Origin of the sequence: Sphingopyxis panaciterrae, assembly GCF_011762125.1 — a bacterium.
GTDB classification, from domain to species: Bacteria; Pseudomonadota; Alphaproteobacteria; order Sphingomonadales; family Sphingomonadaceae; genus Sphingopyxis; species Sphingopyxis panaciterrae.
In genome coordinates, this window is sequence record NZ_JAASQN010000001.1 from 1,361,043 (window position 1) to 1,417,970 (window position 56,928).

The following is a 56,928-nucleotide window of genomic DNA, read 5'->3' on the forward strand; positions in this document are numbered from 1 at the left end:
GCCGACGATCGATCCGCCGAGGATCGCGATATAGGTTCCGGCCTCGACCCAGCCGGTGCCGGCGAGCACCTCATCCTCTTCCAGATGCTGCGGCAGGATCGCATATTTGATCGGGCCGAAGAAGGTCGAGTGCATCCCCATCGCGAACAGCGCGAGCAGCATCACGGGGACGAGGTGGAACCAGATGCCGATGCCGCCGACGATCATGATGAAGATTTCGGCCGATTTGATGATGCGGATCATCCGCGTCTTGTCGGTGCTGTCGGCGAGTTGCCCGGCGAGCGCCGAAAAGAGGAAGAAGGGCAGGATGAACAGCCCGCCCGCGAGCGCGTTGAACCACGCCTCGGTCTCCGGATCCTTGTAGATGGTGAAGGTGACGAGGATCACCATCGCCATCTTGTAGAAATTGTCGTTGAAGGCGTTGAGGAACTGCGTCGCGAAGAGGGGCAGGAACCGGCGTTGCTTCATCAGCGCGAAGGAACCGGTCATTGAAAACCCAATCTTGTAAACCAACTATCCGATACCATTTCGCCCATCGGGCAAACTGGTTGTGACCCCGGGGGCTTATCGGGTAGGGCAGTCAGGGTCAAAGCCCATTTTGGAACGGACACGTCGACGGGGATCATGCTGAGCCTTCCCAATCTTTTAACCCTGTCGCGCATATTGGCGGTTCCTATCCTGTTGTTCCTGTTGTGGCCGGGGGTCGCCGAGGGATCGCACCAGCCGAAGCCATTCGATTATGCCTTCGCCTTCGGCCTCTACTGTCTGATGGGCATTACCGATTATTTTGACGGCTATGTTGCACGCTCGCGCGGCATCGTGTCGCGGCTCGGCGCCTTTCTCGATCCGATCGCCGACAAGATCATGATCGCGGCGGTCATCCTGCTGCTGGTCTTTACCCGCGACATCACCGGTTATCACGTCATCGCGGCGCTGATGATCCTGCTGCGCGAGATCATCGTGTCGGGGCTGCGCGAATTTCTCGCGACCTTGCAAGTGTCGATGCCGGTGACGCAGCTCGCCAAGTGGAAGACGACCTTCCAGCTCGTCTCGTTCGGCGCCTTGATCCTGGCCGGTGCCTTGCCGGCGATGATATGGATCAAGACTGTCGGGCTGGTGACGCTGTGGGGCGCCGCGGTGCTGACGCTGATCACCGGCTGGGACTATCTGCGCGTCGGCCTCAAGCATATGGATTGAACCGGTCATGCTGCAGATCAGCTATTTCGCCTGGGTGCGCGAGCGGATGGGGGTTGCCGAGGAGGTGATCGCCTTGCCTGCCGGAGCCGCGACGGTCGGCGACCTGATCGCCTGGCTCGCGGCGCGCGACGAACGCGGGGCCCGCGCCTTTGCCGAGCCGCAGCGTATTCGCGCCGCGCTGGGCGGGGCGATGGTCGGCGCGGGCGCATCGATCGGCGATGCGCGCGAGATCGCGCTATTTCCTCCAGTGACGGGCGGATGATTCGCGTCGCGGTTCAGCCGGCCGCGATCGACGTGGCGGGTGCTTTGGCCGCGCACGATGCCGGCGGCCATGGTGCGAGCGCCAGCTTCATCGGCCGGGTGCGCGGCGACGACGGGCTGACCGAATTGTTCCTCGACCATCATCCGGTGCTGACCGCGGGCGGGCTGGAGGAACTGGCGACGCAGGCGGCGGCACGCTGGAAGCTCGGTGCGCTGACGCTGATCCACCGTATCGGCGCGATGGCACCCGGCGATACGATCGTCCTTGTCCTCGCGAGCAGCCCGCATCGCGCCGAGGCGCTGGCGGCGTGCGAATATCTGATCGACCGGCTGAAGACCGATGTGATGCTGTGGAAGCGCGAAAGTTTCGCCGATGGGCGCGTGTCGTGGGTCGAGCAGCGCGAGGGTGATCATGCGCGCGCGGGGCGGTGGATGTGAACTAATTCGTCATTGCGAGCGAAGCGAAGCGATCCAGGGCGGTTTAAGCCTACTCTGGATTGCTTCGCTCGCGCAACGCGCGAGTTTATCCTGAGCGCCTGCAAGGCAGTCGAAGGGCTCGCAATGACGGGGTTTTGCGACGGCGCGCTAATCCCCCTTATGCTGGCGGAAAATATCCGCGAGCATTTGAAACTCCTCGCCGCGCGGGCTGCCCTTGCGCCATACCAGTGCGATCGTCCGCCAGTCATGATCCGACGCAAGCGGGCGCGTGTCGATGTCGGTGTGGTCGAGGATGCCGGCCTCGATCGCCATTTGCGGCAGCATCGTGATGCCGAGGCCGTTGTCGACCATCTGCACCAGCGTGTGGAGCGAGGTGCCCATCATGCGCGCGCCGGCGCGCAATTCGGGGCGGTTGCACGCGGCGAGGGCATGGTCCTTCAGGCAATGCCCGTCCTCAAGCATCAGCATCTGCGCGGGGTCGAGCTGGTCGGCGCTGACCATCGCCGGCAAATCCTCGGCCTGATCGCCCGGGAAGGCGACGAACAGTGCGTCGTCGAACAGGTTTTCGGCCTCGACGTCGCCGCACGCGTAAGGAAGCGCGAGCAGCACGCAATCGACCGCGCCATGATGCAGTGACTCGCATGCCTGCGCGCTCGGTTCTTCGCGAAGAAACAGCTTCAGCGCCGGCCGCTCCTTCCGCAGCCGCGGCAACAGCCCGGGGAGCAGGAAGGGGGCGATTGTCGGGATCACGCTCATGCGCAATTCGCCGACGAGCGGGGCGGCAGCGGCCGCCGCCATATCGGCCAGTTCCTCGGCCTCGCGCAGCACGCGGTGCGCCTTTTCGACGATCGCATTGCCGAGCATCGTGAAGCGCACGACGCGGCGGGTGCGCTCGACGAGCGTTTGGCCGAGCAAGGTTTCGAGCTCGCGGATCCCCGCCGACAGCGTCGATTGCGTCACGTTGCACGCGTCGGCGGCGCGGCCGAAATGGCCGTGCTCGTGCAGTGCGACGAGATATTGCATCTGTTTGAGCGACGGCAGGTAATTTTGCATTGATCGGATATAGCAATGGAAGTGTCGATTTTGAACATCTCGATCGATTAAAATTCGCGGCCAAAATGGCGGCGTTTGTTGCCGCCGCCCGCCGCAGCATGATAGTCAGTGCAATCAACCGGCGCGGAGGGGCGGATGGCGATTTCCCGATTTCTGATCGGCGGCGTGGCGAGTGCCATGCTGCTCACCGGCGGACTCTTCCTATGGAAGGGCTATAGCCAGATCGCCGAAGAAGAGGTGCTGCCCGAACCGCCGCCCGGGCTTCCCGCCATACCGGTCGCGGGCGCCGGCGCGCCGAAGCGCGGACCGGCGCCGCCGGCGCTGCCCGCCGCGAAAGAGGCGTCGCGCGAGGAAAGGCGCTTCAACCGTTTCGACCGCGACCGCAACGACAGGATCAGCCGCGTCGAACTGATGTCCTCGCGCACCGCGGCGTTCCGCAAACTCGACAAGGACGGCAATAATCTGCTGACCTTCGAGGAATGGGCGGCGGCAACGGGTCAGCGCTTTGCCGGTGCCGACAGCGACAAGTCGGGCGATCTGACGCGCGCGGAGTTTGCCACAACGGCACCGAAGCCGGCGGCGAAACCCAAGTGCCGCTGCTGATCGTTGCCTCGCTTTCGCGGGGGCGACGATCAGGCCGCGACCCCCTCGGCTATCCTGATCCATCCCGCGAGCGCTGATCCCGCACGCTGGGTGTATCCCAGCTTGCGATCCTTCTTGCGCACGTCCTCGGCAAGCGGCGGGAAGAGTCCGAAATTGACGTTCATCGGCTGATAGCTCGCCGCATCGGCGCCGCCGGTGATATGGCCGAGCAGCGCCCCGAGCGCGGTTTCGGGCGGCGGCGGGGGCAGGTCGCGCCCGCCGAGTTCGGCGATAGCGAAGCGCGCGGCGACGAGGCCGATCGCGGCGCTTTCGACATAGCCTTCGCAGCCGGTGATCTGCCCCGCGAAGCGGATGTGCGGCGCCGATTTGAGGCGAAGCTGGCCGTCGAGCAGCTCGGGCGAGCGGATGAAGCTGTTGCGATGGAGGCCGCCGAGCCGCGCGAACTCGGCCTTTTCAAGGCCCGGGATGGTGCGGAACAGCTCGACCTGCGCGGCGTGCTTCAGCTTGGTCTGGAAACCGACCATGTTCCAGAGCGTACCGAGCGCATTGTCCTGGCGGAGTTGGACGACCGCATAGGGCCAGCGGCCGGTGCGCGGATTGTCGAGCCCGACGCCCTTCATCGGACCGAAGCGGAGGGTTTCGGGCCCGCGCTCGGCCATCACCTCGATCGGCATGCAGCCCTCGAAATAGGGGGTGTTGGTCTCCCAATCCTTGAACTCGGTCTTGTCGCCGTCGACGAGTCCCTGGACGAAGGCGTGATACTGGTCCTTGTCCATCGGGCAGTTGATATAATCCTTGCCGTCGCCGATCGGCCCGACCTTGTCCCAGCGGCTCGCCATCCAGGCGACGTCCATGTCGACGCTGTCGCGGTAGACGATCGGGGCGATGGCGTCGAAGAAGGCAAGGGCATCCCTGCCGGTCGCGGCGCCGATACTCTCGGCAAGCGATGCAGCGGTGAGCGGGCCGGTCGCGACGATCGTCAGGCCTTCGGAAGGCAGCGTGTCGACGCGTTCGCGGACGATGGTGACGTTGGGGTGGCTTGCGAGTGCGCGGGTGACGCCGCCCGAGAACAGGTCGCGGTCGACCGCAAGTGCTGATCCGGCGGGGACTTTGGTGGCGTCGGCCTCGCGCATGATGATCGAACCGAGCGCGCGCATCTCGCGGTGGAGCAGGCCGACGGCGTTGCTGTCGCCATCGTCGCTGCGAAAGCTGTTCGAGCACACCATCTCGGCGAGCGTGTCGCCCTGATGCGCGGGGGTCGTGTCGCCACCCCCGGGCAAATTGGCGCCGCGCATTTCGGAGAGGCGCACGCGATAGCCCGCCTCCGCGAGTTGCCATGCAGCTTCGGAGCCTGCGAGACCGCCGCCGATGATGTGAATGTCGTGGCTCATTACCCGTTTCCGTTGACTTGCGACCAATCCGCCGGCCACTAGGCGGGTTCAGGACAAGATGCAAAGGGGCGGACGATGAGCGAAGAGGGTCGGGATCGCGCGCGCTGGCTATGGCTGCTGGCCTTGGCCGGCGGCGTGAGTTTTTTTATCGCGGTTTTCCAGCGGCTCGACGGTCCGGCGATCTGGGCGTGGAAGACGAGCGGCGTCGGCTTGCTGGCGCTTTGGGCGGCGGCCAATGCGCGCGAGAAGAACGGCTGGCTGATCGCGGCGGTGCTCGGTTTCGGGGCGCTCGGCGACTGGCTGCTCGACGCGAAGGGGCTGATTGCGGGCGCTTTGGCGTTTGCAGTGGGCCATCTGATCGCGATCACCCTCTACCTCATCAACCGGCGCGCGCAGATGACGCCGTCGCAGCGCCTGCTCGGCTGGCTGACCATGCCCGCGACGCTGGCGATCGTCTGGGGCATGCTGAGCCCCCAGCCGGGCTGGTGGCACGCCGCGGTTTATTCGCTGTTCGTTGCCGCGATGGCAGCCGCTGCGTGGACCAGCCGCTTTCCACGCTATCGCACCGGGATCGGCGCGATGATGTTCCTCGCGAGCGACCTGTTTATCTTCGCGGGCGAGGGCGGGGTGCTGTCGAAGGACGTGACGCTCTGGCTCGTCTGGCCGCTCTATTTTGCGGGGCAGGCGCTGATCGCGTGGGGTGTGGTTTCGACGCTGGCGAAGGAAACGAAGGCCTAGGCGCCGCCCCACGCCGCTATGGTGGTGCGGTGAAGCAGGCGGTCGTGGCCGTCGTAGCCGCCCGTCGCGCGGTGGAGCAGCGAGCGATTGTCCCACATGACGAGCATGTCGGGCTCCCATTCGTGGTTGTAGCGAAACTCCTCGCGCCCCTGCCACTGGATGAGTTCGTAGAGGAGGGGCAGGCCCTCGCTGTCGTCGAGCCCGTCGAAGCCGATGATATAACCCGCGCAGCCGAACAGGCCCTCGCGCCCGGTTTCGGGATGATCGCGGACGAAGGGATGGTGCCGGATCTCGAGCGCTTCGTCGTCCGAGCGGATATCCATGCTCCGGCCCTTGTCGTTCGCGCCATACATGCCGGTGGGCGCATAGCCGTTACGGGCGCTATGGACCGCCTGCAGGCCTTCGATCCGCGCGCGAAGCTGAGCGGGCATCGCGTCGAGCGCGGCGTGCTGGTTCGAAAATTCGGTGTTGCCGCCCACCGGCGGGATGGTGATGCCGAGGAGGCAGGTGCCCGCGGGCGGGCGGGCCTGAAAACTCCAGTCGCTGTGCCAGTTTTCGGCGAAGAGCGGCGCGGTCTCATCGGCTTTGCGCTGCACCGCGATGATATGATCGCGGCCGGGGATCGGGCGAATGAAGGGATCGTCGCCGAAGCCGCCGAAATAGCTGGTGAAACGCTCGAGATCGTCGGCGTTCATCCTCTGACCGGGAAAGGCGAGGACATGATGATCGAGCCAGGCCGCGCGGATTGCGGCGATGGTTCCGGGCGCGAGCGGCCGGGTCAGGTCAACGCCGGTGACGCGGGCGCCGCAGGCCTGGCCGCTGGGGGTGATGGCGAGGGTCATGGCGCGATGCTGCGCCGATTGCGGCATGGGATCAATCGCGAGCGGCAAGCCGCCCCGAAAGCTGGCCGAGCCGATGCACCCCGGGCCGCACGGCCCTGACAGTTCAGCCAAGCGCCATCTTTATGTTCCTAATCTCATCCGCGGGGACCAACATGGAGAAAACGGATGTTCCTGCTCAGAAAACTGGCGTTGACCGCGCTGATCGGTGCCAGCGCCCTCGCGGCACTGCCCGCCGAAGCCGATGCGCGTGACCGGCACCATCGCCATTCCTATTACAGTCACCGCGACAATGATCGCTATCGCGATTATCGGCGCGACTACCGCCGCGATTATCGGCGTGACTACCGCCGCAACGATTATCGCAACCGTCGTTATCATTGCCGGCGGGGCAGCGGAACCACGGGGCTGATCGTCGGCGGCGCCGCCGGCGCCTTGCTCGGCCGCGAAGTCGACCGGTACGGCGACCGGCTTCCGGGCACGATCATCGGAGGCGCCGCCGGCGCGCTGATCGGACGCGAGGTCGATCGCGGCGGTCGCCGCTGCTAATTCGGCGGCGCTGTGGATAGGCTTTCAGCTGCCGGCGTTCGCGCCGGCAGCTGAAACGCGCCGCGACGCGATAGGACATGACGGCTGGCTGGGCATTTGAGGCCGCGGCAACACATAGATGGTTGTCGTTTCTGCCGTCATCGCGCAAAGGGCGAAAATTCAGGCAAGTTTTACGTCGAAAGGCCGACATGTCTCCGGTAGTCATCGGCCTGCTTCTCGCTTCGGCACTTGCCCATGCCGTATGGAATGCCATCGTCAGGAGCGGTCAGGATCGCTTTTGGTCGCTTGCAATCATCTGTCTGGTCGGTGCCATAGCGGCCTTGCCCTTCGCCTTTGGTTTGGGCCTGCCCGCGACGGCGAGTTGGCCTTACCTCGTCCTGTCGTCGGTACTCCAGATCGGATACAGCCTGTTTCTGGTCAGGGCGTATCGCGACGGGGACCTGTCGAGCGTCTACCCGATCGCCCGCGGCAGCGCGCCCTTGCTGGTGACATTGGCGGCCGCCGTGGTCGCGGGCGAATTGCCGAACACCGCCGGTCTGACGGGAATATTCCTCGTCTCGTCGGGCATCATCCTGTTGACGCTGGGAAACGGCCGCCCGGATGGCAAGTCGGCCATTGCCGCTTTTGCAACGGGGATATTCATCGCCAGCTATATGGTTGTCGACGGGCTTGGCGTCCGCTTGTCCGAACGCGCGACCAGCTATGCGGCCTGGCAAGCCGTGGTGGCCGGAGTTCTGATTCCCCTGTCCTATATCGTCATCCGGCGGCGGGCTCCGGGCTTGCCGCGCGGCAAGGAAGGGGCGCTGGTCGTGGGCGCGGGGATATTGGGCACGCTCGGCTATTGCATCGCGGTGTGGGCGATGAGCCGGAGCACGATGGGCGGCGTTTCCGCAATTCGCGAAACCAGTATCGTTTTTGCGGCGCTGATCGGCACATTTGTGCTGAACGAAAAGATGAGGTGGCAAAAATTTCTTGGCGTGTTGGTCGTGACGGCCGGCGTGGTTTGTCTCTCGGCCAGATGAAGTGGATGGGCGGGGTATCTGCCGGGAGGGCTGCCGGATCAAGTCAAGGATGCTGAGGGGAGCGGCCGGAAGCGGCCGGTTGCGGACGTTCTTCTCCCCTCCCTAAAAGGGAGGGGAATGTCTCAAATCCACCCCCAAACAGACCTTACCCCTAATCCACATCCCGCGCTGGCAAACTCAGCGTAAACCTTGCCCCTTGGCCCGGTGCGCTTTCGACCGTCAGTTCGCCGTCCATCGCGCGCGCGAGGCGGCGGGCGATATAGAGGCCAAGCCCCGAACCCCCGCTGTCGGTACGGCCCAACCGCTCGAATTTCTCGAACACCACCGCTTGCTGGTCGCCGTCGATTCCCTGTCCCTGGTCGGCGACGGTGACCATCGCGCGGTCGCCTTCGCGATCGACGCGAATCCAGATCAGCGAATCCTCGGGCGAATAGCGGATCGCATTGCCGAGCAGGTTGAGCAGGACCTGCAGCACCCGCCGGAACTCCCCGGTCGCCGGCATTTTGTCGTCGGTGCGCGGCGCATCGATGCGGATACCCTTTTCCTCAGCCTTCATACCGAGCAGTCCGACCGCGCGCCGGGCGAGGTCGCCCAGATCGATTTCGTCCGCGGCCGCCTTGAACCCCGGGCGCTCGATATTCTGAAGATCGGCAAGATCGTCGACCAGCCCCAGCAAATGGCGCCCGGCATGCGCAATATCACCCGCATAGCGTGCGTAATCGGCGCGGATCGGACCGTCGAATTGCCCTGAAATCGTCTCGGCAGTGGCGATGATGCGGCTGAGCGGCCCGCGCAGCGCACCGTCGATCCGCCGCCCGAACTGCGGATCCGAAAGCGGCAGCGACCCGAAAGCCGGATCGACAAGAACCGCCGCTTGCGGTGTTTCCACGACCTCCGCGGGTGCAGCGATCCCGCGAAACCCGGTAAACCGCCCCGTCGCGTCGAAAAGCGCTTCGCCCGACAGCGTCATCGCGATGCGCGCCGCCGGCCCGTCGGCACGGACACGCTGCGCATCGAAGCGCGACTGGCGCGCGAGCGCGCGCAAGACAGGGAAATCCCCATCCTCGTCGGGCTGAAGTTCGAACAGTTCGGACAGCGACCGTCCTTCCCAGTCAGACGGAACCGGCGGCGCCTGAATGCCCGCGCGCAGTGCGACCATGCGCAGTTGCTGGTCGCATTCCCATGTCCAGCCCTGCGGTGTCAGCGCCGTGTCGGCGATCGCCGGAACCTGCGGCTGCGCGACCGGGTGCGTCCGCCAGTCGCTGATTTCCAGACTCGCGCCATCGGCATCGGGCACGATCCGGACCAGCGCGTGCACGTCGCTATGATCGTCGGCGGTGTAGAGCGGCCGGCTGATGTCGCGCTGCAGCCGCTGGGCGAGCGCGACGAGCCGCGCGAGGTGCGGCAGCGCCAGCGGCTTGTCGAGCCCCGCGCCAGCCCGTTGCTGCAGCCGCAGCAGCGGTCCGTCGGCGCTGATCAGCGCGCCCGACCGGTCGATCCGGCCGCGAACGATCCGCTCGCTCACCGCTTTTGCTCCAGCGGCGATCCCGATGCACCGGCACGCGATCGCAGCAGCGTGGCATAATCATCCTCGGCCGCGCCGCCGCCATTCACGGCCCGGTCGGGGAGCATCGCGAGCGAGGCTTCGAGCGGCGCGAGCGCGGCGCGAGCGACCTTCAGCGGGGCGAGAAGCGACGGCAACGCCGCCGCCTCGGCCGCCAGCAGCGCCAGCACCATGTCGCCATAGGGGCGGCGATGCGCCGCCGCAGCGAGCGCGGTTACCGTCGGCCAGTCGTGCCGCGCGATCGCGGTTGCCGCGACATCGGCCAGGCCGGCTGCATCAGCCGCCAATATATCGTGATAAGCACGGGCCGCCTGATCGATCCCCGCCTCATCAGCCTGACGGGCGAGCGCTTCGCGCACCGTTTCGCCAAGCGCCGCCGCGAATCTGTCATCATTGCCCGCCTGCACAAGCCGCCACGCGGCGATATCGAGCAGCAGCGAGCGGAACAGTTCGGCATCGAGGCCGGCGATCGCGATCGCGGGGTTACCGACCGCGTCGAAGCGGCGCCGGTCGGCGATCTGCAGGTTCAGATAGGCCTGCTCGGCATCGGGCAGCGGATCGCCGGCGGCCAGCGAAGCCATATCGACGACCGCCGCATCGCTTCCCATGTCCGGCATCGGCGGCGGGCTGGCGCGCTGGGCCGATTGCTCGCGCCAGCGATGCTCTTCGGCGCGCGCGAAGCAGGTGGTGGCCAGCCGGCCGGCACCGGGCAGCCCGCTCTGCATCCAGTCGCGCCACAGCGCCGCCGCATCGACCTCGCCGCGCAGCCGCGCCGCGACTTCCGTGACGAGCCTGCGGGCGATCCCGAGCGACAGCGCACGCTGTTCTTCGGTCAACCGCCCCGCTGCGGGCGCCGCCAGATATTGTACGAGTTCATCGAGGCGCGCCGACAAGGTCGGCGACGGCAGGTCAATGCCGGGCGAGGAGAATGAATCAACCATGCGCGTCCGCGAGTAACAGCTTGACGTTAATGCGCGCTAAACCTTGAACCACTTTGTTTTATAAGGGCCCCGCCGGCTCGGGCCGCCGCGCGAGACGGAGCCACAGCAGAATCTGGAGCAGCGCGAGCAGCGGCAGGATCGCGAACATCAGCGGCGCAAATCCGGACAAAAGCGCCGGCGCGAGCATGATCCAGGCCTGATCGGCGTCGGGAAGCAGCCAGTGAAAGCGCCGCCGCTCGCCCGAATCCTCGTAAAGCCAGCGCGCGAGCAGGATCGCGGCGGCCAGGCAGGGCGCGAGTGCCGCTTCGGAAAACAGCGGCATCCGGTGCCCCGGCCCGGCAAGCGACAGCAGCCAAGGAAAGATCGCGAGCAGCACCCAGGCAAAGGTGCGGATAACCTCGCGCGCCCGGTCCTGCGCCGCGCTCTCGGCGCGGAATGCCGACAGGAAGCGCATCGCCGCCAGCCCGAACCCGCCGAGGATCGCAACCAGCGCTCCCGCCGCCGCCAGCCCGCTCGCCGCCAGCAGCGCCACGATCACCCACAGCAACGCGGTGATATAGGGCAGATACCGCGCCGTCGCCGGCGATTTGACTAGCAGGGGTCCCGCCAGCCGGATCAGCGGCATCATGATCGCCGAGCGTCCGAGCCCCATGCCGCCATATTCGACCTGTTGCAGGCTCGATTGCTCGATCAGCGCCGCGGTCGGGCGGTCGGTGACGATCGCGATCTCGCCCTGTTCGAACAAGGCGGGCTCGCAATAGAGCCGCCGCGCGCCTGCCTGCACCGCCAGCCGCAGCAAGGTGAGCATCATGTCCCATTCGCCCGGCATGCCCGCGAGTTCGGCGACCATCGGCGACGAAATGCACGCAAGACCGCCCCAGCGCCGCGTCGCGTCGATCCGCTCGAACCCCTGCGTCAGCACCGTATCGCCGGTCACCAGGATCGCCGGCGACCCCGGCCGCGCGATCGCGGCATAATGGGTCCCCCCGGCGCGCAGCCCGTCGGCGACGAGGATGATGCGATCGTCAGCCTCGACGAGCGCCATCAGATCGGCAGCGGCGCGCACCGGCGACACCTTCATGCCGCGGCGGCGGATGCGATCGCAAACGCTCAGCAGGTCGGCGGGCACCGTCCCCACCGCGACCGCGATATGCGTCACTCCGACATCGGCAAGGCGCGCCGCCTGGCGCTCGATCAGCGTTTCGCCCGCGACGGTCACGAGTGCGCGCAGCCCGCCGTCGGGCAGCATCTCCCCGGCGCCGATCAGCGCGATCAGGGCCATCGACGGGCAACAGTCGGAAAAGCGGTCATCGGGCGACGAGCTTTAGGGGCGAAGGACCGATTGGCAAGCCGCTTCTGTGCGGCATGATGCCATAAAAAGACGCCGGACCGAGTGGTTTTCCGACGTCATTTCGCGGCGGGTTCCGACCCCCGCGAAGACGCGAAAAAACACCCCGGAAAATGCCCGAATCGCTGGCCATTCCGCCCATCATCGGCTAGACGAAAACCATCTCCCGAAAAGCAGAAAAAAGGCCGGGTCTTGACCGAAGAAAATACGCATTTGCCGCCGCCGGACGACGGCGTTTCGCCGATCAATATCGTCGACGAAATGAAGACCAGCTATCTCGATTATGCGATGAGCGTGATCGTCAGCCGCGCGCTCCCCGACGTGCGCGACGGGCTGAAGCCGGTGCACCGCCGCATCCTTTACGCGGCGCAGGAAGGCGGCTTCATCCCCGGCCGGCCGTACAAGAAATCGGCGAAGATCGTCGGCGACGTCATGGGTAACTACCACCCCCACGGCGACAGCGCGATCTACGACGCGCTCGCGCGCATGACGCAGGACTGGTCGCTCCGCGTGCCGCTGATCGACGGCCAGGGCAATTTCGGTTCGATGGATCCCGATCCGCCGGCATCGATGCGCTATACCGAGGCGCGCCTCGCGAAGACCGCGATGGTCCTGCTGAACGATCTCGACAAGGATACCGTCGATTTCCAGCCGAACTATGACGCGAGCCGCGAAGAGCCGACGGTGCTTCCGGCGCGCTTTCCGAACCTGCTCGTCAACGGCGCCGGCGGCATCGCGGTCGGCATGGCGACCAACATTCCGCCGCACAACCTCGGCGAAATCATCGACGCGACGCTCGCGACGATCGATCGCCAGCTCGCGGGCGGCGAGCCGATCAGTCTCGATGAACTGATGGCAATCGTCCCCGGCCCCGATTTCCCGACCGGCGCGACGATGCTCGGCCAGGGCGGCGCGCGCCTCGCCTACGCCACCGGCCGCGGTTCGATCATGATGCGATCGAACTATGTGATCGAGGAAGGCCGCAACGACCGCCAGTCGATCGTCCTGACGGCGATCCCATTCCAGGTCGGCAAGTCGGGCCTCGTTGAAAAGATCGCCGAAGCCGCACGCGACAAGCGGATCGAGGGCGTCGCCGACATCCGTGACGAATCGAACCGCGAAGGCGTGCGCGTCGTCATCGAGCTGAAGCGCGATGCAACCGCCGAGGTCGTGCTCAACCAGCTCTGGCGCCACACCCCCGCGCAGTCGAGCTTCCCCGCCAACATGCTCGCGATCCGCGGTGGTCGCCCCGAAATGATGGGGCTGAAGGCGATCCTCGATGCCTTCATCACCTTCCGCGAGGAAGTGATCACCCGCCGCTGCAAGTTCGAGCTCGCCAAGGCGCGCGACCGCGCGCACATCTTGCTCGGCCTCGTCGTCGCGGTTTCGAACCTCGACGAAGTCGTCCGCATCATCCGCGGATCGTCCAGCCCCGCGGCTGCCCGCGAAGCCTTGCTCGCCCGCGAATGGCCGATCGGCGAAATCGCGCCCTATATCCGCCTTGTCGAGGCGATCGAGGGCGAGATGGACGACAGTTCGACCTATCGCCTGTCCGAAGCCCAGGTGAAGGCCATTCTCGACCTTCGCCTCCATCGCCTGACCGCGCTCGGCCGCGACGATATCGGCAAGGAACTCGGTGAGTTGGCGACCGAGATTGAGGGACTGCTTGAAATCCTCGCCGACCGCGGAAAACTCTATGCGGTGATGCGCGAAGAGTTGATCGCGGTGCGCGAGGAATTCGCGACCCCGCGCCGCACGCTCGTCGCTCCTGCCGCCGACGGCATCGACGACGAGGATCTGATCGAGCGCGAGGAGATGGTCGTCACCGTCACGCTCGACGGCTATATCAAGCGCACCCCGCTGGGCACCTTTCGCGCCCAGCGCCGCGGCGGCAAGGGCCGCGCGGGCATGGCGACGAAGGATGAGGATGTCGTCACCGAATTGTTCGTCACCTCGACGCACACCCCGGTGCTGTTCTTCTCGACGCTCGGCAAAGTCTACCGCATGAAGGTGTGGCGCCTGCCCGAAGGCGGGCCGGCAACGCGCGGCCGTCCGATGATCAACCTGCTGCCGCTCGGCAAGGACGAGACGATATCGACCGTGCTGCCGCTGCCCGAGGATGAGGGCGAATGGGGCAAGCTGCACGTCATGTTCGCAACCGCAAAGGGCAATGTGCGTCGTAACAGCATGGACGCCTTCACCAACGTGCCCTCGAACGGCAAGATCGCCATGAAGTTCGAAGGGGAGGACGAGGATGACCGCCTGATCGGCGTCGCCTTGCTCGACGAAAGCGACGATGTCCTGCTGGCAACGCGCCAGGGCAAGGCAATCCGCTTCGCCGGCGACGACGTCCGCGAATTCCAGAGCCGCAATTCGACCGGTGTCCGGGGGATGCGCCTGGCCCATGGCGACGAGGTCATCTCGCTGTCGATTCTCCACCGCGTCGGCACCAGCAGCGAGGAACGCGAAGCCTATCTGCGCGCCGCGCCGTGGAAGGATAATGAGAATGCGCCGACCCTGGACGGCGACCGGATGGCCGAACTCGCCGCGCGCGAACAGTTCATCCTGACGATCTGCGCCAATGGTTATGGCAAGCTCTCGTCGGCCTATGAATATCGTCGCACCGGACGCGGCGGTCAGGGGATTACCAACATCGACAATATCGCCCGCAACGGACCGGTCGTCGCCAGCTTCCCGGCCACCAAGGTGCATCAGCTGATGCTCGTCACCGATCAGGCGAAACTGATCCGCATGGGTCTCGATTCGATGCGCGTCATCGGGCGCGGTTCGGCGGGCGTACGCCTGTTCGACGTTGCCAAGGACGAGCATGTCGTTTCGGCAGCATTGATCGAGGAAAGCGACGAGGAAGACGTCGAAGGCACCGAAGGCGAGGCAGCGGCGGCGCCCGAGGCCGAGACCCCGACGGAGGCAGCACCCGAATGACCGCAGCGACGGCCTTCAAGGTGCTGACCCAGCAGCAATGGGCCGATTTCGAACGCGAACGCGTGTTCCGCGGCGCCCCAGTGGATATTGCCGACGGCTATATCCACCTGTCGACTGCGCAGCAGCTCGAAGGCACGCTGGCCAAATATTTTGCCGGCCAGACCTGCCTGATGATCGCCGAGGTGGATTTGATCCAGCTCGGCGACGCGGTCCGCTGGGAAGCGGCGCGCGGCGGCGATCTGTTTCCGCATATCTATGCCGAACTGCCGATCCATGCGGTGATCAGCCTGCAACGGCGGGATTAGGGTTAAACCGCTTTTAGCCATGGATGGCGGCTTTCGAGGCGGGGAGCGGGCGTTTAAACCCCGTCATGCTGAACTTGTTTCAGCATCAATCGCCTGAACTCTCATCCAGCGCTGCGCTTGAGGAACGGGCAGGCATGGACCCTGAAACACGTTCAGGGTGACGAAGAAAAGAATGTCCGCAACCAGCCGGAACCAGCCATAACACCCAAAAAAAGGGGCCGCGGAACGGCCCCTCTTCTTTTCGCTCTGTATCGTGATTACCGCTTATCGACCGGTACGAACGGACGGTGCGTCGGGCCGGTGTAGAGCTGGCGCGGGCGGCCGATCTTCTGTGCGGGATCCGAGATCATTTCGTTCCACTGCGCGACCCAGCCGACGGTGCGGGCGAGGGCGAAGAGGGCGGTGAACATCGTCGTCGGGAAACCGATCGCCGACAGGATGACACCCGAGTAGAAATCGACGTTCGGGAACAGCTTCTTCTCGACGAAATAGGGATCGTTGAGCGCCATTTCCTCAAGCTGCAGCGCGACTTCGAACACGGGGTCGTTGACCTTCAGGGCGTCGAACACTTCGCGTACGGTCTTTTGCATCACCGTCGCGCGCGGATCGTAATTTTTGTAGACGCGGTGACCGAAGCCCATCAGGCGGAACGGATCATCCTTGTCCTTCGCGCGCGCGATATATTCGGGGATGCGTTCGGGGCGGCCGATTTCGCGCAGCATGTTGAGCGCCGCCTCGTTCGCGCCGCCATGTGCGGGACCCCAAAGGCAAGCGATGCCCGCCGCGATGCATGCGAAGGGATTGGCGCCCGACGAACCGGCGAGGCGGACGGTCGAGGTCGACGCATTCTGCTCATGGTCGGCGTGCAGGATGAAGATGCGGTCGAGCGCGCGCTCCACGGCGGGCACGACCTCATATTCCTCGGCGGGCACGCCGAAGGTCATGCGCAGGAAGTTGCCGGTGTAGCTCAGCTTGTTGTCGGGATAGACGAACGGCTGGCCGACCGAATATTTATACGCCATCGCGGCGATCGTCGGCATTTTGGCGATCAGGCGGTGGCTGGCGATCATCCGCTGGTGCGGATCGTGAATTTCGGTCGAGTCGTGATAGAAGGCGCTCAAGGCACCCACGACGCCGCACATGACCGCCATCGGATGCGCATCGCGGCGGAACCCGCGGTAGAAGGTCGCGAGCTGTTCGTGCAGCATCGTGTGGCGGGTGATCGTGGTGTCGAAATCGGCGAGTTCCTGCGCATTGGGCAGTTCGCCGTTCAGCAGCAGGTAGCAGGTTTCCATGAAGCTGGAATTTTCGGCAAGGTCGCCAATCGCATAACCGCGATGGAGCAGGACGCCTTCGTCACCGTCGATGTAGGTGATCTGCGATTCGCAGCTTGCGGTCGACGTAAAGCCGGGATCGTAAGTGAAGGCGCCGGTCTGCGCGTAGAATTTGCGAATGTCGACGACATCCGGGCCGACGGTGCCCGACAGGACAGGGCTGTCGACAGTCGTGTCGCCCAGCGTGATTTTCGCAGTGTCGGTCATATTTTGTTCCCTGTACTGACGGCGGGGAGAGAGAGTGGCTACGCCCCTGCCGGATAATGTTGCGCTGCGTCAAGTCGCGCCAGACTGACATCGCGTCCAAGCAACAGCAGCACGTCGAAAATTCCCGGGGAAACGGTTCGGCCGGTTAGCGCAGCGCGTAGGGGTTGCGCGAGTTTGCCGAGCCCCAGTTCGGCGGCTTCGGCTTCGGCGCGCACGGCAGCGTCCAGCTCTTCTATCGTCCAGTCGTCCAGCCCGCGCAGCCGCCGAGTCACAGCAGCCAACAGGCCTTCGGGCGAGGCCCTTAGCACCTCGGCCGCCTTTTCGTCCACCGGCAACGGATCGGGCAAGAACAAGAAAGTTGCGCCATCGGCGATCTCATCGATCGTTTTCGCGCGCGGCTTGAGCGATGCCATCGCGCGCACGAGCACGTCGCGGCCTGAATCGTCGAGCGCGCGACCGACGAGCGTTTCGACGCGCGGTGCGACCAGCCCGGCAAGCCGTGCATCGTCCGCTTCGCGGAGATAATGGCCGTTGAGGTTTTCAAGCTTCTTGAAATCGAAGCGCGAGGGGGAGCGGCCGACGTGCGCCAGGTCGAACCATTGCACGGCCTGTTCGCGGCTGATGATTTCATCATCGCCATGGCCCCAGCCGAGGCGGAGGAGGTAATTGTTCACCGCCTCGGGAAGATAGCCCATTTCGTCGCGATAGGCATCGACGCCCAGCGCGCCATGGCGCTTCGACAGCTTTGCCCCGTCGGCGCCGTGGATCAGCGGAACATGCGCGTAGACCGGCTCGCGCCAGTTCATCGCGCGAATGAGCGCGAGCTGGCGAAACGCGTTGTTGAGATGGTCGTCGCCGCGGATGACATGGGTCACCCCCATGTCATTGTCGTCGACGACGACGCTGAGCATATAGGTCGGCGTGCCGTCGCTGCGCAGCAGGACAAAATCGTCGAGTTCGGCGTTCTGGACGGTGACCTCCCCCTGCACCTTATCGGCGATCGTCACCGCGCCGTCTTGCGGTGCGCGCAGGCGGATGACGTGCGGGACGGCGAGGTCGCCGTCGTCGCGGTCGCGCCACGGGCTGCGGACGCGGAAAGGCAGGCGTTTTTCCTGCGCTTCGGCGCGCATCGCGGCGAGTTCGTCCTGCGTCAGGTAGCAGCGATAGGCTTCGCCCCTGGCGAGCAGTTCCGCCGCGATCTCGGCATGGCGCGGGGCGCGCGCGAACTGAAACACCGTCTCGCCGTCCCAACCCAGATCGAGCCACTGCATCCCGTCAAGGATCGCGTCGATCGCGGCGTCGGTCGAGCGCGCGCGGTCGGTATCCTCGATCCGCAGCAGGAACTTCCCGCCATGGTGGCGCGCGAACAGCCAGTTGAAGAGCGCGGTGCGCGCGCCGCCGATGTGGAGGTAGCCGGTCGGCGAGGGGGCGAAGCGCGTCACCACGTCGGTGACCGTTGCTTCCGGCGCTGCTTCGGCAATATTGGTCTGGTTTTCGGTTGCCACTATGGCCTCTTTCACTCACTCTGCCATCCCCGCGACAGGTGCGGGAACGGGGATCGGGGGAGCCCCTAGCATGGCGACAAGGCAGCTTCAAACGCCGTTTGGCGGCCGATGGGCCAGCCGGTGGACGGCGCTGGCCGATGAAATCGAGGTGCGGCTGGAGGCCGAGCGCGAACGGATCGGGCTGTGGCTGCCGGTCGCGCTTGGTGCGGGCATCGCGGCCTGGTTCGCATTGCCGACGGCCGTGCATTGGACCGGACTGTTGCTGCTGCTCGGCGGCGGGCTGCTCGCGGGGCTTTTGATCGGCCGGGAACGGCGGTTCGGGCGGATGGTGACGTTCGGCTGCGCGATCATGGCGCTCGGCCTGCTCCTCATCTGGGCGCGCGCCGCATGGGTGGCGGCGCCGGTGCTGGCGCGGCCGATCACTACCGAATTTTCGGCACGCATCGAGCGCGTCGTGCCGCTGCCGGCGCGCGGACAGGTGCGCATCCTCGCGCTGCCGCAACGCCGCGCCGACCTGCCGCCACGCGTCCGGCTGACCTTGCGCAGCGAGCAGGCGGCGGGGCTGGCGGGGGGCGAACTCGTCGGGGTGCGCGCGCGGCTGATGCCGCCGCCGCCCGCGAACCTGCCCGGCGGCTATGATTTCGCGCAGCGCGCGTGGTTCGACGGGATCGGTGCGGTGGGCACCGTGCTGGGCGAGGTCGCGCGGGTGCCGGGGACGGGCGAAGCTATACCGCCGCTGCGCAACCGCCTGAGCGGGCATATCCAGCGGCAGGTCGCGGGATCGGCCGGCGGCATCGCGGCAGCGCTGGTCACCGGCGACCAGGGGGCGATCAGCGACGCGGATGCGGACGCGATGCGGCGCAGCGGGCTGGCGCATCTGCTGTCGATCAGCGGGCTGCATGTCACCGCGGTGGTCGGCTTCACAATGTTCCTCTTGATCCGGCTGCTGGCGCTGAGCCCGCGGCTCGCGCTCAGCGGGGTCGTGCTGGCGGCCGCGGCGGGCGGCGCGGCGCTGGCGGGGGTCGGCTATACGTGGCTTAGCGGCGCCGAGGTGCCGACGATCCGGTCGTGCGTCGCGGCGTTGCTCGTCCTCGCGGCGTTCCTGCTGGGGCGCGAGGCGCTGACCTTGCGGCTGGTCGCGGCGGGGGCGCTGATCGTGCTCGTCTGGCGGCCCGAATCGCTCGCGGGGCCGAGCTTCCAGCTCAGCTTCGCGGCGGTCACGGCGATTATCGCGCTGCACGAAAGTCCGCGGATGCGCGCCTTCCTCGCGCGGCGCGACGAGCCGGGGATCTTTGGCGCGGGCCGCGCGGTGGCGGGGTTGCTGATCACCGGCTTCGTCGTCGAGATCGCGCTGGCGCCGATCGCGCTGTTTCATTTCCACAAGGCGGGACTTTACGGTGCGCTCGCCAATGTCGTCGCGATTCCGCTCACCACCTTTGTCATCATGCCGGCCGAGGCGCTCGCGCTGCTCTTCGACAGCGCCGGGCTGGGTGCGCCCTTCTGGTGGGTGGCGGAAAAGGCGCTCGACCTGCTGATCCTGCTCGCGCACGTCGTCGCCGATGCGCCGGGGGCGGTCGCGACCTTGCCGTCGTTTCCGCCATGGGGCTTTGCGTTCGCGGTTTTTGGCGGGTTGTGGCTGCTGCTTTGGCAAACATCGTGGCGGCGGGCAGGGATGCTCCCGGTCGTCATCGGCGTCGCGGCGCTGTTCGCGCAGCCGCGGCCCGACATGCTGGTGACGAGCGATGGCCGCCATATCGCGGTCGCGGTGCCGGGTGGGGGCTATGCCTTATTACGCGACCGCGCGGGCGACTTCATCCGCGATTCGCTGTCCGAGGCGGCGGGGATCGACACGCCGTTGATGGCGCTCGCCGACTTGGAGCATGTGACGTGCAACCGCGACTTCTGCCGCTGGCGGCAGGGGGAGGGGCGCGGGCAGGGGCAGGGCGACGCAAAGGATGATGCGACGGACGATTCCGGCCGGGTCATTCTGGCATCACGCGGCATGGACCGGGTCGACGGGGGGGAGATGGCGCCCGCCTGCGCCGCCGCCGATGTGGTGATCAGCGACCGCTGGCTACCGCATGAATGTGTCGCGCGCTGGCTGACGATCGACCGCGACAGCCTGGCCGAAACGGGCGGGCTGGCGCTTTATCTGGGAAAGACGCCGCGCGCGGTCGCCAGTCTGCGGGCCGGCGACAGGCATCCCTGGCGCCGGCCCGAACAGGTCAGTGGTAACGACGAAGCAGTCCCGACAGGCGCCCTTGCACGATGACGCGCTCGGCGGGGTAGCGCTGCGGTTCATAGGCGCTGTTCGCGGGGTCGAGCCGGATCATCTGGCCTTCGCGGCGGAAATATTTGAGCGTCGCATCCTGCCCGTCGACGAGCGCAACGACGATATCGCCTTCGCGCGCGGTGCTGGCTTTCTGGATCAGCGCATAATCGCCGTCGAAAATACCCGCCTCGACCATCGAATCGCCCGATACTTCGAGCGCATAATGTTCGCCCGCGCCGAGCAGCGCGGCAGGAACCGCAAGATTATTATGATCCTCGAACGCCTCGATCGGCACGCCGGCGGCGATCTTGCCGTGCAGCGGCACTTCGATGATGTCGTTCGCGGCGATCGGCCGCATTGCCGGGGCAGGCTTGCGCAGCGGCACGACATTTTCGCGCGCGGGCGCCGCCTTGACCGTTTCGGGCAGTTTCACGACTTCGAGCGCGCGCGCGCGGTTGGGAAGGCGGCGGAGGAAGCCGCGTTCCTCGAGCGCGCTGATCAGCCGGTGAATTCCCGACTTGGATTTCAGCCCCAGCGCCTCCTTCATTTCCTCGAACGACGGCGAAATGCCGCTCGCGTCGAGCTTTTGCTGGATGAAGTGAAGCAGTTCATGCTGCTTGGCGGTCAACATCGATCATTCTCCGTCAGGACCAGAACCGGACATAATGAGAACGATAGTGGAACAGACCGGAACTTGTCAAGCGATGTCGATATAGTCGGCAATCTCGCCCGCGTCGCGCGCGGGGGCGCCGATGTCGCGGATCACCAGCGCATCGGCTTCGATCAGCGGGACAGTCTGTCCGCTGTCCTGGCTGTCGAGCAGGCGCAGCTTCGCCCCCTCGATGCGTGCGCGCAGATAATCGCGGCGGCTGCCGCCCGGCGCGAGGGCGGCGGCGAGCGGCGCCTGCCGAACAGCGGGAAGCGGGCTGTTGGCACCCGCAAGGTGGCAAACGAGCGGGCGCAGGAAGAGCGTCGCGGTGACGAAGGCCGAACCGGGGTTGCCGGGCAGGCCGAGCAGCAGCGCGTCGCCGATCGTCCCCGCGATCAGCGGCTTGCCCGGCCGCATCGCGATCTGCCAGAAATCGAGCCGCCCGCCGGCATCGTCGAGCGCGCCGCGGACATGGTCATGGTCGCCGACCGATGCGCCGCCGACGGTGACGATGACATCGTGGTGGCGCGCCAACTCCCTGATCGCCTTGGCAAGCGACGCGCGATCGTCGCGGATGTGCAGCGGGAGGCTGACGAGCGCAGGCTCGGCGGCGAGCATCGCGGCGAGCATCGCGCCGTTGCTGTTCGGGATCTGCCCGGGGCCGGGAACATGGCCGGCGGGGACGAGTTCGTCGCCGGTGGTAAGGAGCGCGACGCGCGGGCGCGAGCCGACGCGCAATTGGCCGGCGCCGCCCATGATCGCTGCGGCGATGGCACCCGCATTCAGCCGCGCACCGGCGGTGAGCAGCCGCGCGCCCTGTGCAAAGTCGCCGGCGCGTTCGCGAATGTGGCGGCGCCTGGCGCCGGGGCCATCGCCGGTCAGCGTCAAGGCGGTGCCATCGGCGGCGACGTCTTCCTGCAGGATGACGGTGTCGGCCCCATCAGGGAGCATCGCGCCGGTGAAGATGCGGATCGCTTCGCCCGCGCCGGCGGCGCGTGCGGCGGTCGCGCCGGCCGCCACCTCGCCGACGATCGTCCACGGTCCGGGCATATCGTCGAAGCGGATCGCATAGCCGTCCATCGCTGACAGCGCTGCAGCGGGCTGGTCGCGCGATGCCATGACATCTTGTGAGAGATAGCGGCCAAGCGATTCGGAAACGGCGATATTTTCAGGTGCCAGCGGCTCGCGGAGCGCGAGCAGACGGGCCTGTGCCTCCTCGACCGGCAGTAAGCCCGTCATTCGGCGCGCCAGTCGCCGGAGCGGCCGCCGCTCTTTTCGAGCAGGCGGATGTCGCCGAGGATCATCGCGCGGTCGAGGGCCTTCGCCATATCGTAAAGCGTGAGGAGGGCGACCGACGCTGCGGTCAACGCCTCCATCTCTACGCCGGTCGGGCCGGTGGTGGCGGCGGTCGCGCGCACCGAAATGCCGTCCGTTTCCCAGGCGAATTCGACGCTGACCCTGGTGAGCGCGATCGGATGGCAGAGCGGGATGAGGTCGGCGGTGCGTTTTGCCGCCATGATGCCCGCGATACGCGCGGTCGACAGCACGTCCCCCTTGGGCGCGTTACCGGCGCGAATCGCGGCGAGCGCGTCGGCCGACATGGTGATGCGGCCGCCCGCGACGGCGCGGCGTCCGGTTGCCGGCTTGGCCCCGACATCGACCATGTGCGCGGCGCCGCTTTCGTCGAGGTGAGTCGGTTTGTTCGTCATCGCCGGGGACCGAAGCAATGTGGCGGACGAAAGGCAAGGGGGAGAGGGGGTGGAATGGGGTTTTCGTGGGAGGAGGAGGGCGGATTTCGGCCGGTTGCGGACATCCATTCACCGTCACCCCGGACTTGATCCGGGGTCCCGCTTGAAATCGAAAACTGCTCGTGCCTCAAAAAAAGCGGGATCCCGGGTCAAGCCCGGGATGACGAGGGAGAGGGCGAAAGCGGCCGATTGCGGACGTTCTTCTCCCCTCCCTTTTGGGGAGGGGCTGGGGGTGGGTAGCCGCCGAAGGCGGCGCTCTGCCTCTTGCTCGCGGCGCTCGCTACCCACCTCTAACCCCTCCCTAAAAGGGAGGGGAAGTCTCGAATCCACCCCAAACTGTCGCTCGCGGACAATCAGCCTTCAAGCAGTGCCTTCGTTGCCGCCGTGACGTCGGGCTGACGCATCAGGCTTTCGCCGACGAGGAAGGCTTTCACGCCGCTTGCCGCCAGGCGTTGGCAGTCGGCGTGGCTGGCAATTCCGCTTTCGCCGATGAGCAAGGTGCCCGGCGGCACGAGCTTCGCGAGGCGTTCGGTGACGCCGAGGTCGGTTTCGAAGCTGCGCAGATCGCGGTTGTTGACGCCGATCAGCCGCGACCCGAGCTTGGTCAGCGCGCGATCGAGTTCGGCCTCGTCATGGACTTCGACAAGCACATCCATGCCGCGATCGACCGCCGCAGCTTCGATATCCTGCATCGCGCCATCGTCCAATGCCGCGACGATGATCAGGATCGCGTCGGCGCCGATCGCGCGCGCTTCGGCGACCTGCCACGGGTCGACCATGAAATCCTTGCGCAGCGCCGGAAGCGCGCAGGCATTGCGCGCGGCGACCAGATAATCCTCATGCCCCTGAAAATAGGGCGCGTCGGTGAGTACCGACAGGCATGCGGCGCCGCCGGCTTCATAAGCCCGGGCATGGTCCGCCGGATTAAAATCTTCCCGGATCAGTCCCTTGGACGGTGAAGCTTTCTTGATTTCCGCGATCAGCCCAAAGCCGCCAGCGTCGATCTTTGCCTGCAGCGCCGCGGCAAAGCCGCGCACCGGGCCGGCATCGATCGCATCGAGATCGGCGAACGAGCGTATGGCGCGCCGCGCTACGACCTCGTCGCGCTTGGTGGCGAGGATTTGCGTCAGTTTGTTCATTTATAGGCGATCCAGCAATTGAGCAGCGCGTTGGCAAGACCCTTGTCGATCGCTTCGGCGGCTTCCTCGACCCCGTCGACGAGGTTGTGGGCCGCCCCGGCGACGACCAGCGCCTCGGCCGCATTATAGAGCACGGCGTCCCGATAGGCGCCTGTTTCACCCTGAAGCAGGGCGCGCAGCGCCTTGGCGTTATATGCGGCATCGCCGCCGCGGATCGCCGCAATCGGATGCGAGGAGAGTCCGGCATCGGCAGCGGTGCTGCGCTGCATCCGCACGCCTTCGGTGGTGACGACCGCGACCTCGTTGCCCCCCGCGAGCGACAGTTCGTCGAGCCCTTCATCGCCTGAAATCACCCGCGAATGATCAGTGCCGAGCCGGTGGAGCGCCTCGGCATAGACGGGCACATAGGCGGGGCGCGCGATGCCGACGAGCTGGCGCGTGACGCGCGCCGGATTGGCGAGCGGGCCCATCAGGTTGAAGATCGTGCGCCGCCCGATCGCCTTGCGGATCGGCATGATACGGCCCATCGCGGGATGGTGGTGCGCGGCGAAGAGGAAACAGATGCCGAGGTCGGCAAGCTGCGCTTCGGCCATCCGCGCCGCGCGTTCCATGTCGAGGCCGAGCGCTTCCAAGGTGTCGGCAGCGCCTGATTTTGAAGAAGCGGCGCGATTTCCGTGCTTTGCGACAGGAACTTCGCACGCGGCAACGACGATCGAGACCGCGGTCGACACGTTGAGCGTATGGTGACCGTCGCCGCCGGTGCCGCAGACGTCGATCGCGCCTGCCGGGGCGTCGATCGGGATCAGCCGGTCGCGCATCGCTTGCGCGGCAGCGGCGATTTCGACCATCGTTTCGCCGCGATCGGACAGGGCGATGAGGAATTCGGCGATATTTTCGTCGCTGGCCCCGCCATCGAGCATCACGGCGAAGGCGTCCGCCGCTTCGTCATGATCGAGCAGCGCGGCGGGGTCGGGAAGGGGTCCGAAGCGGCTCATGCCGCCTTGCGCTCCTGCACCGGCAGTCCCGCGAGCGTGAGGAAATTGGCGAGCATCGCATGGCCATGCTCGGTCGCGATGCTTTCGGGATGAAATTGCACGCCGTGGATCGGCAGGCCGGCGTGGCGGAACCCCATCACCGCGCCGTCGTCGCTCGTCGCGTTGATGACGAGGCTTCCGGGAATGTCGACGACTTCGAGGCTGTGGTAGCGCGTCGCGGTGAGCGGCGAGGGCAGGCCGGCGAACAGCCCGCTGCCGTCATGGCAGACGGGTGACGTCTTGCCGTGCATCAGATGGCCGCGCTGTACCGTGCCGCCGAAATGCTGGCCGATAGCCTGATGACCGAGGCAGACGCCGAGCAAGGGGCGGCGCGCGTCGGCGCAGGCGGCGACGAGGTCGAGGCTGATGCCTGCTTCATTGGGCGTGCACGGGCCGGGCGAAATCAGGATGGCGTCGGCGCCGCTTGCCAGCGCTTCTGCTGCGGTCAGCGCGTCGTTGCGTTCGACGCGCACCTCGGCGCCAAGCTCGATCAGATAATGAACGAGGTTGAAGGTGAAGCTGTCGTAATTGTCGATGACGAGGATCATGATCTTTACTGCCCGTAACCCGGTGTTCCGGCAAGGCGCACTGCCTCGCGCGCTGCGGCGAAGAGGGCGCCGGCCTTGGCCTCGCACTCGCGTTGTTCATAGGCAGCTTCGCTGTCGGCGACGATGCCCGCGCCCGCCTGGACGTGCATTTCGCCGTCCTTGACGATTGCGGTGCGCAGCACGATGCAGCTGTCCATATTGCCGTCGGGGGCGAAATAGCCGACGCCGCCTGCATAAGGCCCGCGCGCGTCGCTTTCGAGTTCGGCGATGATCTGGCACGCGCGAACCTTCGGCGCGCCGCTGACCGTCCCCGCCGGGAAGCCCGCGAACAGCGCGTCGATCGCGTCCTTGCCCTCGGCAATGCGGCCGACGACGTTCGATACGATGTGCATGACGTGGCTGTAATATTCGACCGTATAGCTGTCGGTGACGGTCACACTGCCGCCGGTCGCGGCGCGGCCGACGTCGTTGCGGCCAAGGTCGAGCAGCATCAGATGTTCGGCGCGTTCCTTGGGGTCGGCGAGCAGCGAATCGCGGTTTTCGACATCCTCGGCGCTCGTCTTGCCGCGCGGGCGGGTGCCGGCGATCGGGCGGATGGTGATTTCGCCATCGCGCACCCGGACGAGGATTTCGGGCGACGACCCGATCAGCGCGAAGCCGGGCAGGTCGAGGAAATAGAGGAAAGGCGACGGATTGATGCGGCGCAGCGCGCGATAAAGATCGAAGGGCGGCAGGTCGAACGGCGTGGAGAAACGTTGCGACAGCACGACCTGGAAGACGTCGCCCGCCGCGATATAGTCCTTCGCTGCCGCGACCATGCCGGCATAATGTTCGGGCGTCATTGCGGGCGTCGGAACGATATCGCCGGGCCGGACGCGGGTTCCCGCGCGGTCGCCATGCGCGCTGGTGCTCGATAGCCGCGCGGCGATGGTGTCGAGCCGTTCCTGCGCCGCGTCGATCATCCGGTCGATGGGGGCCGCGGGGTCGGGCCAGATCGGCGCGATCAGGAAGAGTTCGTCGGCGAGGCGGTCGAAGACGAGGATCGTCGTCGGCCGTACGAACACCATATCGGGCAGGCCGAGCCCGGCGTCCGGCGCGCGCGGGATGCGCTCGACCAGGCCGATCGTTTCATAGGCAAAGAAGCCGACGAGCGTGGTCAGCGCCTTGGGCAGTCCATCGGGCACGTCGAAACGGCATTCGGCGACGAGGTCGCGGAGCGCCTGAAGCGCGCCGGTGGCGGCCGGCTCGAACGCCTCTTTGTCGCGGCGCCAGTCGCGGTTGATGCGGGCGCTGTCGCCGCGCGCTTCGAGCAGCAGGTCGGGATCGAGGCCGATCATGCTGTAGCGCCCGCGCGTCTCGCCGCCTTCGACCGATTCGAGCACCCAGTCGCCGCGTCCCGGTTCGATCAGCTTGAGCGCCGCCGAAACGGGGGTTTCGATGTCGGCGATCAGCCGCTGCCAGACGACCGCGCCGCGCCCCTGCGCCAGCGCCTCGAGCGCGGCGGCTCTGCCCTCCAGTGCCATGGAACGGCTATTCGGCGACCGGCGCCGTGCCGGTCAGTTCGCGGCGCAGCTGCTCGACGAGTTGCTTGTTGATCTTCACCCCGGCGCGGCGTTTCGCCTCGACGACGAGCTGTTCGACCAGCTCGTTGCCGAAAGCGGCGCCGAGCGGGCGCGCGATATAGGCGGCGGCGCGTGGGTCGACCGACTTGATGTCGGGGCGATTGACCTCGTTGAGGGCGATCACCATCCAGCCGCGGTTGCCGGGGATTTCGAGCGTCTTCACCGTGCCCTTGGCCATCGAGAACAGGAGCGCGAGTTCGGGCGGCGCGCCCTTGCCGTCGCGGTCGAGGTCGCCGCGGCGGCCGCCGATCGTCTGCACGCTGCCGATGTTCGGACCCGCGGCACCGACCGCTTCGGCGAGCGACTTGCCGCCCTCGACCGCCTTGACGATCGCGCGTGCCTTGTCGCGCGCGACCTTCTGCCCCTCGGCAAAGCGCCAGTCGGCGAGCAGGTCGCCGCGGATCTGGGCGAAGGGCGGCGGCGCGGCGGCGGTGATCGATTTCACCGAGAAAACGGCGAATTTCTGGTTCTCGACCAATGTCGCGAGCTCGCCTTCGCCTTCGCCACTGCCCTGGAACGCCTGCGCGATCATCGGCGCCATTTCGGGCGGCAGCGCGAACGCGGGCTGCGACGGCGCGCGGCCGTTCGGCAGCAGCGCCGGCGTTTCGACGAGCTGAAGCTTGCGGTCGGCAGCGACTTCCTCGATCGACGCGCCGCCGTTCACGGCGTCCTGAACGGCGTTATAATAATCGACGATCGCTTCGTTGGCCTTGTTCTTCGCAAGCTCGGTGCGAATGTCGGGGGTCGCGTCGGCGAGGCTGCGTGCCGGCTTGGCGGTGACGCTTTCGATGCGTGCGACAGCCCAGCCGAGGTCGGTCTGCGTCGGGCCGAGCACGTCGCCGCGCTGAGCGGCGAACGCGGCCTTGGCGGCGGCGGGCGAGGTCGTCGCGGCATAGGCGGCCTGGGTCAGTTCGCCGGTCGTCGATGCCGAGAGGCCCGCCGCCTGTGCTGCGACCGCGAGCGGGGTCCCGCCGCGCACCTTCGCCGCGATGCTGTTCGCGGCAGCCTGGTCGGGAACGATGACCTGGGCGAGGCGCCGGGTCTCGCTTGCCGCATAGCTCGGTGCGTTGTCCTTATAGGCTTTGGCGACTTCGGCGTCGGTCACTGCAGGCACCGGCACCGCGCTGCTGTCGAACAGCGCATATTGCAGGACGCGGCGCTCGGGGACGGTGAATTTCGCTTTGTTCTGCGCCAGATATTTGCGCAGGATATCGTCGCTCGGATCGGCCTTGGGGGCAAAGGGGCTGGCGGGGATGAACGCCGCCTGGCCGTGCCTTTGTTCGAGCGGCAGCACCGCATAGGGTTTTGCCATTCCTGCCGCGACGACGGGCAGCATCCCGATCGGCTTGGCGAGTTGCTGGGTCAGCAGCAGCGTTTCGATCTCGCCGCGAATCTGGCTTTCGTTGAGCCCGCTTTCGGCCAGATAGGCTTCATAGCGTTTCTGGTCGAAGCTGCCCGACACGCCCGAAAAGGCATCGGCGATCTGCGCGTCGATGAGGCGCTTGCTGACCCCGAACCCCATGCTGCGCGCGAACTGGCGCATCGCGGCGTCATTGACCAGCTGGTTCAATATCTGGTCGAGCCCACCCGCCTGGACAAAGGCTTCGCGTGTCAGCCCGGGCTGGTCCTGCCGCGCCCGGTCATACGCCTGTTGCACGCGCGCGCGCAGTTCGCCGGTCCCGATCTCGGTATCTCCGACCTTCGCGACATTGGCACCGCCAAGCCCGCCGAAGTTCGAGTTGCCGGTAACGTCGCCGAGCGCAAAGGCCAGGCCGACGAGGAGGACGAAGCCGAGCGCGATGGCTTTCCCGACGGTGGATCCGAAGAGGCGGCGAATAGCGGTGATCATGAAGCGGACATTCTTTCGGCGGGGCGCACGCGTGCGCGGTTGCGCGTTGCTTTAGGCGGGAGGCGGGGCGGCATCAAGGCGGGAAAGCGGCTTTTCTCGGCACGGTTACCCGGCTTGCCACTTCCCCCTGCTCGCCGCTAGGGCGCGAGCAAGGATTTGGCTGAACGGAGGAACGGTACGATGGCGCGGCGCAAATATGTGGTCGGCAACTGGAAGATGAACGGGCTTGCGGCCGCGATGGGCGAGGCGGAGGCGATTTTCGCCGCGGCGAAGGGGCATGCGGCCGTCGATGTCGCCATCTGCCCGCCGTTCACGCTGATCGGCGCGATGGCGGCGGCGCAGCCCGGCGCCGCGGTCGGCGGGCAGGATTGCCACAGCGCGGCCTCGGGAGCGTATACCGGGTCGGTCGCCGCGCCGATGCTGGCCGATGCGGGTGCGACGCTGGTGATCGTCGGCCACAGCGAGCGCCGCGAAGGTTGCGGCGAAAGCGACGCCGATGTGCAGGCAAAGGCCGAAGCGGCGCTCGGCGCGGGTCTGTCGGTCATCTTGTGCGTCGGCGAACCGCGCGAGGTTCGCGAATCGGGCGGGGCGATCGACTATGTGCTCGCGCAGGTCGCGGGTTCGGTCCCCGCCGATTTCGGTGCCGACCGGCTGGCGATCGCCTATGAACCGATCTGGGCGATCGGGACGGGGCTGGTCCCGACCGTCGCCGATGTCGAGGCGATGCACGGGGCGATCCGCGATGCGCTGGCGGCGCGTTTCAACGACAAGGCGCAGGCGATGCGCATCCTTTACGGCGGATCGGTCAACGGCGAGAATGCCGCTGAATTGCTCGGCGCGGCCGACGTCGACGGGGCGCTGGTAGGCGGGGCGAGCCTGACGGCGGGCAAGTTCGTGCCGATCGTCGCGGCGGCGGCTGCCTTGGGGTGAGTTCATAGCGTCGTTCGCCGCCAGCGCCCGGAGACGATGCTATGGCTTGAAGCGGCGCGCCTTCGTCTCTATGTGCGCCGCGGGCGTGGACCGAAATTGAGGCCGCGCAAGTTCGGGAAAATTCGATGTCCAATCTGTTCACCTTCATTCTCGTCGTCCAGGCGCTCATCGCCGCGGCGATGATCGGCGTCATTCTGATGCAGAAGTCGGAAGGTGGCGGCCTGGGTGTCGGTGGCAGCCCCGCGGGCCTGCTTTCGGCGCGCGGCGCGGCGGATTTCCTGACCCGCGCGACGACGATCCTGGCAACCCTGTTCGTCGGTCTGTCGATCTTGCTGGCGGCGATGGCTTCGGTCGGACGCGGCGGTTCGACCATCGATACCTCGCTGTCCAAGGCCGCGCAGCAGTCGGGGGCCGCGCCCTCGTCGCTGACCGGACCCGCGCAGCCAGCCCAGGGCACGCAAGGTGCGGCGGCACCCGCCGCTCCGGCGAGCGACGATCCGCTGGCCGCCGCCGCTGCTGCCGCGGCGCAGGATGCGCCGGCCCCGCAGCAGCAGGCGCCCGCCAAGAAATAGGCCGGACTATCGGAGGCTTCGGCCTCCACCCTTAACCCCGCGCGGCGGATTTATTTCCGCCGTTTGCGATTCGACGGCTTGCGCCGTCCCCCTTCTGTTGAGTAAGTCTTTCCTCCCATGGCGCGGTTCATTTTTATCACCGGCGGCGTGGTCTCCTCCCTTGGCAAAGGTTTGATGGCGGCTAGCCTCGCGGCTCTGTTGCAGGCGCGGGGTTACCGCGTTCGCATCCGGAAGTTCGATCCCTATCTGAATGTCGATCCGGGGACGATGTCGCCCTATCAGCACGGCGAGGTCTATGTGACCGACGATGGTGCCGAAACCGACCTCGATCTGGGCCATTATGAGCGCTTCACCGGCGTCGCGGCACGGCAGAGCGACAATGTCACCTCGGGCCGGATCTATCAGCAGATCATCACCAAGGAACGCCGCGGCGATTATCTGGGCGCAACGGTACAGGTCGTCCCGCACGTCACCGATGCGATCAAGGCCTTCGCGCGCACCGACATCGACGACCTCGATTTCGTGCTGTGCGAGATCGGTGGCACCGTCGGCGACATCGAATCGCTGCCGTTCATCGAGGCGATCCGCCAATTGAGGAATGAAGAAGGCCGCGACAAGACGCTTTCGGTCCATGTCACGCTGGTGCCGTACATCGCGGCCGCGGGCGAGCTCAAGACCAAGCCGACGCAGCACAGCGTGCGCGAACTCGCGTCGCTGGGCGTCCAGCCCGATATCCTGCTCTGCCGCTGCGAAAAACCGCTGCCCGAGGGCGAGCGCGCCAAGATCGCGCAATTCTGCAACGTGCGCAAGGAAGCGGTGATTCCGGCGCTCGACGCCGACAGCATCTATGCGGTGCCGGTGCAATATCATGGCGAAGGGCTCGACAGCGAGGTCTTGCGCGCTTTCGGTATCCACGACGCGCCCGATCCCGACCTGACGCGCTGGTACGACATCATGGATCGCAAACAGCATCCCGAAGGCGAGGTCACCATTGGCGTCGTCGGAAAATATGTGTCGCTGCCCGATGCGTATAAATCGCTGAACGAGGCGCTGGTTCATGGTGGCATGGCGCATCGGGTCAAGGTCAACATCCGCTGGCTCGACGCCGAGATGTTCGAGGCCGATGAGGATCTCGCTGCGAATCTCGAGCCCCTGCACGGCATCCTTGTTCCCGGCGGCTTCGGCGAGCGCGGGTCGGAGGGCAAGATCGCGAGCGTGCGTTTCGCGCGCGAGCGTAATGTGCCCTTCTTCGGCATTTGCCTTGGCATGCAGATGGCGTGCATCGAAGGGGCGCGGAACACGAGCGGGATCGACAAGGCGTCGAGCACCGAATTCGGACCCACGGAAGAGCCGATCGTCGGGCTGATCACCGAATGGATGAGCGCCGAGGGCTTGCAAAAGCGCGGCGCCAATACCGACCTTGGTGGCACGATGCGGCTGGGTGCCTATGAAGCGAAACTGTCGCCGAACAGCCATGTCGCAAGCGTTTATGGCGCGAACGAGATCAGCGAGCGGCACCGCCACCGTTACGAGGTCAATGGCGCATATCGCGACCGGCTCGAATCGGGCGGGCTCGTCTTTTCGGGTATGTCGCCTGACGGGATGCTGCCGGAAATCGTTGAGCGTCCCGACCATCCGTGGTTTATCGGGGTGCAGTTCCATCCGGAACTGAAGTCGAAGCCTTTCGATCCGCATCCCTTGTTCGCGGGATTCATCGAAGCGGCGGTCAAACAGAGCCGGCTGGTCTAGGACCGCCGGCAAAAAAGGGTCAGGGACATGGATCACGCGAAACTCGCCGAATTACAGGGTCCCGACAGTATTTTTTCCGGGCTTTCGATCCAGGACTGGGCCGACATCGCCGGGCGCGCGGTCCAGGTCAATTTTACCAAGGGCAAGGAATTGCTCAGCCAAGGCGATGCAGGCGACAGCCTGCTCATCCTGACCGAAGGCAGTGCGCGCGTGTCGATGCTCACCGCCAACGGGCGCGAGATCGTGCTGGCCTATGCCGAACCCGGCGCGGTGCTCGGCGAAATCGCCTTGCTCGATGGCGGTGAACGCACGGCATCGGTGGCCGCGACGAGTGCTGGCAGTGCGCTCCAGCTGGGCCGCAACGCGATGCGTGACTTCGCAACCAGCCATCCCGATTTCGCTTGGTCGCTGATGCAGCAGCTCGCGCGGCGGCTGCGCATGGCCGACCAGACGATCGAAAGCGACCGCGCCTATGCATCGGGTCCGCGGCTCGCGCGCTATCTCAAGCGCCTGATTCGCAAGGATGCGGAGACCGAGCAGCGCGTCGAACTCAGCCAGACCGAACTCGGCAACTTCGCGGGGATGAGCCGCGAGCATATCAACCGCCAGCTGCGCAGTTGGGAAGAATCGGGGATCATCTCGCTCGAGCAAGGGCGGGTGCGGGTGCTCGATGCCGATATGCTGGAGGATATCAGCGAGAGCGAAGGGTAGGGGCAGGTTTCGGCTGGTGGTGGCCGTTTGATTTCCTATCCGTGTCATCCCCGCGAAAGCGGGGACCCAGGGCTGCGCAATCCCGCCCTGGGTCCCCGCTTTCGCGGGGATGACAAAGATTGGGTGCGCATGACGAGGTTTGGATGGCCGCTTCCCACCCCAAAGCTGATGCAAAGCCTGAACGCAAGCGCCGGAATCACAACGCCCGGGCCTCTTTCGAGACCCGGGCGCCTGTGACGAACTACCGCCATCCCCCTTTGCGCAGACCAGGCGAATGGCCTGCACTCCCTGGAGCCGGGCCTTTGGGCCGCGTTGAACCAGAAGTCATCGGGCTAGGGCGAACGAACGGGCTTGTCACCCTTTGCGAACGCTCTCAGGGTCCTTTTGCCCTCTGCTGTGGCCGATGGGCAACATATTTTGCGAATCGTTCGCAACAAATCGCGCGCGGGCGCCCATTGCCAGCGCCGATGCCGCTCCCTAAAGCACCGGCATGACCGCAACGCGCCCCGCGCCGAACAGGCCGTCCGCTTTATGATCCTGCGTCCGTACGAACGCACCATCTTCAAACGCTATCTGCTGCCCCAGCGCGGCGAGGGGTTCATCTTCGTTGCCGCGGCGTTCAGCTTCATGGCCGTGACGCTCGGCGTCGCGGCGCTGGTGATCGTGATGAGCGTGATGAATGGAGTGCGCGCCGACCTGTTCGACAAGATCGTCGGGCTGAACGGCCATGCGGTGGTCCAGGGTTTCGGCGGCCGGATCGACGACTGGCAGGGCGTGCTGAAGCAGGCGAAGGCGACACCCGGCGTGGTATCGGCGACGCCGCTGATCGAGCAGCCGCTGCTCGCAACGTTCAGCGGGCGCGTCGAGGGCGTGCTGGTGCGCGGGATGACCGTCGCCGACATCCGGAAAAACGAAGTACTGGGGGGCAAGGTGCTCCAGGGCAGCCTCAATTCGCTGACCCCCAATGCCGGCAATGTCGCGATCGGCAGCGAACTGGCGCGCAACCTGGGCGCGACGGTGGGATCGAACCTGACGATCATCAACCCGGCGGGCCGGTCGACACCCTTCGGCACGGTGCCGCGCGAGATCAGCTATCGCGTGACGGCGGTGTTCGAAATCGGCGTCTATGATTTCGACAAGGCCTATGTCGTGATGCCGATGGAGGATGCGCAACTGCTCCTGCTCACCGGCGACCAGATCGGGATGATCGAGGTCAAGGTGACCGATCCCGACAAGGTCGGCCCGATATTGCAGCCGCTGGCGGAGAAGGTCGCGGCGCAGGCGGTGATTTCCGACTGGCGGTCGATGAACGCCAGCCTGTTCGAAGCGCTGTCGGTCGAGCGCGTTGCGATGTTCGTGATCCTGTCGCTGATCATCCTCGTCGCCTCGTTCAACATCATCTCGTCGCTGATCATGCTGGTCCGCGCCAAGACGCGCGACATGGCGATTTTGCGGACGATGGGCGCGCCGCGCGATGCCGTGATGCGCATCTTCATCGCGATCGGCCTTGCGATCGGGGTCGCCGGCACATTGGTCGGGATGGCGATCGGCTTTGCCACGCTCTACTTCCGTCAGGAGGTGCTGCGCGGGGTCGAGTTTCTGACCGGGCAACAGCTCTGGGATCCGTCGATCCGCTTCCTTGCCGAATTGCCGTCGAAGCCCGACCCGTTCGAAATCGCGGTGATCGGGACGATGACGATCGTCTTCAGCTTCCTCGCGACGCTCTACCCGGCCTATAAGGCGGCGAATACCGACCCCGTGCAGGTGCTGCGCTATGAGTGACGTCGTGCTTGAACTTGTCCAGTTGAAGCGCAGCTTCACGCAGGGCGACGTCACCATCGAGGTGCTGCGCGGCGTCGACGCGCATCTGAAGCGCGGCGAGATCGTCGCGCTGCTCGGGCCGTCAGGATCGGGCAAGTCGACGATGCTGCAAGCCGTCGGGCTGCTCGAGGGCGGTTTCGACGGCACGATCCGCATCGATGGCGCCGATGTCACGCGCTACGAGCAGGGCGAGCGGACGAAGACGCGGCGCGAAAAGATCGGCTTCGTCTATCAATTCCATCATTTGCTGCCCGATTTCAACGCGATCGAGAATGTCATCCTGCCGCAGCTGATCCGCGGGACGGGGCAGAAGGCGGCGGAAGAACGCGCCGCCGACCTGCTCGGCCGGCTGGGGCTCGGCGAGCGGCTGCATCACAAGCCGAGCAAGCTGTCGGGTGGCGAGCAGCAACGCGTCGCGGTGGCGCGCGCGCTGGCGAACCGGCCGCTGCTCGTGCTTGCCGACGAGCCGACGGGCAACCTCGACGAGGCGACCGCCGACCGCGTGTTCGACCAGTTCGTGAAGCTGGTGCGCGACCATGGCTCGGCGGCGCTGGTCGCGACGCACAACGAACGGCTCGCGGCAAAGATGGACCGCGTGCTGCGCTTGCACGAAGGCCATATCGAGGCGTAGGCTGCGCCCGGCATCGGAGGGGATATCATATGGCGCTTTACGATCTTGCGGCAAAGCTTCCGGGCGGCGGCACGCAATCCCTGGCCGACTATCACGGCAAGGTGCTGCTGATCGTCAACACCGCGTCGAAATGCGGCTTCACCCCGCAATATGAGGGGCTGGAGGAACTGTATCGCGATTACAAGGATCGCGGGTTCGAGGTGCTTGCCTTCCCGTGCAACCAGTTCGGGGCACAGGAACCGGGCGACGCGGCCGAAATCGCCAATTTCTGTTCGCTGACCTATGATGTCAGCTTTCCGGTGATGGCGAAGATCGACGTCAACGGCAGCGATGCCGATCCGATCTTCAAGCATCTGAAGGATGAAAAGACCGGGCTGCTCGGCAGCGGGATCAAGTGGAATTTCACCAAATTCCTGGTCGACCGCGACGGCAAGACGGTGTCGCGCCACGCCCCGACGACGAAGCCCGAACAGCTTCGCAAGGAGATCGAGGCGCTGCTGGGTTGATTGCCTAGCGGGCGGTGAAATCACCGGCGGGCGGTCGCGGCAGGTCGCGGCGCCGGACCTCGACCCATATCGGCTTGCGCCCCAGCCGCGCGTTGAAGAGGCTGTTGAAGGTTGCCGGATCGCGCGGCGACGCGCCCAGCGTTTCGCCATAAATGCGGCCGACCGCCTTTGGGTCATAGCCCATGGCGTTCAGCAGGGTGGGGAAGATGCGGTAGTGGCTCGACGCATCGAAATGCTGCTTTGCGGCGGCGTTCCAGCGGTCCGCCCCGGTCCCGGCCGTGCCGATGACGACGAGCGGCACGGCGCCCTCTTCGCTCGCCGGAAGGGGGCTGCAATGTGTCGTCGTCCCGGGATCGCCGCGCTCGTGGAGGTTTTGCCCATGGTCGGACGTGTAGACGATGAGCGCCCCGTCGAGCGCCGCGCCGGCGAAGATGCGGTCGAAGAAGGCGCCGACCGTCCACGCCACCGTATTGCGATAGCTGTTGCGGTAGAGGCGCCACGCCTCGGCGCCGCTGAAGAGGTTTTCGGGCAGCTTCATTTCGGTGACCGCGACGGTTTCGCCGCGCGGCAAGGCGGGCTGGTAGGTCGCGGCGGATGCGGGGTATTTGTCCGCCACCGGAAAATGGGCGCCCATCTTGTTGATCAGCACGAAATCGCGGCGACCGTTGTTCAGCAGCGCGATCAGGGCGTCGGCCGCAGCCATGTCACGATCGACGACGGGAATCTCGTCGAACTGGACAAAATGATCGATGCCACGTCGCTCGACGTCGTCCATCCCGTTTTGATAGGAGCCGCCGGTCCGTTGCGCATCGATATAGGTCGTGCGGAACCCCGCCGTGTGCGCGTAGTCGAAGATCGACGGCATCGCGGCGTTCAGCCGCTGATATTTGCCGCGCGTGCCGCCGTGCCGGAGGGTGAGGTTGCTGCCATAGCTGCAATTGGTGATCGACGCCGCGATGCCGAAATTGCTGACGGCGATATCGCGCGGCGGCGACAGGAGACCCGAGTGGACGCCGGCCGTGTCGTTGATGTCGAGATAGCGCGCGGCGATGCTTTCATCGATGATCAGCACGATATCGCCCTGTCCGGCCGCCGGCTTCGGGATGAGCCGCACCGGCTGGCGCGGGGGTACGGGCATCGCGACCGCCTCTATGACGTATAAGGTGGCATAGGAGGTTCCGACCGAGGCGGCGGGCAAACCGCGCGCGCCTTCGCCGCCGCGGAAAAACAGCAGGGCGGTGAGGATCGTCAGGCCGGCGAAGGGCGCCAGTATCGCCACCACGCCCGGCATTCGCCGCGACGGCCCGGGTTTGATGCCAATGGCGAAGAAGAGAAGGAAGGCACCCGCCGCGGCGTGGGCGATCGACGCGCCATGTTGCGCAAAAGCGTCATCGAGGAAGCCGGCCGAATCGAGCATGGAAACGAACGCATCGTAGCTCATCGCCTTGGCCGTCGCGGCCTGAAAGCCGTCGACGAGCAACGCTGTGAGCAGCGATATGGTGGCCCAGGCCCACCGCAGCGGCGATGACTGAATGAAGGCCGCACCCCACAGGCAGGCGGCCAGAATGCCATAAAGCGCGGCATAGAGCAGCAATTGGAGCGACGCCCCCAGCATGGCAACGCGCGCGGCGACTTCGCCGAATCCGAACGCCAGACCGAGCAGCAGGAGAATTGTCTTGGCCGCTGCCCTTGCTTTCGTTGCCGTCATTACTCGCATTCATTTCTATCGGTCGGGCCCGGCCAACGTCCTTCGAGACGCTATCGCGACACGCTCCATGGCTTCTCAGGGCAAACGGATCAACCCGGACCGGAAAGGCTCTAACATCCGGTTATTGATATTCCATCCGTGCGGCGAACGGGCAATCGGCCCTTTCGCGAATCATCGCATCCGCCTAGCCTGTTTCGATGGCCTATAGCCCCTTTGTTCCGCTGCGCGTCTTTTCCAGTTTTACCATGCTGGAGGGGGCGATCGACCCCAAGGCAATCGCCAAGGCGGCGCGTGACCGCGGGTTTCCGGCGATCGCGATCTGCGACCGCAACGGCCTTTATGGCGCAATGGCGTTCGGCGAGGCGTGCAAGGCCGCCGGGGTGCAGCCGGTGGTCGGCGCGATGCTCAGCGTGGCGCGCCCCGGGCAACGGCTTGCGAACGGCGCGCCGCTGATCGACTGGATCGCGCTGTTTGCACAGGATGAGACGGGCTATGGCAATTTGTGCGCGCTCGTGTCGGGCGCGCATCTTGGCCGTCCGGTCGAACAGGATCCGCATGTTTCGCTGTCCGATATCGCGGGCAAGAGCGATGGCCTCATTTGCCTGACCGGCGGCGGCGAAGGCGCACTCGCGCGGCTGCTTGCCGACGAACAGGTCACCGCTGCCAACGATTATGTCGAGCAGCTCGAAGCGCTGTTCGCGGGGCGGCTGTACATCGAATTGTCGCGCCGCGGCGATGCGGCCGAAATCGCCGCCGAAAAGGCGTTGCTCGACATGGCCTATGCGCGCGCACTGCCGATCGTCGCGACCAATCCGGCGAATTTCGTCGAACCGAACTTCCACCCCGCGCATGATGCGATGCTGTGCATCGCGCAGTCGGCCTATGTCGAGAGCGAGGACCGGCGCGTTTCGAGCCCCGAGGCGTGGCTGAAGCCCGCCGAGGCGATGGAGGACAGCTTCTCCGATCTCCCCGAGGCGATGCGCAACACGCTGGTCATCGCGCAGCGCTGCGCGTTCATGGCGCCGAAGCGCGCGCCGATCCTGCCGAGCCTTGCCGGCGACCGCGAGGCCGAGGCGGCACAACTCAAAGCGGATGCGCACGCCGGCCTCGCGGCGCGGCTGGCGCTCCATTCCGATCTGACCGCGGAAGAGCGGCAGGCCTATGTCGAGCGGCTCGATTTCGAAGTCGGCGTTATCGTCCAGATGGGCTTCCCGGGATATTTCCTGATCGTTGCCGACTTCATCAAATGGGCGAAAGCGCACGATATTCCGGTGGGGCCGGGGCGCGGTTCGGGCGCAGGCAGCGTCGTCGCCTGGGCGCTGACTATCACCGACCTCGATCCACTCAAATTGGGCCTGCTGTTCGAACGCTTCCTCAACCCCGAACGCGTGTCGATGCCCGACTTCGATATCGACTTTTGCGAAACGCGGCGCGGCGAGGTGATCCGCTATGTGCAGGAGAAATATGGCCGCGATACCGTCGCGCAGATCATCACCTTCGGTAAGCTGAAGGCGCGTGCGGTGCTCAAGGACACCGGGCGCGTGCTCCAGATGAGCTATGGCCAGGTCGACCGGCTCGCGAAGCTGGTGCCCAATCACCCGACTGACCCCTGGACGCTCGAACGCGCGCTGAACGGCGTTGCCGAGCTGATGACCGAATATAAGCAGGACGACGGGGTGCGCCGCCTGTTCGACATGGCGCGCCAGTTGGAAGGCCTGCCGCGGCACAGCTCGACCCACGCCGCGGGCGTGGTGATCGGCGACCGCCCGCTCGACCAGCTCGTCCCGCTCTATCGCGACCCGCGCTCGGACATGCCGGTGACGCAGTTCGACATGAAATATGTCGAGACCGCGGGGCTGGTGAAATTCGACTTCCTCGGATTGAAGACGCTCTCGGTGCTGAAGGAAGCCAAGCGGCTGCTCGCGCTGCGCGGGATCGATGTCGATCTCGATACGCTCGCATGGGACGATAATGCGGTTTACGAACTGCTTCAACGCGGTGAGACGGTCGGGGTGTTCCAGCTGGAATCCGAAGGCATGCGGCGGACGCTGTCGGCGGTGAAGCCGACCAATTTTGGCGATATCATCGCGCTCGTGGCGCTGTATCGCCCGGGGCCGATGGACAATATTCCGCTGTTCGGCGCGCGTAAGAACGGGCGCGAGGCGATCGCCTATCCGCACCCGTTGCTCGAAGGCATCCTGGCCGAAACCTACGGCATCTTCGTCTATCAGGAACAGGTGATGCAGGCGGCGCAGATTCTGGCCGGGTACAGCCTCGGCGGCGCCGACCTCTTGCGCCGCGCGATGGGCAAGAAGGTCCAGGCCGAAATGGACGCGCAGCGCGAGACGTTCGTGAAGGGCTGCGGCGAGTATAACCAGATCAATGCCAAGGCGGCGAACGAACTGTTCGACTTGATCGACAAGTTCGCCGGCTATGGTTTCAACAAGAGCCATGCCGCGGCCTATGCGCTGCTGTCGTACCAGACGGCGTGGCTGAAGGCGCATTATCCGCACGAATTTTTCGCGGCATCGATGTCGTTCGACAGCCATCAGACCGACAAATTATCGATCTTCATCGACGATATGCGCCGTTTGGGCGTCGAGGTCACGCCGCCGTCGATCAACGACAGCGAGGCCGATTTCTCGGTCGGCCAGAGCGGCGAGGAACTGACCGTCCGCTATGCGCTGGGAGCGCTGAAAGGCGTCGGCGAGAAAGCCATGGAAGCGCTGGTCGCCGAACGGCAGGCGAAGGGGGATTTCGCAAGCCTCGACGACTTTGCGAACCGTATCGATCCCAAGATACTCAATCGCCGCCAACTCGAAGCGCTGGCCGGGGCGGGAGCTTTCGACGGGATCGAACCCGATCGCCCGCGAGTTTATGTCGGCGCCGAAGCGATGCTGGGATCGGCGAGCGTCAATGCGCGCGAACGCTCGATCGGGCAGGACTTCCTGTTCGGCGAAATCGATACGGTACCGGCGTTGCGCCTGCCCGCTGCCGAACCCTGGACGCTCGCCGAGCGCATGACGCGTGAAAAGGAGGCCTTTGGTTTCTATTTCTCGGCGCATCCGGTCGAGCAATATGAGGCGATCGTGCTGGCGCGCGGTGCGCGTAGCTATGGCGACATTTGCACCCATGTCGAAATGACTCCGGGAACGCGCATCCCGATGACGATGGCAGCGATGGTCGAAAGCGCACGGCCGCGGATGTCGCAGCGCGGCAACCGCTTTCTCAACCTGACGCTGTCGGACCGTAGCGGGCAGTTTCAGTCGAGCTGTTTCGACGAGCAGGCGGGCAAGATCCTCGAAGGGCTCGCCGCCGACGGTGGCTGCGCGATCCTGGCGGTCGAACTCGACCTGCTCGAAGGCGAAGAAACGCCGCGGGTAACCGTGCGCGGGGCGCAATCGCTCGTCGACATTGCCGCGACCGCGGCGCTGCAATTGACATGCCGGGTCGAACTGCCCGAGGCGGTTCCGGAGATCGCGAAATGGCTCGAACGGCGCGACGACGCGCGCGGCAAGGTCGTGATCGCCACGCGTGACCCCTTGACCGAGGAGGATATCCGTATCGAGCTTGGCCGTGGTTTCGCGCTGGGTCCTGACACCGTCTCGCGCCTCGAAATGGTTGCAGGCGTGACCGAGGCGGCGCTTTCACTTGTCGCGCCGCGCGAATTCCGGGTTCGGTAGCGTCCTATGACCGTTGCAAGCAAGACGCCCGGGAGCTGCCTTTGCGGCGTCGTGCAGTTCGAAATAACGGGCGGATTCGACGCCTTTTTCCTGTGCCATTGTTCGCGATGCCGCAAGAATAGCGGGTCGGCGCATGGCGCGAACCTGTTCGCGTCGGACGCGACCATCGCCTGGCGGTCGGGCGAAAAGAATATCGCAACCTACCGTGTGCCGGATACGCGGCACGAGCGCAGTTTCTGCAAGAGCTGTGGTTCGGCTCTTCCCGGGGTGCGGATGGGCGGTGCGTTGCTTGTCGTTCCCGCGGGGAGCCTTGACGGGCCGGTCGATATTCGTCCGACGGCGCATATCAGTTGTGCCAGCCGCGCGGAATGGGACCGCAATCTGGCCGATGTTCCCCATTTGGATGGCCTTCCCGGTTAAATCTGCGCTTTTCGCCTTCATTGCCTCCTGTTTTGCCTTGCGCGCGCTTTGCCTCCGACCTTATCCCTGAGGGGCAACGATAGAATAGAGGATGCCTGATGATGGGAATGCAGGGCCAGCCCTTGCTGGTGACCAGCCTGATCGATCATGCCGCGCGCGAACATGAGGGCCGCGAGATCGTTTCGCGGTGGACCGATGGCAGCATGACGCGATCGACCTGGGGCGAAGTGGGCAAGGACGCGCGCCGTTTCGCCTCGGCAATGGTGAAGCTGGGGATGAGGAAGGGCGACCGGATCGCGACGCTCGCGATGAACCACGGCTATCACCTCGTCACCTGGTACGGCAGCGCGGGCATGGGCGGGGTGCTCCACACGGTCAACCCGCGGCTGTTCGACGAACAGCTCGTCTATATCGTCAATCATGCCGAGGACCGGGTGTTGCTGTTCGATGCGGCCTTCCTGCCGATCGTCGAGCGGCTGCGGGGTCAGCTTCCCACTATCGAGCATTTCATCCTGTTCGATGCGCCCGCGCGCGATGGCTATCTGTCTTACCGCGATCTGATCGACGACGGCGATGCCGGTTTCGCGTGGGTGGAGCTCGACGAGCGCGATCCGGTCGGGCTGTGCTACACCAGCGGGACGACGGGCAATCCGAAGGGCGTATTGTACGAGCATCGGTCGAACGTCATCCATGCGATCACCGAGATCCAGCCCGACGTGTTCGACATGTCGAACCGCAGCGTCATCCTGCCGATCGTGCCGATGTTCCATGCCAATAGCTGGGGTATTCCCTTTGCCGCCGCGACGGTGGGGGCGAAGCTGGTGTTTTCGGCGACGAACGAGGCGCAGATACTGTGTGACCTGATGCACGACGAGGGGGTTACGCACAGCGCCGGCGTGCCGACGGTGTGGATCGCGATGTTCGCGCATATGGACGCGACCGGGATCGGTTATGGCAAGCTCGGCCGCGTCATCATCGGCGGGTCGGCGGCGCCGCGCGCGATGATCGAGCGGTTCATGACGGCCGGGGTCGACGTCGCCCATGCTTGGGGCATGACTGAAACGAGTCCGATCGGGACGATGGGCAAAAGGCCGTGGAACTGGGACGAGATGGGTTTCGACGAACGCGTCGACGTCGTCTGCCGCCAGGGGTGCCCGCCATTCGGCGTCGAACTGCGCGTCGTCGACGACGAAGACAAGGTGCTGCCGCGCGACGGTGTGTCGAGCGGCAGGCTGCAGATCCGCGGGCCGTGGATCATCCAGCGCTATTTCAAGGCGAGCGAGGATGCGGCCGACGATGACGGCTGGTTCGACACCGGCGACGTGTCGGTGATCCATCCCGACGGCGTCATGCAGATCACCGACCGCGCGAAGGACGTGATCAAATCGGGCGGCGAGTGGATCAGCTCGATCGAACTCGAAAACGCCGCGATCGGCGCCCCTGGGGTGCAGGAAGCGGCGGCGGTCGGCGTCTATCACCCGAAGTGGGATGAGCGGCCGATCCTGCTCGTCGTCCGCAAGGCCGGCGCCGAGACCAGCGAGGCGGCGATCATCGACTATCTGGGGGACAAGGTCGCCAAATGGTGGTTGCCCGACGAAATCCTGTTTGTGGATGCGTTGCCGCATACGGCGACGGGGAAGATATTGAAGCGCCAGATCCGCGACGATTATAAGGATTACAGGCTGAAATCGCTGGCGGCGGCTTGAGGCGAGTTAGTGGGAGCGTCGCCCCTGCGAAGGCAGGGGCCGCTGGCGGCCTTACTCAAGCGTTGAGGATTTCAAACAGGTCGGCCCATTGTGGGTTGATTTCCGAGATCAGCCGAAGCTTCCATCCGCGCTTCCACCTCTTCAGAGCCTTTTCGCGGACGATAGCTTCGTCGATCCGATCGAAGGGTTCTGCATGGATCAGGCGCGTCAGGTTCCACTTCTTGCAGAAATCCGAGCCGGTCCCGGATCGGTGCGCAAAGATGCGAGCAGGGAGATCGGCCGTTACGCCGATATAGAGAATTCCCATCGGCTTGTTCGTCATGATGTAGACATAGGCGCGTCTCATCGAAATCAGCTCCATGATCCCAGCGGCCCCTGCCTTCGCAGGGGCGACGATTGTTCCTGCTAAAACAGCTCCATCTGGCCGTCGCGTTCGGGCGGCCGGAACAGGTCGCAGCGGATCGGTGCGAAGCTGCGGTCCATGCCGTGCTCGCGCGCCGCGCGTTTGACGCGGGTGCGGATCAGCTGGGCCCAGACGCCTTGGCCCTTCATGCGCGTGAAGAAATCGGGGTCGTTGTCGCGGCCGCCGCGAATATCCTGCACCATATGCATCACCTTGCCGGCGCGGTCGGGATAGTGCGCGGTCAGCCAAGCGCGAAACAGTGGCGCGACCTCGTGGGGCAGGCGCATCAATATATAGGAGGCGCGGATCGCGCCGGCTTCCGCGGCGGCCTGCATAATCGCCTCGATCTCATGATCGGTGATTGCAGGGATGATCGGCGAGATGTTGACCTGCGTCGGCACGCCGGCGTCGATCAGCTCGCGGATCGCGGCGAGCCGTCGGCGCGGATGCGGGGCGCGGGGTTCGAGCGTGCGGGCAACAGCGGGGTCGAGCGTCGTGACCGAGATCGCGACGCCGACCAGATTGTCCCGCGCCATCTGCTCCAAAAGGTCGATGTCGCGGAGCAGCCGGTCGGACTTGGTGGTGATCAGCAGCGGGTGTTTGGTCTCGGCGAGTACCTCGACGATCTGGCGCGTGATCCCCCATTCGCGTTCGATCGGCTGATAGCCGTCGGTATTGGTGCCGATCGCGATTGGCGCGACCTTGTAATTGCGCCGGGCGAGTTCGGCACGGAGCAGCTGCGCGGCATCGGGTTTGGCGAACAGCTTGCTTTCAAAATCGAGCCCCGGCGACAGGTCGTGAAAGGCGTGCGTCGGGCGGGCGAAGCAATAGATGCAGCCATGTTCGCAGCCGCGGTACGGGTTGATCGAGCGGTCGAAACCGATGTCGGGCGAGGTGTTGCGTGCGATGATCGTCTTGGGATGTTCGACCGTTACCGTCGTGCGCAGCGGCGGGGCGTCGCCGTCGATATCCTCCGCCGCGTCGAGCCAGTCGCCATCGGCGACACGTTCGGCTGATCCGGTGCGCGTCGGCCGCAAATTGGTCGGCGCACCGCGGCCGGAAATGGGGGGCAGGGGTTTCGATGATTCCACCGATGCAGGTTATCGCTCCGGTGAGAACAAATAAAGAACAAATATTCGTCGCCCCCGCGAAGGCGGGGGCCGCTATCGGCCTTGCGCTACGTTGCCAGCGGCCCCCGCCTTCGCGGGGGCGACGGTCATTCGATCAGCCGCGGCATCAGTTCGACGAAGTTGCAAGGTTTGTGACGGCTGTCGAGCTGGGTCGACAAAATGCCCTCCCATGCGTCGGTCACCGCGCCGGTCGATCCCGGGAGCGCGAAGATATAGGTGCCGCGCGCGACGACGGCGCAGGCGCGCGACTGGATCGTCGAAGTGCCGATCTTTTGATAGCTGAGCCAACGGAACAACTCGCCGAAGCCGGGAATATCCTTGCCGTCGAGGCGGTGCAGCGCCTCGGGCGTCACGTCGCGGCCGGTCACGCCGGTGCCGCCGGTGGTAATCACCACATCGACATCGGCATCGTCGATCCAATTGTGGAGCCGAGAGACGATCAGGTCTCCTTCGTCGCGGATGATCGCGCGCGCGGCGAGGATGTGGCCGGCATCGGTCAGCAATTCGACGAGCTTGTCGCCCGATTTATCGTCGGCCTCGCTGCGGCTGTCCGAAATCGTCAATATGGCGATGCGAACGGGTCGGAATTCGAGGGCCGGATCAATTGGCATCGGCAAGGCCGCCGGCATAGGTCAGCCGAATCCGATCCTTGCTGTCGGGAAAGCGCGGCCATTTGCCTTGCGCGAGCGCGGCGCGGCTGATCGACGGTTTGCCCTGCTGCGCCTCGTACATCCAATAGTTACGCAGCACGATGCCGACATAGCCACGGGTTTCCCAATAGGGGATCGATTCCATATAGAGCAGGGGGTCGCCCTGATCGCGGATTTCGGTCTGCCAGCGCGCGACCGGGGCGGGGCCGGCGTTATAGGCGGCGATGACCTTTGGCAGCAGGCCGCCGGTCGAACCGTCGCGGCTCAGATATTGCAGATAGCTTTGCCCGAAATCCATGTTGACCGCGGGAATGCGCAAATCGCCCGTCCCGCTGTCACCGCGCCAGCGCGCCACGTCGCGCGCGGTGCCGGGGCGCACCTGCATCAGGCCGAAAGCTCCGGCGGGGCTGACCACGGTGCGCTGGAACCGCGATTCCTGCAACGTGTGGGCAAAGACGAGCGCCGGATCGACCTTCCAGCCGCCATTGGGTTCCCATTTCGGCTGCGGATAGCGGGTCTGCGCCGCGAGCTTGCGCCCCTGCGGGGTGTTGTGCGCGAGATAGAGCTGCGTTTCCGGCAGGCTGAGCGCACCCGCCATGCCGATCAGCTGGGCATGCTGTTCGGGGTTGCCGATCTGCGCCTGATAGCGCAGCGCGTCGCCGGCATATTTATCCTCGCCGATCTCGGCGAGCGCCATCGCGACGCGGACGTTCGGGAGGTCCTCGAGCGCGCGCCAGGCGCTGCGGTCGGCGCGGACATTTTCGCGCTGGCTGGCGGTTTCGACGCCGAGCGTTTCGGCGGCGAGCAGGCCGTAGAGCGTTTCCTCGTTCGCGGCAGCGGCGCGCAGGCGCGGCTGAACCGATGCGGGTTCGCCCGCCGCGATCGCGGCGCGCGCAGCCCAATAATAGGCCGCCGCGCGGGTTTCGCTGTCGGGCGCTTCCTTGGCGACGCGATCGAACGAGACGAGGGCGCTGCGATAATCGTGGAGCCGCCACGAGGCGAGACCCTGAACCCACGCGCCCTGCGTCGCCCAAGCGCCGCCACCCGCGGTGCAGGCGAGCGACAGGCGCAGCGCATTCTGGTCGTCATTTTCGATATAATAGGACCAGGCGACCTTTTGCGTCCATTCGGCGCGCGCTTCGGGCGACAGCTGGTCGGCGACGGCGCTCAGCAGCGCTTCGGCGCCCGCCGGATCGTCGTTCTTGATGCGATCGGGGATGGTGGCGGCAAGGCGCGCCGCAACGGGATCGCTGACGCTGTCAGCGCCCAGCCGGCGTGGCGCACTGCCCGCCCAGGACAGGCGCGTCTGCATCGGCAGTGTCGGCAGGTCGGTCGCGCCGCGTTTGGCGGCGAGCCGGCCAAGCTGCTCGGCCTGCGGCAGCTGCGGCGAGCGCGCGAGGATTGGCATGATGTCGGCGACTTCGGCGCGCGGGCTGTTCGGCGCGATGAGCAGTTCGGCGCGTAGGAAATCATTGAGCGGGCCGTTTTCGGCGCCGTCGAGCAAGGATTTGGCGTCGGCCCAGCGCTGCCCGCGGATCGCGGCCAGCACCTGCGTATAAAGCTGTTTCTGCTTCGGCGACAAAATGTCGGGTACCGTCTGCGGCTGGGCGGTGAACCCGCGGTCGCCCGCTTCGGTCGCCGCGGCAGGGCTCGCGCCCGCCGCCGCGGCGGCAAGGGCGCAGGAGAGAAGGAATATTCTTGTCTTCATCTGTCAACGTCCCCGGTTGAACAGTTTGAGGCTATCCCAGGCGGCCGCCTTATGGGCCGGCCGGGCCAGCAGCATCGCGGGGTGCGCGATGGCCACTGTCTCCACCTTGCCGACATATTGGTTAACATCGAGTAACCTTCCCCGCGCATCGGCAAGCGGTATTGACGCGGCCATGCGGACGATGTCGCTGCCGATCAGAAGCAGGCGCTGCGGATTGGCGAGACGCAGGTGGTGCCAGAGCAAGCGGTCGAGTTCGGCGCCATCGCGTTCGCCGCAGCGGCCCCCGGGCGGACGGGTGACGGCGAGGCTGGCGACATAGCAGTCGGCGCGCGCGATTCCGATCGCGCGTAGCATCGCGTCGAGCAAGCTTCCCGCCGCGCCCGCGAACAACAAGGCTTCGCGCTGGTCATCGACTTCAGGCCACGCGGTGAGGAGCATCAGCGGCGCGTCGGCCTTTCCGGCCGGCAGCACCCGCTGCGCATCCCATTGGCTGCCCGGTACGTCGGGGTGTTCGGCGAGCCAGGCCTGGAAGGCGTCCCATTCGTCCGGAAACACGGCCGGTCCCTTGGCAGCGGGCGCTTCGGGCGTTTCCTGACGCTGGAGCGCAGGGGGAAGCGGCGGGGCCTCGGGTTCGGCCAGAATCGTAGGCTTCGATTTCGCTGGAACGACGTCATTTGCCGGCGGCAAAGTCAGCCAGCCCGCCGGCTCTTCGCCGACAAGTGCGTCGACGCCGGCCAGCGACCACCAGTCGCAATAGCTTTCCGCCAGCAAGGCTGAATTCTGCCCACCCATGAATTTGTTGAAACAGCCTGTTGACGGACACGTCAATTGGCGGGCATCGCAATTCGTGACAGAATGAGCGCCGGACACGATGAATGATCGGCGCGGGGACGGCAGAAAGGTTATTGCGGTGAGCGAACGGGAATCGATGCCCTATGACGTGGTCATCGTCGGAGCGGGTCCGGCGGGACTTTCGGCGGCGATCCGCCTCAAGCAGCTGGCGAATGAAGCAGGCAGCGAATTGTCGGTCTGTATCCTTGAAAAAGGGTCCGAAGTTGGCGCGCATATCCTGTCGGGCGCGGTCATCGACCCGAAATCACTCGACGAATTGCTTCCCGACTGGCGCGACCAAGGATGCCCGCTGGCGCAGGTGCCGGTGAACGACAACCAGCATTGGGTGCTGACGAAGACGAAAAAATTCGGGCTTCCCAATTTCATCTCGCCCGGTTTCCTGCACAATGAGGGCACTTATACGGGCAGCCTTGGTAATCTTTGCCGGTGGCTCGCCGAACAGGCGGAAGCGCTGGGGGTCGAGATTTTCGCTGGCTTCCCCGCGGCCGAGATTCTCTACAATGAGGACGGCTCGGTAAAGGGCGTTGCGACCGGCGACATGGGCGTCGCGCGCGACGGCAGCCACAAGGGCGATTACCAGCCCGGCCTCGAACTTCATGCCAAATATACCTTCTTCGGCGAGGGCGTGCGCGGTCATCTGACCAAGATGCTGAAGCCGCAGTTCGCGCTCGATGCCGACTGCGAGCCGCAGGTCTATGGCCTCGGCGTCAAGGAGCTGTGGGATATCAAGCCCGAGAATCACGCCGAGGGCCGGGTCATCCACACGCAGGGCTGGCCGCTCGATCACAATACGAACGGCGGCGGTTTCCTCTATCACCAGGCGAACGGGCAGGTCGCGTTGGGTTTCGTGACGTGGCTCAATTATCGCAATCCGCACACCTCGCCCTTCCAGGAAATGCAGAAGTGGAAGACGCACCCCGAGATCGCGAAGATCCTGAAGGGCGGCAAGCGCGTTTCCTATGGCGCGCGCGCGATCAGCGACGGCGGTTATCAGTCGGTGCCGAAGCTGGCCTTCCCGGGCGGCGCGCTGATCGGCGACAGCGCCGGCTTCCTGAACGTGCCGCGTATCAAGGGCACGCATACCGCGATGAAATCGGGGATGATGGCGGCCGAGGCGGCGTTTGCGGCGGTGACCGCAGGGCGCGGCAGCGATACGCTTGCCGCCTATCAGGACGCCTATGACGACAGCTGGGTGAAGAAGGAACTCAGCGTCGTGCGCAACGTCCTGCCGCTCGTCGAGAAATATGGCGACCTTGCGGGCACGCTGCTGTCGGGCATCACCATGTGGGCCGAAACGCTGAAGATCAGAATGCCGTTCACGATGAAGCATCATCCCGACAACACGACGCTCTATCGTGCCGACATGATGCCGAAGCCCGACTATCCGAAACCCGATGGCGTGCTGACCTTCGATCGCCTGTCGTCGGTGTTCCTGTCGAACACCAATCATGAGGAGGACCAGCCGGTCCATCTGCAACTCAAGGACCCGTCGATCCCGGTGGCATATAATCTGCCGCTCTATGACGAGCCTGCGCAGCGTTATTGCCCGGCGGGGGTCTATGAAATCGTCGGTGAGGCCGAAGGCGATCCGAAGTTCGTGATCAACGCGCAGAATTGCGTCCATTGCAAGACGTGTGACATCAAGGACCCGACCCAGAATATCAACTGGGTCACCCCCGAAGGCGGCGGAGGCCCCAATTATCCGAACATGTAAGTCCGTCCGCTTTGCCGCCGCCGCGCTTCTCGTTGCCCCGATGCTGGCGTTCGCGGTGCCGGCGCGGGCGGCGGATGATAGCAGCGCCGCGCTGAATGCGCTGGTGAAGGCGCGGCTGGCCGAGGAAGCCGGCGAGCCGGCCGCCGCCCTGTCCGCGCTGGCCACGCTGGCCAGTCATTCGCCGACGCTGCCGGGGCTGCGCGGGCGGATGCTCGAACAGGCGATCGAAGCCGGCGATCTTGCGGCGGCGCGGAGTGCGGCGGCGACGCTGTGGCAGGGGGGCGATCGCCGTTTCGATGCGCAACTGGTGCTGTTCGCCGATGCCGTCCGCAAGGGTGACTGGAAAGCCGCGCAGGGATATTTGGCCGGCCGCGCCGACAAGACCGGCGCTGATGCGATATCGCGGCTGATCCAGCCGACGCTGAATGCGTGGATCGATCTGGGTGCACGCACCACAAACCCTGAACGCCATCTGCTCGCGGCCAATGTCCGGGCACGTCCCGAACCGGCGCTCGCGCTCGAAGCGGCGCTAGTCCAGCTCGCCGGTGGCCGGACGGCCGACGCCATCGCGATCACCGACGCGATCACGCTGACCGACCGCACGAGCCAGCTCGTCGCGCTGCGCGCCGCGGCGACGCTCGACAAGGCGGGCGAGGGGGCGGCGGCCGAGCGGCTGCGCAAACGCATCGCGCTGGCGTCGGGCGGACGCGAGGATCCGTTGCTGCTGATGCCCGACCAGCCCGTGTCGACGCCGCGCGGCGGGATTGCCCACTGGATGGCACTGCTCGCCGACGGGTTCGCCCGGACGCCGAACAGCAGCCCGAAAATCTCGCTGATTTTCGCGCGGTCGGCCTATTGGCTCGACCATGGCGACTGGACGGTCCGCTCGGCACTGGTCGAGGCGCTCGATCATAATGGCCAACCGCAGGAGGCGATGGCGCTGCTCACCGGCGGCCGCCGGGCGATGCCGCCGGTGCTCGATATGCGGCGCGCGGAACTGCTCGCCGATGCGGGGCAACTGGCGGAGGCGGCGAAGCTCGCCGAAAGCGCGGCGGCGCAGGAGCCGCCGGTGCGCAGCCTGCTGGTCCGCTTTGCCGATATCGCGCGGCGTTCGAGTGACCCGCAGGCGGCCGGGCGCGCCTATTCCCGGCTCGAGGCGACGCTGGGTACGGGCGACGACAGCGCGCTGCGCGGCACCTTGCTGATCGCGCGCGCCGAATTGCTGCTGCAGGCGGGGGCGTGGGACGATGCCCAGCCTTTGCTGGAAAAGGCGGTGGCGCTGCGGCCCGACGATGCGGCGGTGCTCAATTTTGCCGGCTATTCGGCGCTCGAACGGCGCAAGGACGTCAAGACCTCGCTCGCGCGGATCGAGGCGGCGTGGAACCTGGAACCGCAGGATGCGAGCATCACCGATTCGCTCGGCTGGGCCTATTTCCTGACCGGGCGCGTCGAGGAAGCGGTGCCCTTGCTCGAAAAGGCGCAGCGCGGCGAACCCGATAATCCGGTGATCGTCGAACATCTGGGCGATGCCTATTGGCAGGCGGGGCGCCGGTTCCAGGCGCGTTATGTCTGGCGCGCCGCGGCGCTGCTCGCCGAGGCCGAGATGACGACGCGGCTGGAGACGAAGTTGCGCGACGGGCTGACTCCGGCGACGACCGCGCCATGACCGTCTTTCGCGAGACCGGCTGGGCGAAGATCAACCTCGCGCTCCATGTTCGCGGGCGCCGCGCCGACGGTTATCACGATATCGAGACCTTGTTCGCCTTCGTCGACGATGGCGACGTGATCGAGGCCGAGTTTGCCGATGCCGACAGCCTGACGATCGCGGGCGAGTTCGCCGAACGGCTGAGCGCTGGCGGCGACAATCTGGTTCAGCAGGTGCTGGCATTGCTCCGCGCGCGTCATGGCGCCGGGCGGGTGCCGCCGCTTGCGGTGACCTTGACCAAGCGGCTGCCGGTCGCGGCGGGGATCGGCGGCGGGTCGGCCGATGCCGCGGCGATGGCGCGGCTGGTGCGGCGCCATTTCCTGCCAGAACTGGGCGATGCGGCGCTGGCGCGGCTGATCGGCCCGCTGGGCGCCGATATCGCGGCTTGTGTTGCGAGCGCGACCTGCCTTGGCGTCGGCGTCGGGGCGGAATTGAGCCCGGTGCCCGAATTGCGGCTGACGGAAACGCCGGTGCTGCTCGTCAATCCGCGCCAGCCGGTGGCGACGGGGCCGGTCTTTGCGGCGTGGGACGGCATCGATCGCGGGCCTCTCTTCACCGGCGCCGATTTGCGCGCGCAGCTGTTCGCGGGGCGCAATGATCTGCAGCGGCCCGCGATGGCGCAGTGCCCGGCGATCGTTGATATGCTGACCGAACTTGGCGCGCTGCGTCCGTGGCTGGCGCGGATGTCGGGGTCGGGGGCGACCTGTTTTGCCTTGTTTGATGCCACGGCCGAACGCGATGCGGCCGCCGCGAACCTGGCGCAAAGCCATCCGCATTGGTGGCAGATGACGGGAGCCCTTCGATGAGCAGCGAGGCCTGGAGCCAGTTGGGCGAACCGCGCGCGGGCGGCATCTTGCTGATCGCCGATCATGCGTCGGCGCTGGTGCCCGATGATATCGACCTCGGCATCGACCCGGCGTTGCTGCGCGAGCATATCGCGGTCGATATCGGCGTCGCCGAGGTGGCGGCGCTGCTGGTCGACAGCGGCGCGGTCGATGCGGCGATCCTCGGCGGGGTGTCGCGGCTGGTCGTCGACTGCAACCGCGAGGAAGAGGCGCCCGGCGTGCTGCCGATCGCGAGCGATGGGCATGCGATTCCGGGCAATGCGCTGGGCGAGGACGGCCGCGAGGCGCGGCTTGCGCGCTTTTTCCGCCCCTATCACGACCATATCGCGGCGACGATCGCGGCGCATCGCCCCGCGATGATCCTGTCGCTGCACAGCTTTACACCTCGGCTCGCCAGCGACCCCGGGCAGGCGCGGCCGTGGCAGGTTGGGGTGCTCTATAATGAGGACGACCGGCTGGCAGCGGCGGCGATCGCCGCGCTGGCGGGCGAAGGGTTGGTCGTCGGCGACCAGCAGCCCTATTCGGGCAAGCTGCTCAACGCGACGATGAACCGGCATGCCGAAGGCAATCATATTCCCTATGTGGGGATCGAGATGCGGCAGGATCTGGCCGGCGATGCGGCGGGGCAGGCGCAGTTCGCCGAACGGCTGACGCGCATGTGCAAGAAAGTAACATTGAACATCGGCGAATAGGCGTGTAGACGCGCATCCGATCGACATTTTATGAAATATTATTTCTCGGAGCTCTCCAAATGCCTTCTTATCGTTCGCGCACCACGACCCACGGCCGCAATATGGCCGGCGCACGCGGACTGTGGCGCGCCACCGGCATGAAGGACAGCGATTTCGGCAAGCCGATCATTGCCGTCGTCAACAGCTTCACCCAGTTCGTGCCGGGCCATGTCCACCTCAAGGACCTCGGCCAGATGGTCGCGCGCGAGATCGAGGCGGCGGGCGGGGTTGCCAAGGAATTCAACACGATCGCGGTCGACGACGGCATCGCGATGGGCCACGACGGCATGCTGTACAGCCTGCCGAGCCGCGACCTGATCGCCGACAGCGTCGAATATATGGTCAATGCGCATTGCGCCGATGCGATGGTGTGCATCTCCAACTGCGACAAGATCACTCCGGGCATGCTGATGGCGGCGCTGCGGATCAATATCCCCGTCGTTTTCGTGTCGGGCGGGCCGATGGAAGCGGGCAAGGTGATCCTGAAGGGCAAGGAGGTTGCGCTCGACCTTGTCGATGCGATGGTTGCCGCCGCCGACGAAAAATATAGCGATGCGGAAGTTACCGCGATCGAACAGGCGGCGTGTCCGACGTGCGGCAGCTGTTCGGGCATGTTCACCGCCAATTCGATGAACTGCCTGACCGAAGCGCTCGGCCTGTCGCTGCCGGGCAATGGTTCGACGCTCGCGACGCATGCCGACCGCAAGCAATTGTTCCTGCGCGCCGGTCGTATCGCGGTCGAGATGTGCCGCCGCTACTATGAGCAGGACGACGACAGCGTGTTGCCGCGCAATATCGCAACCTTCGAGGCGTTCGAAAATGCGATGAGCCTCGACATCGCGATGGGCGGTTCGACCAACACGGTGCTCCACCTGCTCGCGGCTGCGTTCGAGGCTGGCGTCGATTTCACCATGGACGACATCGACCGGCTGTCGCGCCGCGTCCCGTGCCTGTCGAAGGTCGCGCCCGCCAAATCGGACGTCCATATGGAGGATGTCCACCGCGCCGGCGGGATCATGGCGATCCTCGGCCAGCTCGAACGCGCGGGTCTGCTCCACGCGCATCTGCCGACGGTGCACAGTGCGACGCTGGGCGATGCGCTCAACAAATGGGACATCTCGCGTACCAACGACCCCGAGGTGCAGAAATTCTTCATGGCAGCTCCCGGCGGGGTGCCGACACAAGTGGCGTTCAGTCAGGACCGGCGCTGGGACGAGCTTGACCTCGATCGCGAAACCGGCGTCATTCGCTCGGCCAGCCATGCGTTCAGCAAGGACGGCGGGCTCGCGGTACTGAGCGGCAATATCGCGCTCGACGGCTGCATCGTGAAGACCGCGGGGGTCGACGACAAGATCCTGAAATTCGCGGGCCCGGCGAAGGTGTTCGAAAGCCAGGACGCGGCGGTCGCCGGCATCCTGACCGGGCAGGTCGAGGCGGGCGACGTCGTCGTGATCCGCTATGAAGGGCCGAAGGGCGGGCCGGGCATGCAGGAAATGCTCTATCCGACGAGCTATCTGAAATCGAAGGGGCTGGGCGCCGCCTGCGCGCTGATCACCGACGGACGCTTTTCGGGCGGCACGTCGGGATTGTCGATCGGCCATGTGTCACCCGAGGCGGCCGAAGGGGGCACGATCGGCCTGGTGGAAAATGGCGACCGGATCGAGATCGACATTCCGGCGCGGACGATCAGCCTTGCCGTGTCCGACGCCGACCTCGCGGCACGCCGCGCTGCGATGGATGCGAAGGGCGATGCCGCGTGGCAGCCCGCAAAAGCGCGCCCGCGTAAGGTTTCAGTCGCACTTCAGGCCTATGCTGCGATGACGACGAGTGCCGCGCGCGGTGCGGTGCGCGACCTGTCGCAGCTGAAGGGGACCAGGGGATGACGAAATCGACGCGGCGCGGCGCATGGCTGCTCCTGCTGGCGCTGGGCGGCTGCAACGGCTCGCCCGACAATGGCGAACTCGCCAAAGTCGAGGCGCGGGGATCGCGCGAAGCCGCAGAAAACGGCCGCATCGAATGCGCGCTCGAGGGCGCGAAGCTGTTCGACCGTACCTGCACCGTCCAGGAAATGAGCGGCACCGACGGAACGGCGCTGGTCGTTGGACGCGGCGATGTCGGGTACCGGCGCCTGCTGATCACCACCGACGGGCGCGGGCTGATCTCGGCCGACGGGTCGGAGCCGGCGAAGGTAACGATCGTCGGCGACAAGCTGATCGAAGTCGCAGTCGGCGCCGACCGTTATCGGCTGCCCGCCAATACCGGCGGCGCGAAGTAATTTCTTCGTCATTGCTTCGCTTCGCCCGCAATGACGATATGGGAATGAACGATCGCTTCTGCCGCGATCTTTTTTCTGCGTCATGCTAGACTTGGGGCATGCCTATACCCTTTGAAGCGCCGATCCTGACCAGCGCCGCGATGCGCGAGGCCGAGGCGGCTTGCGCGGTGCAAGGTACTTCGCTGTCCGAATTGATGGAGAGCGCCGGGGCGGCGGTCGCCGATACGGCGTGGCGGATGGCGGCGGGCGCGCCGATCCTGATCCTGTGCGGTCCGGGAAACAATGGCGGCGATGGTTATGTTGCGGCGCGGCTGCTTGCCGAGCGCGGCGCGGCGGTGCGCGTGGCGGCGCTGGCCGGGCCAGCGACCGATCTGGCAAAGGCGGCGCGGGCGCGCTGGAGCGGACCGGTCGAGACGTTTGATCGCACGACGAAACCCGCGCCGCTGGTCATCGACGCGCTGTTCGGCGTCGGATTGTCGCGACCACTGGCCGATGAACTCGCGGCGATGCTGCGCGCTTTTGCGGGAAGGCATATTCTTGCGGTCGATGTGCCGAGCGGCGCCGATGGCGACGGTGCGGCCGACTGGACGCCGCCGCTCCCCGCCGACGTGACGCTGGCGCTCGGGGCGCTGAAACCGGCGCATGTGCTGTTGCCGGCGGCGACGGCATGCGGCCGCGTCCTGCTCGCGCCGATTGGTATATCGGCGAACAAGACGATGCGCACCTTGCCTGCAACGCGACCGGCGACACCCGACTCAAAGGCGCATAAGTTCAGCCGCGGCATGGTGCTGGTGTTTGCGGGGCCGATGCCGGGCGCCGCCGAACTGGCGGCAGCGGCGGCGCTGCGTGCGGGCGCGGGCTATGTCGTGCTCGACGGCAGCGAGCGGGCGCCCTTCGCCGCGATCATCGTCGAGGGTGAAGAGAAATTCGGTGAGCGGCTCGACGATCCGCGTGTCGGTGCGGTCGTGATCGGCCCGGGCTTTCCGGCGGGCGACGATTTGCTGTTCGATGTCGAGGCGGCGCTCGATTCGGGAAAGCCGCTCGTGCTCGACGCCGCCGCGATCGCGGCGGCGCTGCCGCGGCTCGCCGAAACCCCGCGCCGGGCGATCCTGACGCCACACGAAGGCGAGTTCGAGAAGGCTTTTCCGCAGCTTTACGGCAGCAAGATCGATCGCGCGAAGGCGGCGGCTGTGCGGACGCAGGCGGTGGTCGTCTACAAGGGTGCCGACACGATCGTCGCCGCACCCGACGGCCGCGTCGCGGCGGCGTGGCCGGGCAGCCCGTGGCTGGCCACTGCGGGGACGGGTGATGTGCTCGCGGGCGCATGCGGCGCGATGCTGGCGCGGGGCGGCGACCCTTTCGACGCGGCAGTCGCTGCG

50 protein-coding genes (2 of these 50 running past the window's edge) are annotated in these 56,928 nt (G+C 65.9%); 27 read left to right on the forward strand and 23 right to left on the reverse strand.

Annotated elements, in window-relative coordinates; genetic code table 11:
* A protein-coding gene (locus FHR22_RS06280; protein WP_166940023.1) for an MFS transporter crosses the window boundary here: on the reverse strand, positions 1-489 show its 5' portion. It extends 783 nt beyond the left edge of the window; the window shows 489 of its 1,272 coding nt (coding positions 1-489); the start codon lies at positions 487-489; its stop codon lies beyond the left edge, outside the window.
* A 135-nt stretch (positions 490-624) separates the two neighbouring features.
* On the opposite strand from FHR22_RS06280, the gene pgsA reads away from it, so the two are divergent.
* Genes pgsA through FHR22_RS06295 form a run of 3 tightly spaced genes read left to right on the forward strand, consistent with a single transcriptional unit; the run spans position 625 to position 1,896 of the window.
* Complete coding sequence (pgsA, locus tag FHR22_RS06285; RefSeq protein WP_166940025.1) at positions 625-1,197, forward strand: CDP-diacylglycerol--glycerol-3-phosphate 3-phosphatidyltransferase; 573 nt, start codon at positions 625-627, stop codon at positions 1,195-1,197.
* A gap of 7 nt (positions 1,198-1,204) precedes the next feature.
* Positions 1,205-1,459, forward strand: a complete 255-nt coding sequence (moaD, locus tag FHR22_RS06290) for a molybdopterin converting factor subunit 1 (protein WP_208417497.1) — start codon at positions 1,205-1,207, stop codon at positions 1,457-1,459.
* Positions 1,456-1,896, forward strand: a complete 441-nt coding sequence (locus FHR22_RS06295; protein WP_166940028.1) for a molybdenum cofactor biosynthesis protein MoaE — start codon at positions 1,456-1,458, stop codon at positions 1,894-1,896. The genes moaD and FHR22_RS06295 overlap by 4 nt, the downstream gene beginning before the upstream one ends.
* A 147-nt stretch (positions 1,897-2,043) precedes the next feature.
* On the opposite strand, the gene FHR22_RS06300 is transcribed toward FHR22_RS06295, so the two are convergent.
* On the reverse strand, positions 2,044-2,949 hold the full coding sequence (locus FHR22_RS06300) for a hydrogen peroxide-inducible genes activator (protein WP_166940030.1): 906 nt from the start codon (positions 2,947-2,949) through the stop codon (positions 2,044-2,046).
* A gap of 135 nt (positions 2,950-3,084) precedes the next feature.
* Between FHR22_RS06300 and FHR22_RS06305 the strand changes: the two genes are divergently transcribed.
* Positions 3,085-3,552: an EF-hand domain-containing protein gene (locus FHR22_RS06305; RefSeq protein ID WP_208417498.1), complete on the forward strand. Its 468-nt coding sequence runs from the start codon at positions 3,085-3,087 to the stop codon at positions 3,550-3,552.
* A gap of 29 nt (positions 3,553-3,581) precedes the next feature.
* Here FHR22_RS06305 and trmFO read toward each other — a convergent pair whose 3' ends face one another.
* Positions 3,582-4,943, reverse strand: coding sequence for a methylenetetrahydrofolate--tRNA-(uracil(54)-C(5))-methyltransferase (FADH(2)-oxidizing) TrmFO (gene trmFO / locus FHR22_RS06310; RefSeq protein ID WP_166940032.1), 1,362 nt, complete (start codon positions 4,941-4,943; stop codon positions 3,582-3,584).
* 75 nt (positions 4,944-5,018) lie between these two features.
* Here trmFO and FHR22_RS06315 point away from each other — a divergent pair, with 75 nt between their 5' ends.
* Positions 5,019-5,681 carry a lysoplasmalogenase family protein gene (locus FHR22_RS06315; RefSeq protein WP_166940034.1) on the forward strand — a complete coding sequence of 221 codons (663 nt, stop codon included), beginning with the start codon at positions 5,019-5,021 and terminating at the stop codon, positions 5,679-5,681.
* Here the strand turns inward: FHR22_RS06315 and FHR22_RS06320 are convergent.
* Positions 5,678-6,634 carry a TauD/TfdA dioxygenase family protein gene (locus FHR22_RS06320; protein WP_243853491.1) on the reverse strand — a complete coding sequence of 319 codons (957 nt, stop codon included), beginning with the start codon at positions 6,632-6,634 and terminating at the stop codon, positions 5,678-5,680. The two genes, FHR22_RS06315 and FHR22_RS06320, sit on opposite strands and share 4 nt — an antisense overlap.
* 54 nt (positions 6,635-6,688) lie before the next feature.
* Between FHR22_RS06320 and FHR22_RS06325 the strand changes: the two genes are divergently transcribed.
* Positions 6,689-7,069, forward strand: a complete 381-nt coding sequence (locus tag FHR22_RS06325; RefSeq protein ID WP_166940036.1) for a glycine zipper 2TM domain-containing protein — start codon at positions 6,689-6,691, stop codon at positions 7,067-7,069.
* 77 nt (positions 7,070-7,146) lie between these two features.
* Positions 7,147-8,091, forward strand: coding sequence for a DMT family transporter (locus FHR22_RS06330; RefSeq protein WP_166940039.1), 945 nt, complete (start codon positions 7,147-7,149; stop codon positions 8,089-8,091).
* Positions 8,092-8,242: 151 nt separating this feature from the next.
* On the opposite strand, the gene FHR22_RS06335 is transcribed toward FHR22_RS06330, so the two are convergent.
* The 3 genes from FHR22_RS06335 to FHR22_RS06345 are packed head-to-tail and all read right to left on the reverse strand — an operon-like array spanning position 8,243 to position 11,878.
* Positions 8,243-9,616: an ATP-binding protein gene (locus FHR22_RS06335; RefSeq protein WP_166940041.1), complete on the reverse strand. Its 1,374-nt coding sequence runs from the start codon at positions 9,614-9,616 to the stop codon at positions 8,243-8,245.
* Positions 9,613-10,596, reverse strand: coding sequence for a hypothetical protein (locus tag FHR22_RS06340; protein WP_208417499.1), 984 nt, complete (start codon positions 10,594-10,596; stop codon positions 9,613-9,615). Before FHR22_RS06340 ends, FHR22_RS06335 begins: the two co-directional genes overlap by 4 nt.
* A gap of 58 nt (positions 10,597-10,654) precedes the next feature.
* Positions 10,655-11,878: a hypothetical protein gene (locus tag FHR22_RS06345; protein WP_166940043.1), complete on the reverse strand. Its 1,224-nt coding sequence runs from the start codon at positions 11,876-11,878 to the stop codon at positions 10,655-10,657.
* Between the two features lie 258 nt (positions 11,879-12,136).
* Between FHR22_RS06345 and gyrA the strand changes: the two genes are divergently transcribed.
* Positions 12,137-14,887 carry a DNA gyrase subunit A gene (gene gyrA, locus FHR22_RS06350; protein WP_166940045.1) on the forward strand — a complete coding sequence of 917 codons (2,751 nt, stop codon included), beginning with the start codon at positions 12,137-12,139 and terminating at the stop codon, positions 14,885-14,887.
* Entirely contained in the window at positions 14,884-15,192 is a 309-nt protein-coding gene (locus FHR22_RS06355; protein WP_166940047.1) for a DUF952 domain-containing protein, read from the forward strand. Before gyrA ends, FHR22_RS06355 begins: the two co-directional genes overlap by 4 nt.
* Positions 15,193-15,449: 257 nt before the next feature.
* Here FHR22_RS06355 and FHR22_RS06360 read toward each other — a convergent pair whose 3' ends face one another.
* Both FHR22_RS06360 and gltX read right to left on the reverse strand, forming a co-directional pair.
* A complete protein-coding gene (locus FHR22_RS06360; protein WP_166940049.1) occupies positions 15,450-16,733 on the reverse strand; it encodes a citrate synthase in 1,284 nt (427 codons plus the stop codon).
* 38 nt (positions 16,734-16,771) lie between these two features.
* A complete protein-coding gene (gene gltX / locus FHR22_RS06365; RefSeq protein ID WP_166940051.1) occupies positions 16,772-18,238 on the reverse strand; it encodes a glutamate--tRNA ligase in 1,467 nt (488 codons plus the stop codon).
* 70 nt (positions 18,239-18,308) lie between these two features.
* Here gltX and FHR22_RS06370 point away from each other — a divergent pair, with 70 nt between their 5' ends.
* Positions 18,309-20,510 (forward strand): ComEC/Rec2 family competence protein, encoded by a 2,202-nt coding sequence (locus tag FHR22_RS06370; RefSeq protein WP_166940053.1) that lies wholly within the window; start codon positions 18,309-18,311, stop codon positions 20,508-20,510.
* On the opposite strand, the gene lexA is transcribed toward FHR22_RS06370, so the two are convergent.
* From lexA to FHR22_RS06410, 8 genes are all read right to left on the reverse strand, one after another.
* Positions 20,464-21,141, reverse strand: coding sequence for a transcriptional repressor LexA (lexA, locus tag FHR22_RS06375; protein WP_166940055.1), 678 nt, complete (start codon positions 21,139-21,141; stop codon positions 20,464-20,466). The genes FHR22_RS06370 and lexA overlap by 47 nt on opposite strands.
* 66 nt (positions 21,142-21,207) lie before the next feature.
* Entirely contained in the window at positions 21,208-22,398 is a 1,191-nt protein-coding gene (locus FHR22_RS06380) for a molybdopterin molybdotransferase MoeA (protein WP_166940057.1), read from the reverse strand.
* On the reverse strand, positions 22,395-22,868 hold the full coding sequence (gene moaC, locus FHR22_RS06385; RefSeq protein WP_166940059.1) for a cyclic pyranopterin monophosphate synthase MoaC: 474 nt from the start codon (positions 22,866-22,868) through the stop codon (positions 22,395-22,397). The genes FHR22_RS06380 and moaC overlap by 4 nt, the downstream gene beginning before the upstream one ends.
* 392 nt (positions 22,869-23,260) lie before the next feature.
* A complete protein-coding gene (gene trpC, locus FHR22_RS06390; protein ID WP_166940061.1) occupies positions 23,261-24,046 on the reverse strand; it encodes an indole-3-glycerol phosphate synthase TrpC in 786 nt (261 codons plus the stop codon).
* Entirely contained in the window at positions 24,043-25,041 is a 999-nt protein-coding gene (trpD, locus tag FHR22_RS06395) for an anthranilate phosphoribosyltransferase (RefSeq protein ID WP_166940063.1), read from the reverse strand. Before trpD ends, trpC begins: the two co-directional genes overlap by 4 nt.
* Positions 25,038-25,628 (reverse strand): anthranilate synthase component II, encoded by a 591-nt coding sequence (locus FHR22_RS06400; RefSeq protein ID WP_166940065.1) that lies wholly within the window; start codon positions 25,626-25,628, stop codon positions 25,038-25,040. The genes trpD and FHR22_RS06400 overlap by 4 nt, the downstream gene beginning before the upstream one ends.
* A gap of 5 nt (positions 25,629-25,633) precedes the next feature.
* Positions 25,634-27,151 (reverse strand): anthranilate synthase component I family protein, encoded by a 1,518-nt coding sequence (locus FHR22_RS06405; RefSeq protein WP_166940067.1) that lies wholly within the window; start codon positions 27,149-27,151, stop codon positions 25,634-25,636.
* A gap of 7 nt (positions 27,152-27,158) precedes the next feature.
* Positions 27,159-29,099, reverse strand: a complete 1,941-nt coding sequence (locus FHR22_RS06410) for a peptidylprolyl isomerase (protein WP_166940069.1) — start codon at positions 29,097-29,099, stop codon at positions 27,159-27,161.
* Positions 29,100-29,279: 180 nt separating this feature from the next.
* Here FHR22_RS06410 and tpiA point away from each other — a divergent pair, with 180 nt between their 5' ends.
* The 7 genes from tpiA (at position 29,280) to FHR22_RS06445 (ending at position 36,019) form a co-directional block, all read left to right on the forward strand.
* Complete coding sequence (gene tpiA / locus FHR22_RS06415) at positions 29,280-30,029, forward strand: triose-phosphate isomerase (RefSeq protein WP_166940071.1); 750 nt, start codon at positions 29,280-29,282, stop codon at positions 30,027-30,029.
* Between the two features lie 134 nt (positions 30,030-30,163).
* Positions 30,164-30,601: a preprotein translocase subunit SecG gene (secG, locus tag FHR22_RS06420; RefSeq protein WP_166940819.1), complete on the forward strand. Its 438-nt coding sequence runs from the start codon at positions 30,164-30,166 to the stop codon at positions 30,599-30,601.
* 117 nt (positions 30,602-30,718) lie between these two features.
* Positions 30,719-32,350 (forward strand): CTP synthase, encoded by a 1,632-nt coding sequence (locus FHR22_RS06425; RefSeq protein WP_166940073.1) that lies wholly within the window; start codon positions 30,719-30,721, stop codon positions 32,348-32,350.
* A 27-nt stretch (positions 32,351-32,377) separates the two neighbouring features.
* The gene (locus FHR22_RS06430) at positions 32,378-33,061 is read left to right on the forward strand and encodes a Crp/Fnr family transcriptional regulator (RefSeq protein WP_166940075.1); all 684 of its coding nucleotides are present in this window, start codon (positions 32,378-32,380) and stop codon (positions 33,059-33,061) included.
* A gap of 531 nt (positions 33,062-33,592) precedes the next feature.
* On the forward strand, positions 33,593-34,843 hold the full coding sequence (locus tag FHR22_RS06435) for a lipoprotein-releasing ABC transporter permease subunit (RefSeq protein ID WP_166940077.1): 1,251 nt from the start codon (positions 33,593-33,595) through the stop codon (positions 34,841-34,843).
* On the forward strand, positions 34,836-35,513 hold the full coding sequence (locus FHR22_RS06440) for an ABC transporter ATP-binding protein (RefSeq protein WP_166940079.1): 678 nt from the start codon (positions 34,836-34,838) through the stop codon (positions 35,511-35,513). Before FHR22_RS06435 ends, FHR22_RS06440 begins: the two co-directional genes overlap by 8 nt.
* A gap of 29 nt (positions 35,514-35,542) precedes the next feature.
* Entirely contained in the window at positions 35,543-36,019 is a 477-nt protein-coding gene (locus tag FHR22_RS06445; RefSeq protein ID WP_166940081.1) for a glutathione peroxidase, read from the forward strand.
* A gap of 4 nt (positions 36,020-36,023) precedes the next feature.
* Here FHR22_RS06445 and FHR22_RS06450 read toward each other — a convergent pair whose 3' ends face one another.
* Positions 36,024-37,727, reverse strand: coding sequence for a sulfatase-like hydrolase/transferase (locus FHR22_RS06450; protein WP_166940083.1), 1,704 nt, complete (start codon positions 37,725-37,727; stop codon positions 36,024-36,026).
* Positions 37,728-37,924: 197 nt separating this feature from the next.
* Between FHR22_RS06450 and dnaE the strand changes: the two genes are divergently transcribed.
* The 3 genes from dnaE to FHR22_RS06465 all read left to right on the forward strand — a co-directional run bounded on the left by dnaE (position 37,925) and on the right by FHR22_RS06465 (position 43,536).
* Positions 37,925-41,410, forward strand: a complete 3,486-nt coding sequence (gene dnaE / locus FHR22_RS06455) for a DNA polymerase III subunit alpha (RefSeq protein ID WP_166940085.1) — start codon at positions 37,925-37,927, stop codon at positions 41,408-41,410.
* 6 nt (positions 41,411-41,416) lie between these two features.
* The gene (locus FHR22_RS06460) at positions 41,417-41,830 is read left to right on the forward strand and encodes a GFA family protein (RefSeq protein WP_166940087.1); all 414 of its coding nucleotides are present in this window, start codon (positions 41,417-41,419) and stop codon (positions 41,828-41,830) included.
* A gap of 101 nt (positions 41,831-41,931) precedes the next feature.
* Complete coding sequence (locus FHR22_RS06465; RefSeq protein WP_208417571.1) at positions 41,932-43,536, forward strand: long-chain fatty acid--CoA ligase; 1,605 nt, start codon at positions 41,932-41,934, stop codon at positions 43,534-43,536.
* Positions 43,537-43,591: 55 nt separating this feature from the next.
* On the opposite strand, the gene FHR22_RS06470 is transcribed toward FHR22_RS06465, so the two are convergent.
* The 5 genes from FHR22_RS06470 to FHR22_RS06490 all read right to left on the reverse strand — a co-directional run bounded on the left by FHR22_RS06470 (position 43,592) and on the right by FHR22_RS06490 (position 48,219).
* Positions 43,592-43,897 (reverse strand): GIY-YIG nuclease family protein, encoded by a 306-nt coding sequence (locus FHR22_RS06470; protein WP_243853493.1) that lies wholly within the window; start codon positions 43,895-43,897, stop codon positions 43,592-43,594.
* A gap of 44 nt (positions 43,898-43,941) precedes the next feature.
* Positions 43,942-45,030 (reverse strand): PA0069 family radical SAM protein, encoded by a 1,089-nt coding sequence (locus FHR22_RS06475; protein ID WP_425057418.1) that lies wholly within the window; start codon positions 45,028-45,030, stop codon positions 43,942-43,944.
* Positions 45,031-45,155: 125 nt separating this feature from the next.
* Complete coding sequence (gene moaB, locus FHR22_RS06480; protein WP_166940091.1) at positions 45,156-45,680, reverse strand: molybdenum cofactor biosynthesis protein B; 525 nt, start codon at positions 45,678-45,680, stop codon at positions 45,156-45,158.
* Complete coding sequence (locus FHR22_RS06485; protein WP_166940093.1) at positions 45,670-47,427, reverse strand: lytic transglycosylase domain-containing protein; 1,758 nt, start codon at positions 47,425-47,427, stop codon at positions 45,670-45,672. The genes moaB and FHR22_RS06485 overlap by 11 nt, the downstream gene beginning before the upstream one ends.
* 3 nt (positions 47,428-47,430) lie before the next feature.
* Positions 47,431-48,219: a uracil-DNA glycosylase family protein gene (locus FHR22_RS06490; RefSeq protein WP_166940096.1), complete on the reverse strand. Its 789-nt coding sequence runs from the start codon at positions 48,217-48,219 to the stop codon at positions 47,431-47,433.
* Positions 48,220-48,337: 118 nt separating this feature from the next.
* On the opposite strand from FHR22_RS06490, the gene FHR22_RS06495 reads away from it, so the two are divergent.
* From FHR22_RS06495 to FHR22_RS06525, 7 genes are all read left to right on the forward strand, one after another.
* Positions 48,338-49,993 carry a 4Fe-4S dicluster domain-containing protein gene (locus FHR22_RS06495; protein WP_166940098.1) on the forward strand — a complete coding sequence of 552 codons (1,656 nt, stop codon included), beginning with the start codon at positions 48,338-48,340 and terminating at the stop codon, positions 49,991-49,993.
* 40 nt (positions 49,994-50,033) lie between these two features.
* Positions 50,034-51,659 carry a tetratricopeptide repeat protein gene (locus FHR22_RS06500; protein WP_166940100.1) on the forward strand — a complete coding sequence of 542 codons (1,626 nt, stop codon included), beginning with the start codon at positions 50,034-50,036 and terminating at the stop codon, positions 51,657-51,659.
* Positions 51,656-52,504: a 4-(cytidine 5'-diphospho)-2-C-methyl-D-erythritol kinase gene (locus FHR22_RS06505; RefSeq protein ID WP_166940102.1), complete on the forward strand. Its 849-nt coding sequence runs from the start codon at positions 51,656-51,658 to the stop codon at positions 52,502-52,504. The genes FHR22_RS06500 and FHR22_RS06505 overlap by 4 nt, the downstream gene beginning before the upstream one ends.
* Entirely contained in the window at positions 52,501-53,235 is a 735-nt protein-coding gene (locus tag FHR22_RS06510) for an N-formylglutamate amidohydrolase (protein ID WP_166940104.1), read from the forward strand. The genes FHR22_RS06505 and FHR22_RS06510 overlap by 4 nt, the downstream gene beginning before the upstream one ends.
* A gap of 59 nt (positions 53,236-53,294) precedes the next feature.
* The gene (ilvD, locus tag FHR22_RS06515) at positions 53,295-55,157 is read left to right on the forward strand and encodes a dihydroxy-acid dehydratase (protein ID WP_166940106.1); all 1,863 of its coding nucleotides are present in this window, start codon (positions 53,295-53,297) and stop codon (positions 55,155-55,157) included.
* A complete protein-coding gene (locus FHR22_RS06520) occupies positions 55,154-55,549 on the forward strand; it encodes a hypothetical protein (RefSeq protein ID WP_166940108.1) in 396 nt (131 codons plus the stop codon). Before ilvD ends, FHR22_RS06520 begins: the two co-directional genes overlap by 4 nt.
* Before the next feature lie 98 nt (positions 55,550-55,647).
* A protein-coding gene (locus FHR22_RS06525; protein ID WP_166940110.1) for an NAD(P)H-hydrate dehydratase crosses the window boundary here: on the forward strand, positions 55,648-56,928 show its 5' portion. The gene runs 72 nt beyond the window's last position; the window shows 1,281 of its 1,353 coding nt (coding positions 1-1,281); it begins with the start codon at positions 55,648-55,650; its stop codon lies beyond the right edge, outside the window.

Coding starts and splice junctions, on each gene's coding strand:
- pgsA (WP_166940025.1), top strand. CDS start 625: ATGCTGAGCCTTCCCAATCTTTTAACCCTGTCGCGCATATTGGCGGTT.
- moaD (WP_208417497.1), top strand. CDS start 1,205: ATGCTGCAGATCAGCTATTTCGCCTGGGTGCGCGAGCGGATGGGGGTT.
- FHR22_RS06295 (WP_166940028.1), top strand. CDS start 1,456: ATGATTCGCGTCGCGGTTCAGCCGGCCGCGATCGACGTGGCGGGTGCT.
- FHR22_RS06300 (WP_166940030.1), bottom strand. CDS start 2,949: ATGCAAAATTACCTGCCGTCGCTCAAACAGATGCAATATCTCGTCGCA.
- FHR22_RS06305 (WP_208417498.1), top strand. CDS start 3,085: ATGGCGATTTCCCGATTTCTGATCGGCGGCGTGGCGAGTGCCATGCTG.
- trmFO (WP_166940032.1), bottom strand. CDS start 4,943: ATGAGCCACGACATTCACATCATCGGCGGCGGTCTCGCAGGCTCCGAA.
- FHR22_RS06315 (WP_166940034.1), top strand. CDS start 5,019: ATGAGCGAAGAGGGTCGGGATCGCGCGCGCTGGCTATGGCTGCTGGCC.
- FHR22_RS06325 (WP_166940036.1), top strand. CDS start 6,689: ATGTTCCTGCTCAGAAAACTGGCGTTGACCGCGCTGATCGGTGCCAGC.
- FHR22_RS06330 (WP_166940039.1), top strand. CDS start 7,147: ATGACGGCTGGCTGGGCATTTGAGGCCGCGGCAACACATAGATGGTTG.
- FHR22_RS06340 (WP_208417499.1), bottom strand. CDS start 10,596: ATGGTTGATTCATTCTCCTCGCCCGGCATTGACCTGCCGTCGCCGACC.
- FHR22_RS06345 (WP_166940043.1), bottom strand. CDS start 11,878: ATGGCCCTGATCGCGCTGATCGGCGCCGGGGAGATGCTGCCCGACGGC.
- FHR22_RS06355 (WP_166940047.1), top strand. CDS start 14,884: ATGACCGCAGCGACGGCCTTCAAGGTGCTGACCCAGCAGCAATGGGCC.
- FHR22_RS06360 (WP_166940049.1), bottom strand. CDS start 16,733: ATGACCGACACTGCGAAAATCACGCTGGGCGACACGACTGTCGACAGC.
- FHR22_RS06370 (WP_166940053.1), top strand. CDS start 18,309: ATGGCGACAAGGCAGCTTCAAACGCCGTTTGGCGGCCGATGGGCCAGC.
- lexA (WP_166940055.1), bottom strand. CDS start 21,141: ATGTTGACCGCCAAGCAGCATGAACTGCTTCACTTCATCCAGCAAAAG.
- FHR22_RS06380 (WP_166940057.1), bottom strand. CDS start 22,398: ATGACGGGCTTACTGCCGGTCGAGGAGGCACAGGCCCGTCTGCTCGCG.
- moaC (WP_166940059.1), bottom strand. CDS start 22,868: ATGACGAACAAACCGACTCACCTCGACGAAAGCGGCGCCGCGCACATG.
- trpC (WP_166940061.1), bottom strand. CDS start 24,046: ATGAACAAACTGACGCAAATCCTCGCCACCAAGCGCGACGAGGTCGTA.
- trpD (WP_166940063.1), bottom strand. CDS start 25,041: ATGAGCCGCTTCGGACCCCTTCCCGACCCCGCCGCGCTGCTCGATCAT.
- FHR22_RS06400 (WP_166940065.1), bottom strand. CDS start 25,628: ATGATCCTCGTCATCGACAATTACGACAGCTTCACCTTCAACCTCGTT.
- FHR22_RS06405 (WP_166940067.1), bottom strand. CDS start 27,151: ATGGCACTGGAGGGCAGAGCCGCCGCGCTCGAGGCGCTGGCGCAGGGG.
- FHR22_RS06410 (WP_166940069.1), bottom strand. CDS start 29,099: ATGATCACCGCTATTCGCCGCCTCTTCGGATCCACCGTCGGGAAAGCC.
- tpiA (WP_166940071.1), top strand. CDS start 29,280: ATGGCGCGGCGCAAATATGTGGTCGGCAACTGGAAGATGAACGGGCTT.
- FHR22_RS06425 (WP_166940073.1), top strand. CDS start 30,719: ATGGCGCGGTTCATTTTTATCACCGGCGGCGTGGTCTCCTCCCTTGGC.
- FHR22_RS06430 (WP_166940075.1), top strand. CDS start 32,378: ATGGATCACGCGAAACTCGCCGAATTACAGGGTCCCGACAGTATTTTT.
- FHR22_RS06435 (WP_166940077.1), top strand. CDS start 33,593: ATGATCCTGCGTCCGTACGAACGCACCATCTTCAAACGCTATCTGCTG.
- FHR22_RS06440 (WP_166940079.1), top strand. CDS start 34,836: ATGAGTGACGTCGTGCTTGAACTTGTCCAGTTGAAGCGCAGCTTCACG.
- FHR22_RS06445 (WP_166940081.1), top strand. CDS start 35,543: ATGGCGCTTTACGATCTTGCGGCAAAGCTTCCGGGCGGCGGCACGCAA.
- FHR22_RS06450 (WP_166940083.1), bottom strand. CDS start 37,727: ATGACGGCAACGAAAGCAAGGGCAGCGGCCAAGACAATTCTCCTGCTG.
- dnaE (WP_166940085.1), top strand. CDS start 37,925: ATGGCCTATAGCCCCTTTGTTCCGCTGCGCGTCTTTTCCAGTTTTACC.
- FHR22_RS06460 (WP_166940087.1), top strand. CDS start 41,417: ATGACCGTTGCAAGCAAGACGCCCGGGAGCTGCCTTTGCGGCGTCGTG.
- FHR22_RS06465 (WP_208417571.1), top strand. CDS start 41,932: ATGGGAATGCAGGGCCAGCCCTTGCTGGTGACCAGCCTGATCGATCAT.
- FHR22_RS06470 (WP_243853493.1), bottom strand. CDS start 43,897: ATGGAGCTGATTTCGATGAGACGCGCCTATGTCTACATCATGACGAAC.
- moaB (WP_166940091.1), bottom strand. CDS start 45,680: ATGCCAATTGATCCGGCCCTCGAATTCCGACCCGTTCGCATCGCCATA.
- FHR22_RS06485 (WP_166940093.1), bottom strand. CDS start 47,427: ATGAAGACAAGAATATTCCTTCTCTCCTGCGCCCTTGCCGCCGCGGCG.
- FHR22_RS06490 (WP_166940096.1), bottom strand. CDS start 48,219: ATGGGTGGGCAGAATTCAGCCTTGCTGGCGGAAAGCTATTGCGACTGG.
- FHR22_RS06500 (WP_166940100.1), top strand. CDS start 50,034: ATGCTGGCGTTCGCGGTGCCGGCGCGGGCGGCGGATGATAGCAGCGCC.
- FHR22_RS06505 (WP_166940102.1), top strand. CDS start 51,656: ATGACCGTCTTTCGCGAGACCGGCTGGGCGAAGATCAACCTCGCGCTC.
- FHR22_RS06510 (WP_166940104.1), top strand. CDS start 52,501: ATGAGCAGCGAGGCCTGGAGCCAGTTGGGCGAACCGCGCGCGGGCGGC.
- ilvD (WP_166940106.1), top strand. CDS start 53,295: ATGCCTTCTTATCGTTCGCGCACCACGACCCACGGCCGCAATATGGCC.
- FHR22_RS06520 (WP_166940108.1), top strand. CDS start 55,154: ATGACGAAATCGACGCGGCGCGGCGCATGGCTGCTCCTGCTGGCGCTG.